Raw genomic sequence first — 55,187 nt, 5'->3', positions numbered from 1 at the left:
CCGAGGGCGGAACGTCGCGGTCTTCCCCTGACGGCCCGCGAACCTAGGCTGAAGAGGTGAGCAACCAAGCGCCGAACCAGCAGACGACGCCCGAAGAGGCCCGTGTCATCCCGCTGCGTCCGCAGCCCGCGCGCCCCGGAATCACCCACCCGGCGTCCGGCCGGCCCGCCGGTGTGCCGTCCCGGCCCGCCGTCAAGGAGCCGCTCTGGCGCGACCTCGTCGGTGATGTGCTGCGCAGGGAGCGGCTCGCGCAGCAACGGACGCTCAAGGACGTCGCCGACGCCGCGCGGATCTCGATGCCCTATCTGTCGGAGGTGGAGCGCGGCCGCAAGGAGGCCTCCTCGGAGGTGCTCGCGGCCGCCGCCCACGCCCTGGGCCTCGGCCTGGCCGATCTGCTGGCACGGGCGCACAGTGACCTCACCCGGCGCACGCACGCGCGTGGCCGTGCCACGTCCAGTGCGCCCCACAACGGACTCTGCCTGGCCGCCTGACGCCGGTCCGGCGCCTCAGATCTTCCCGAGGCGCCGGCTCAGCACCTCGTCGGCCAGCCCGTACGCCACCGCCTCCTGCGCGGTGAACACCTTGTCGCGGTCCATGTCGGCGCGCAGGGTCGCGATGTCGTGGTGGGTGTGCCGGTCCAGCACCTCCTCGATCTGGGAGCGGATCCGCACCATCTCCTGGGCCTGCAGGGCGAGATCGGAGATCGTGCCCTGCCGCCCGCCGCTGGCGGGCTGCCCGAGCAGCACGCGCGCGTGCTCCAGCACGAACCGCCGCCCCGGGTCCCCGCCGGCCAGCAGCACGGCCGCCGTGGACGCCGCCTGCCCGACGCAGAACGTCGAGATCGGCGCCTGCACGAACGTCATCGTGTCGTAGATCGCCATCAGCGAGGTGAACGATCCGCCGGGGGAGTTGAGGTAGATCGCGATCTCGTTCTCCGGCGCCGCCGACTCCAGGTGCAGCAGTTGCGCGATGACGACGTTGGCCACGCCGTCGTCGATCTCGGTGCCGAGGAAGATGATCCGCTCCGACAGCAGCCGGCTGAACACGTCGTACGACCGCTCGCCCTGCGGCGTGCGCTCGACCACGTTCGGAATCGTGTACGTCCCCATGACTACAGCCCCATCCGTCGCCGTGCGGCGGCCGGGCGGACGTCGGCGAACGACTCCACCACCCGGTCCACCATGCCGTACTCCCTGGCCTGCTCGGCCGTGAACCAGCGGTCGCGGTCGCCGTCCCGGGAGATGGTCTCCGGGCTCTGCCCGGTGTGCTCCGCGGTGATCCGCTCGATGGTCCGCTTGGTGAACTCCAAATTCTCCGCCTGGATCTCGATGTCGGCGGTCGTGCCGCCGATCCCGGCCGACGGCTGGTGCATCATGATGCGCGCGTTGGGCAGCGCGTACCGCTTGCCGGGCGCGCCACGCTGAGCAGGAACTGCCCCATGCTGGCGGCGAACCCCATGGCGAGCGTGGAGACGTCGTTGGGGATCAGCCGCATCGTGTCGTAGATGGCGAGCCCGGCGTGCACCGAGCCGCCCGGGCTGTTGATGAACAGGCTGATGTCGGTGCGCGGGTCCTCCGCCGCGAGGATCAGCAGCTGGGTGCAGACCCGGTTGGCGGAGACCTCGTCGACCTGGGTGCCCAGCAGGACGATCCGCTGCCCGAGCAGTTGGGCGGCCAGGTGGTCGTCGAACCGGGTGGGCGGGGTGTCGCCCTCCTCGGCGCGGGGCGGCAGCAGGGCTGTGCGTGGAGACATGGCGCTCCTCGGGTCGTAGGAGTGGAAGCGGGTGATGCGTTGCGCTGTCCACTCTCGGCCCGGGGCCCCGCCGGTGGCGGATTCGTCTGCCTGCGGCAGATTCGCCACGGGCAGAGCGCTCACGCCCCCTGCTTCTCACCGCAACTGCCGGAAGAACGCCCGTACGTCCTCCACCAGCAGCTCCGGCTCCTCCATCGCCGCGAAGTGCCCGCCCCGGTCGAACTCCGTCCAGCGCACGATGTTCTCCGTGCGGTCCGCCTTGTGCCGCAGCGGGATCTGCAGCTCCGCCGGGAACAGAGCGAGGGCGGTCGGCGCGGTCGACGGCTCCTGCGGCTCGGCCTTGCGGCCGTCGTGCGTGTGCGCCCGCTCGTAGTAGATCCGGGCGGACGAACCGGCCGTCCCGGTCAGCCAGTACAGCATCACATTGGTGAGCAGCCGGTCCCGGTCGACGGCCTCCTCGGGCAGCTCCTCGGAGTCCGTCCACTCCCTGAACTTCTCGACGACCCAGGCGAGTTGACCGACGGGCGAGTCGGTCAGCGCGTACGCCAGGGTCTGCGGCCGGGTGGACTGCAGCACGGCGTACCCCGTGCCCTCCCGCGACCACGCGCTCCACCGGCGCCACGAGGTGAGCGTCCGCTCCCGCTCCTCCACGCGGAGCCCCGCCAGCTCCTCACCGGTCGGCTCGGTGGCCGCCTGCGCGCCCGGCAGCAGGTTCAGATGGACGCCGATCACCCGGCCGGGATGGGCGCGGCCCAGCTCGCGGGAGATCGCGGCACCCCAGTCACCGCCCTGCGCCCCGAACCTCTCGTAGCCGAGCCGGCTCATCAGCTCGGCCCACGCGTCGGCGACCCGGCCCGCCTCCCAGCCGGTGTCCGGCGTCGGCCCGGACAGCCCGAAGCCGGGGATGCTCGGCAGGACGACGTGGAACGCGTCCGCCGGATCACCGCCGTACGCGGCCGGGTCGGTCAACGACCCCACCACGTCCAGGAACTCCACGATCGAGCCGGGCCAGCCGTGCGTGACGACCAGCGGGGTGGCGTCCGGCTCGGGGGAGCGGACATGCGCGAAGTGGACGTTCGTCCCATCGATCGTGGTCGTGAACTGCGGCCACTCGTTGAGCCGCGCCTCGGCCGCACGCCAGTCGTAGGTGTGCCGCCAGTACCGGACGAGCTCGCGCAGATAGTCGCCGGGCACGCCGTACGCCCAACCGACGCCGGGCAGCTCGTCCGGCCACCGGGTGCGGTCGAGGCGGTCGTACAGGTCGTCGAGGTCGCGCTGCGGGATGTCGAGGCGGAAGGGCCGGATGCCGTCGGCGGGCGGTGACGTCGTCATGGTGGCGATGCTAGTTCGGAGGCTGCCCGCGGCCACCGAAGGATTTTTGGGCGCGGCCGGTGAGTTTCGCGGGCCCTGCCGGTCGATACAGATGACCGCGTTCCACGCCCCAGGAGGTGCCCATGGCCACCGACGGTTTCACCACGTGTCTCTGGTTCGACGACCAGGCCGAGGAGGCCGCCCACTACTACGTCTCGATCTTCAAGAACTCCAGCATCGGCCGCGTCGCCCGCTACGGCGAGGCCGCACCCCGTCCCGCCGGCTCGGTGATGACCGTCGAGTTCACGGCCAACGGGCAGCAGTTCGTCGCGCTCAACGGCGGACCGCAGTTCACGTTCAACGAGGCGATCTCCTTCCAGATCTTCTGCGCGGACCAGGAGGAGGTCGACTACTACTGGACCAAGCTCACCGAGAACGGCGGCGAGCCCGGCCCCTGCGGCTGGCTGAGGGACAAGTACGGCGTGTCCTGGCAGGTCGTCCCGGACGTCCTGCTCGACCTGGTGACGGACCCGGACTCGGAGAAGGCGAACCGCGCGACCCAGGCGATGCTGTCGATGGGCAAGCTCGACATCGCGGCCCTGCGGAAGGCGCACGCGGGGGAGTGAGCCAGGTGCCGGGGGAGGGGCCCGCTCCTGTGCCCACGCCGGGAGCGGGCCCTGCCGGAAGGCCCTTCACCCCCGCTCGGCCAGCATCTCCCTGATCACATGCCGCGAACTCTCGGCGAGCGGCGGATTGGTGTCCCAGTAGTACGGCAGTTGGATCAGCGAGATCGACAGTGCCCAGCCGCGCCCGCGCGCCCACTCGGCGTCGTCGGCGCCCACGATCTGACGGAAGGTCTCCCGCGCTCCGGCGGGCAGTAGGTTCCAGGCCACGATCAGGTCGACGGCGGGGTCCCCCACTCCCGCCAGGCCGAAGTCGATCACCGCGCTCAGCCGTGCCCCGCTGACCAGCACGTTCCCGGGAGACAGGTCGCCGTGTGCCCACACCGGCGGACCGGCGTACTCCGGTGCCCGCAGGGCCTCCTCCCACAACGCCGTCATCGCGTCCGTGTCCACACGGCCCGCCAACTGCTCGACGGCCGCCCGCGTCGGTTCGTCCCGGGCGGCCAGCGGCACGCCCCGGTGGTTGGGCGGCCCGCCCCCGGCGTCGACCCGGCGCAGCGCGACGACGAACTCCGCCAGATCCTCGGCCAGCCGCTCCGGCTCGTCGAGCGCCCCCGCGACGGGATTGCGCCCCTCCAGCCACCGGTACACCGACCAGGGAAACGGGAACCCCGCACCCGGCTCGCCCCGCCCGACCGGCCGGGGCGTGTCCAGGGGCAGCCGTGGCCCCAACTCGGGCAGCCACCGCAGCTCGTGCGCCACGTCCCCGACGGCGCCCGGATGCCGCGGCAGCCGCACCACCAGCTCGTCGCCCAGCCGGAACATCGCGTTCTCGGTCCCGGACGACTCCAGCCGACGCACCGGCAGCTCCGCCCACTGCGGGAACTGACCGGCGATCAGCCCCCGGACCAGCGACGCGTCCAGGTCCACTTCGTCCGCATGCATTTTGAGGGCACCCATGGAGGACATCCCAGTGGACCGGTCCGCCCCTTGTCGAATGAGTATGACCGTACGTCAGTCACGCCGGGCCGCTTCGCCCACCACCCGCGTGATCTCCCGCGCGATCCGCAGGATCCCCGGCGAGCGCACCGGGCACGGCTTGGGGGTGGAGGTCGTGGGCGCCAGACAGAAGTGCAGGTAGTCGTCGTCATGGTGGAGCGCGGTGCGGTCGCTGCCGGGCTGGGTGCAGTAGTCGGGGTGGGCACGCTCGTACGCGGTGCAGGGCAGGTACTGGGTCCAGGTGTAGCGCGCCCCGGCGGGGCTCACCGCCCGGCCCGCGTCGGCGACCAGGTCGCCGGTGGCCGCGGCCTGCTCCTCGTAGACGGCGTTCACGCGCCGGATCCGGTCGGGGGTGATCGGGTCCGGGCCCTGCAGCACCCAGACGATCCGCGGCCGCCGGTCGCCGCCGGCCGCGTCGATCTGCTCGGTGAGGCGCCGCGCGTCGGCGGCGTACCGCTGCAGGTAGCGGTCGCGGGAGGCGTCGTACGTGATGCCGTCCATGCACGGTGTGTAGCCCCATGCGTTGCCCCAGAACTGCAGCACCACGAAGTCCGGCCGCACCGACCGCACCATGGCCGCCGCCTTGTCCGCGTCCGGCACGAGGGACCGTTCGCCGGTGCCCTCCAGGTAGTCGCACAGGGTGGTGCCCGAGTAGGGGGCGCTCGTGTACTTGGCCCGCAGGTCCCGGCGGAGTTCCTCGCCGAGGACGTTCTGGTTCTCCATCGCCAGCGAGTCGCCGAGATAGAGGACTGTCGGCGCCTTCGCGGGGAGCCGCGGCGCGCGTTGCTGGGTGGTGGCCGACGCTTCGGGCACGGAGGGCGCGGGCGGTGCCGCCTCCGGACCGGACGCGGGGTCCCCGCAGCCGCCGAGCAGCACGGCACCGGCCAGCAGCACCCCGACCACCCACCGCCTGCCCATACGGCAACTCCCGCCCCGCCACCGACAAGGCCACCCAGGCAAGCACAGCCCGACGGCCGGGGGAAGACACGCGTCGGACACGAAAGCCGCGACCGCACGCGTGTCCGGTTTCGTCTTCCCGCGTTGGCGTGTTGGTCATACCGTGTCTCTACGGTGCCCGCCATGAGAAGACCTTCGATCTTGCTCGGCGCCGCTGTTCTGACCGTGGCGCTGGCCTCTCCCGCGGTGGCCGGAAAAGGCCCCACGGACGGCGACTTCGGGCGCCCCACGCTCACCGGGTTCGCCTCGCTGCCGGCCGAGACGTTCGTGCCGGACAGCGAGCCGTCCGGCGCGCTCATCGGCGCGGGCCCGTTCAACGGCATCGCGGCACCCTTCGCCGACCAGCCCGTCCAGGGCTTCAGCGGCATCGTCAACCGGCACGACGGCACCTTCGACGTGCTGTCCGACAACGGTTACGGCAGCAAGGCCAACAGCGCCGACTTCCTGCTGCGCGTCCACCGCGTCAAGCCGGACGGGAAGACCGGTGAGGTCCGGGTGCTCGGCGGGTTCAATCTGAGCGACCCGTACCGCAAGGTGCCGTTCGCGCTCACCCGCGCCGACCGGGTGCTGACCGGCGCCGACTTCGACGTCGAGTCGATCGTGCGGGTCGCCGACGGCACGTACTGGATGGGCGACGAGTTCGGCCCGTTCCTGCTGCACTTCGACGCCAAGGGGCGGCTCCTCGAAGCGCCCGTCGCGCTGGACGGCGTACAGGCGCCGGAGAACCCGTACCTCGGCGGGGGCCGGCCGACCATCGGCGGCAGCAAGGGCTTCGAGGGCCTGGTCCGCTCCGTCGACGGCCGCCGCCTCTACCCGCTGCTGGAGGGCACCGTCACCGGCGACACGCCCGGCGACCTGCGGTTCAGCGAGTTCGACCTGCGTAAGCGCGCCTACACCGGCAAGCGGTTCGTCTACCGCCTGGAGTCGACCGCGCACGCCATCGGCGACGCCGTCGCCGTCGACCGGCACCGCTTCCTGGTCATCGAACGCGACGGCGGCCAGGGCGACGCGGCGAAGTTCAAGCGGATCTACCTCGCCGACACCCGCGACCGCGACGGCGACGGCGTGATGGACAAGACGCTGGTCGCCGACCTGCTGGACATCGCCAACCCCAAGGGGCTCGGCGGCTTCGGCGAGACCTTCCGCTTCCCGTTCGTCACCATCGAGGACGTCGTCCTGCTCGACGACCGGACGCTGGCCGTGCTGAACGACAACAACTTCCCGTTCTCGTCCGGCCGTACGCCGGGCAAGGCCGACAACAACGAGTTCATCACCATCCGGCTGACGGACCGCCTGCACGCCGACCGGCGCGCGTTCCGCTGACGTACGCCCGGTGCGGACCGGTCGCCCCCGGGCGGCCGGTCCACCAGTCGTTCACCAGCACCGCCGCCCCGTGGAACCGGCCCGCCTTCAGGTCCGCCAGCGCCTGTGCAGCCCGCGCCATCGGATAGGTGTGTGTCGTCGCCCGTACGCCGTACCGCGCGGCCAGCGCCAGGAACTCACGGGCGTCCTCGCGCGTGTTGGAGGTGACGCTGCGCACCTCCTTCTCGTAGAACAGCTCGCTCGCGTAGCGCAGCGGCGGGATGTCGGTCAGATGGATACCGGCGATGGAGAGCACCCCGCCCCGGTCCAGCGCCCGCAGCGCCACCGGGACCAGCTCCCCGGCCGGGGCGAACAGGATCGCGCTGTCCAGCGGCTCCGGCGGCAGCTGAAGCACGTCCCGAGCCGACGCCGCCCCCAGCTCCAGCGCCAGCCGCCGCGCCGCCGCACCCCGGGTCAGGACATGCACCCTGGCGCCCTCGGCGAGCGCCACCTGCGCACACAGATGAGCGCTGCCCCCGAAGCCGTACAGACCGAGCCGCCCGCCCGGCGGCAGTGAGGCCCGCTTCAGGGCCCGGTAGCCGATGATCCCGGCGCACAGCAGCGGCGCCGCCGCCACGTCGTCGAGGCCGGCCGGCAGCCGGTGCGCGAACGCCGCCGGTACGGTCGTGTACTCGGCGTATCCGCCGTCGGCGTCCCAGCCCGTGTACCGCGAGGCCGGGCACAGGTTCTCGGCGCCGCGCACACAGTAGGCGCAGCTGCCGTCGGTGCGGCGCAGCCAGGCCACGCCCACCCGGTCCCCGGCCGCGAAGCCGCGCACGGCCGTCCCGAACCCGGCCACCACGCCCACCACCTCGTGCCCCGGCGTGACCCCCGGCCGGTGCACGGGCAGGTCGCCCTCGGTGACATGCAGGTCGGTACGGCACACCCCGCACGCCAGCACCCGCACCAGCACCTCGTCCTCGCCGGGCACCGGCACCGGCCGGTCCACCGGCCGCAGGCCGCCCGCCTCCACCGGCCCCGGCGCCACCACCGACCACGCCCGCATCGTCCCGTCCGGCACCGCCATGGCGCGCCCCGCTTCCCCGAAGAGCCCCCGCGATCCGCCGTGTCCGACCCCGTGCGCCCGGGGCCCCTTCCAGTCTGGGACGCAGGGGCGTGTTCGGCGCGCGGGCGGCCTTCCGGATGACTAGCGTGAGGAATCGGACAACCCCACCGATCGGGAAGGGCCCCGGCCATGGCTGTGAAACCAGAGGGAACCCCCATTTGGGCCGACGCGATGTTCGGCGACGTCGAGGGTGCCAAGACCTTCTACGGTGAGGTCCTCGGCTGGACCTTCGGCGAGGCGGCGTCGGAGTACGGCAACTACTCCCAGGCCTACTCGAACGGCAAGGCCGTCGCCGCCGTCGTACCGCCGATGCCCGGCCAGGAGGCCCCGTCGCAGTGGTGTCTGTACTTGGCGTCCCCCGACGCGGCCGCCACCGCCACCAGGATCCGCGAGAACGGCGGCCAGGTGCTGATGGATCCGATGCAGGTCGGCGACTTCGGCAGCATGTGCCTGGCCAGTGACCCGAGCGGTGTCGTCTTCGGCGTGTGGCAACCGGGCACCCACGAGGGCTTCGAGGCGCCCATGGACCAGCCGGGCGCCTACTGCTGGGCGGAGATCTTCACCCGCGAGCCCGAGAAGTCGGACACCTTCTTCTCCGCGGTCTTCCCGTACACGGCGCAGCAGATGGAGGACGACGACATCGACTTCCGGATCTTCAACCTGGAGGGCAACTCCGTCCTGGGCCGGATGAAGATGACCGACGAGTTCCCGCCCGATGTGCCGCACTACATCAACGTCTACTTCGGCGTCGCCGACTGCGACGACGCCGTCGCCCGGGCCACCAAGCTGGGCGGTGTGCTGCGGTTCGGGCCGATGGACAGCCCGTTCGGACGGTTCGCCGCGATCAGCGACCCGCAGGGCGCGAACTTCTCGGTGATCGACCCCACGACCACCGTGGGCGAGATGCCGAACCTGAGCGACGTGTCCTGACCCATTCCGCGATCATGGCCCCTGACCGACTCCGCGATCAGGGACACGGGCCGTTCGTGGCATGATCGGACACATGCGTGAACGAGTGGTGGCCGCGTGCGACGGGGCTTCGAAGGGGAACCCCGGACCGGCGGGCTGGGCCTGGGTCGTCGCCGACGAGGGCGAGACCCCCACCCGGTGGGAGGCCGGTCCGCTGGGCAGGGCCACCAACAACGTCGCCGAACTCACCGCGTTGGAGCGGCTGTTGGCCGCGACGGACCCGGGCGTGCCGCTGGAGGTCCGGATGGACTCGCAGTACGCCATGAAGGCCGTCACCACCTGGCTGCCCGGCTGGAAGCGCAACGGCTGGAAGACCTCCGCCGGCAAGCCGGTCGCCAACCAGGACCTGGTCGTGCGCATCGACGAACTGCTCGACGGCCGCACGGTCGAGTTCCGCTACGTCCCCGCCCACCAGGTCGACGGCGATCCGCTGAACGACTTCGCCGACCGTGCCGCCAGCCAGGCCGCCTCCGTGCAGCAGCCCGCGGGCAGCGACCTCGGCTCACCGGAGCCGCCGCCCGCCCCCGACACCCCGCCGACCGCCCCGCGCCGCAGGCCGGCCACGGCCAAAGCGGCCCGGAAGGGCGGGGGTTCCGCCCGCACGATCAAGGCGAGGTTCCCCGGCCGCTGCGGGTGCGGCCGCGCCTACGCGGCCGGCGACCCGATCGCCAAGAACGCCCAGGGGTGGGGCCACCCGGAGTGCCGTTCGGCCGACTCACAGTGACCGGAGCCGGGCGCGGCTGAGGCCCGCAGCGCGGCTCGGGCGGGCACTCACCGCCGTCTCCTGGCTCCGGAACGTTGCAATGCGCGGCTCCCGAGCGGGAGTCGCGCATCGCGTGGTGTCGCTGCGACTGTCAGTGGCGACCGCCGTTGCCGTGGCCGTTGCCGTGACCATTGCCGTGGCCGTTGCCGCCCCGACCGTCGTGGCCGTTGCCGTGGCCGCCCCGACCGTCGTGGCCGTTGTCGTGGCCGTGGCCGCCGCGACCGTCGTGACCGTTGTGGTGACCGTTGTGGCCGCGACCGTCGTGGTCGTCATGGCGGTCGTGGTATCCGCGATGGTCACCGCGGTCCTTGTCCTTGTGCTTGCCGTCGCTGTGCTTGCCGTCGCTACGGTCGTCCCACCAGCGGTGGTCGTTGTCGCAGTACTTGTTGTAGTGGTGATCGTGGTTGGTCGGGACGGCCGAAGCCGTGCCCGCCGCGCCGACCGCTGCGCCGCCCGCCATCAGAACGGTGGTGGCAGACGCCGCGATGAGACGCCTCGCGCGAAGTGAACGCATGGCAATACCTTTCCTTCCATCGTCTCGCGCGACTCCCACGCACGAGATGGATGGCCGCAGCCGCAGCTGGTGAAGCATGCGGCGCGGTCATGGGTGTCGCCGCAAGAATGAGAAGCACCTCTCGGCCGCCGACGCCACTGATCAGCCGCGCTGTCCCACGCGGGCGGCGCTACGGTCGCGGTCCTCGCTGTGCAGGAACCTTGCCGGCCGGGGCGTGCCCCGGTTTGCGGCTTTCATCACTAGACGTTAGTCGCGCGCGCCTGACACGGCATCTCGAAACGGGCCAATTTCAAAAATCGTTGAAATCGACTGCATAGCCGTGCAAATGCCTGTATCAGGCTGCGTTTACCGGCCTGACGGTGAGTCGGACGAGGTGGCGTGTGAGGGGCGCCGTCCACGTCCGACGGCTTGAGCGCGGTCCGTGTCCGAAGCCGTACAAAGGGTGGTTCCGCATGCCGCTGCCGCCCCCCGGGGACGAGTCCCGGGGGGCGGCAGCGGGCGGTGCTTCGGTGCCTCAGCGGGCGGTGCCGAAGTCCTGTGTCCAGTAGTTGCCGGGCTGCGCCAGGCCGACGCCTATCTCCTTGAAGGCACAGTTCAGAATGTTGCGCTTGTGGCCGGGGCTGGACATCCAGCCGGCCATGACCTGCTCGGGGGTGGGGTAGCCGTATGCGACGTTCTCGCCGTACGTCCTCCAGTCGTACCCGGCCCTCGTGATCCGTTCGCCCGGGTCCGAGCCGTCGGAGCCGGTGTGCGACATGTTCCGGTGGCTCGCCATGTCGGCGCTGTGATCCTGGGCGGCCTTCGTGAGCTTGGCGTTCAGCGTCACGGGGGAGCAACCGGCCTTGCCGCGCTCACTGTTCACCAGGGCCACGACGCGCTGGACGGCACTGGATGCCGAGGCCGGTGCGTCGGAGGTGCTCGGTGATGTGGCCGCGGGCGGGCTGCTCGGGGTGGTGGCTGCCGTCGAGTCCGGCGCGGTGGTGTCCGGTGAAACGATGGTTCGCTGCGCATCGAATGCGTTCATCCAGTTGTGCCACTGGCCGTAGGGCCGGGCGGCCCGGGCGGCGTCGGCGCCCCCGTCGTTCAGACAGGCCATGGCGGCGGACGGTACTGCCAGCGCAGTGAGGACGACGGCAGCGACGGCTATGTGCCGGTGGCGCGTCTTCCTGCGGTGCTTCCTCATGGGACCTCGCTCGGTCGTAGCGGGTCGCCTCCGGGCCCGGCACGGCATGGACGCCGTGCCTGACCTGCGGTGACGCCTTCTGGGGCGGTCATTGTTAAGACGGGGGCGAGCAGGGGGCAACGAGGAGCACTACTACCCGGCTTCGTAGCCGCCGAAGGCCCTTGAACCGGGCGCGTGGGTGTGCACACCCGGCTCGCCGTGGCCGCGGCAACGACTGATGCTCCGTCAACGCGTCGCGAGCGCCGGGGGAGTGACGCGAAGGAAACCGCCGGACCGATGTCGCCGGATCGGGCGGGCTGTTTGTCTGGTTCCAGGCGGCAAGTCCGGCTATATCGCCCGGGCGTCATGTACTAACGAGCCACGTTGACGCATGGGGGGCGCGTGATGGATATCACTGCGGGGCGCTGCAACCCTTTCCAGTGGACGTGTAGCCCACATGGATGGAAGGCGCGCGCATATAAACGGATGTGCGGACATCTTGCTGGCATAGTGCGCCCATGAAGATCAGGACTTCCGGCCGCCGAGACGCCCCACGGGTGCTCCGGTGAAGGCGACGTTCGCGCGCCGCCCGGAAGAACCGGCCGGCAAGCAGCGCCCCCGCCGCAGCGCCCTCGCCCTGGCTCTCACCGCCGCCATCGGCGTCACCGCCGCCGCCGTCCTCAGCGGCGCGCTCCCCTTCGGGGCCCACCGGCCCACCGCACACCCCGGCGATCCCGCCCCCGCCCCCGGTCCGTCCGCGGCCTCGTCCGGCCCTGCCCCGTCCCCGGGCGCTCCGGGCATCGGCGACCCGCTGCTGCCGCGCGACGGCAACGGCGGGTACACGGTCCGCCGTTACGCGCTCGCCTTCGACTGGCGCGGCCCGCGCACGCCCTTCCCCGCTCGCGCCACCATCAGCGCCACCGCCACCCAGGCGCTGTCCCGCTTCAACCTCGACTTCGCGGGCAACACCCTGCACAAGGTCACCGTCGACGACGCGCCGGCGACCGCCGAACGCGACGGTGACGAACTCGTCGTCACGCCCGCGAGGCCGATCCCCGAGGGCGGCCCCTTCACCGTGCAGGTCGCCTACACCGCCGATCCGACCCAGCAACGGCAGCGCGACGACGCGATCCGGACATACGGCTGGGTGCCCACGCCCGACGGCACCGTGGTGTGTGCCCAGCCCAACGGCGCCAAGATGATCTTCCCGGTGAACGACCACCCCAGCCTGCGGGCGCCGGTCACCTTCCGCATCACCACCCCGCCGGGCCTCAGCGCGGTGGCCAACGGCCGGCTCGTCGAGCGCGTCCGGCGACCCGACGGACGGGTCAGGTGGACGTACGACTCCGAGCATCCGGTCGCGGCCCAGCTGATCCAGCTGGCGATCGGGAGGTTCACGTTCGTCGACAGCACCGGCCCGCGCGGGCTGCCCGTCCGTGACGTGGTCCCCGAACACCTGGTCACCGACACCGACGCCCACCGCTCGCGCACGTCCGAGCACCTGACCTGGCTGGAACGGCGGCTCGGCCCGTACCCCTTCCGCCGCTATGGCGTACTGGTCGGGGACACCGACCTGCCGGTGGCGCTGGAGACGCAGTCGCTGTCCGTGGTGCCGAGGGCCGTCCTGGAAGGCGACCGGGTGGACGCCGAGCGCGACCTCGTGCACGAGCTGACGCACCAGTGGACCGGCAACAGCGTCGCGATCCGGCGCTGGTCCGACCTGTGGCTGAGCGAGGGGCACGCCCGCTTCTACGAACGTCTCTACTCCGCCGAGCACGGCGGCGTCGGCATCGAGGACGCGATGCGGGCGGCGTACGGGCAGCACGACCAGTGGCGGCACGACGCCGGGGCGCCCGCCGAACCCACCGAGCCGACCCTGTTCAAGGTGATGCGCTACGACGGCTCGGCGCTGGTGCTCTACGCCCTGAGGGAGAAGGTCGGTGAGGAGACCTTCGGCAGGATCGAGCGGTCCTGGGTGACGAGGTACCGGGGCCGGGTGGCCGGCACCCGGGACTTCGTCGCGCTCGCGTCCGAGGTGGCCGGCGAGGACCTGACGCCGTTCCTGAGGCCGTGGCTGTACGGGGAGCGGACCCCGCCCATGCCGGGGCATCCCGACTGGGAGGTGGACCCGGTTCAGGACTGACGCGACATGCTGCAAGTAACCGGACCGTACCCGCCGGTACGGGTTCCGAGGGCGACTCCCGCCCGGGCGGACGTACTGCCGCTGACCGGGTGGCCTGTGGTGGGCGGCTGGTCCAGCCCGGTGACGCTTGGCGCGACGTGGCGCTTCGGGCACGGAAGCGTACGAGGGGTGACGTGGAGAGCAACTCCGCTGTCCTGGTTGCGCCGAGCACCGCCGGAGGCCCTTTAATGACAGAATCCGCCGCCCCCCGTGTCCCCGATGCCGTCCGTCGGCGCCGCCGCCGGGTCGTCTGCGTGACCGCGTCAGTGGCCCTCCAGGTCCCGCTGCTGGTCACGCTGCTGAGCGTGCCACCTGCCGACAAGGGCCCGGCGGCCGAGCGCACCGCGGCGGACGAACGGCGTCTGCAGGACGTCTTCACGGCCGCGGCGGCCGAGTACGGCGTGCCGCGCAGCGTGCTCATGGGCGTGTCCTACCAGCAGTCGCGATGGGACTTCCATCGGGGGACGCCGAGCGTCGTCGGCGGCTACGGGCCGATGCACCTGGTGGACGTGCCCCACCTCCAGGGTGCGCTGCCCCGCGCGGGGGCCCACCCGCTCGCCGGTCCGCAGTCCTCGACGCACAAGGCCAACCCCCAAGGCGTCCGCACGGCCCAGCCGGCCGACCTGCAACGCGCCGCCCGCCTCATCGGGGCGCCCGTGGAGCGGCTGCGCACGGACCCGGCCGCCAACGTGCGCGGCGGCGCGGCACTGCTCGCGGCGATCCAACGCGAGCTCGGCAAGCCGCTCAGCGCCGACCCGGCCGACTGGTGGGAGGCGGTGGCGCGTTTCCCGGGCATGGGCGACACCGTGTCGGCGAACACGTATGCGAACGATGTCTTCACCGTGATCCGGCGCGGCGCCCACCGCACCACCGACGCCGGGCAGCACATCACCCTCCCCGCGAGCCCCGGCGTGCGGCCCCGTCCGCACGACCCCCGGCGGCCGAAGGACATCGAGTGCCCGCCGGAGCTGTCCTGCTCCTGGGTCCGGGCTCCCCACGTCGAGATCGGTGACGGCGAGTACGGCAACTACGACCGGGCCGACCGGCCCAACGACCAGAAGATCGAGTACATCGTCATCCACGACACCGAGGGGCCCCTGCCGTCCATGTTCAAGACGGTCAAGAACCCGTACGAGGTGTCGTGGCACTACTCGATCCGCTCCAGCGACGGCCATGTCACCCAGCACGTCAAGACCAAGGACGCGGCCCGGCACTCCGGCAGCCAGTACATCAACGCCCGCTCGATCGGCATCGAGCACGAAGGGATCCTCACCCAGCCCGACACCTGGTACACCGAGCAGATGTACCAGGCCTCGGCCCGCCTGGTGCGCTACCTGGCCAAGAAGTACGACATCCCGCTCGACCGGCAGCACGTCTTCGGCCACGACAACGTGCCGTCCCCGATGGGCGTCACCATCCCCCACATGCACGACGACCCCGGCCCCTACTGGGACTGGCAGCACTACTTCGAACTGCTCGGCGCGCCGCTGCGCGGCACGGCCGGACGGGACAGCGAGATGGTGATGATGCTGCCCGACTACACCACTCACAAGCCGCTGTTCACCGGATGCAAGACCAGCGGTGTGCCGTGCGCGCCGCACGGCTCCAGCGCCGTCCGGCTGCACACCGAGCCGCGCGACGACGCCCCGCTGATCCAGGACCCGGGCCGCCGCCCGGAGGGCGATCCCTCCACGGAGGACGTCAACGACCTGGGGTCGAGGGTCTCCGCCGGCCAGACCTTCGCCGTCGCCGGACGCAGCGGCGACTGGACGGCGATCTGGTACCAGGGCAGCCGGGCATGGTTCAAGAACCCCCGGGTGCGCCCGACGGCCGTCGGTACCACCGGCCGGATGGTGACCCCGAAGGACGGGCTGAGCGAGATCCCGGTGTACGGGCGTGCCCTCCCGGAGGCGGACGCCTATCCGGACGACGTGCCGGTGAAGGACGAGTCGCCGCTTCCGTACCGTCTCCTCGCGGGCCAGCGCTATGTGACACAGGACCGCGTCGCCGGTTCCTACGTCGACAAGTCGGGCTCCGACGGCACCTTCCGGGTGGTGAAGGGCGACGAGGAGTTCTACGAGATCCAGTTCGGCCACCGGCTCGCGTACGTCCGCGCGAGCGACGTGGAGGTGGTGGACTCACCCGGCGCGGCAGGAGCACCGTCACGCCCGCAGCGGTGACAACGGCTCTAGGCGTCCGTGTCGAACGTGTAGTGGGCGGTGTGGTCCAGCAGGTCCGCCGGGGCCATGTCGTTCCACGGCTTCATCGGCTCGTTCAGGTCGACCACGTTCGGCGTCCCCGCCGCCGGGACATAGCCGGAGCCCGGGTGCCGGCGCTGCCACTCGGCCCACAGCTTGTCGATGAAGGCGTGGTGCAGCCAGAACACCGGGTCGTTGGGGGAGACCCCGGTGGCCATCTGGCCGCCGACCCACACGTGCACCCGGTTGTGCAGATTGACCCCGCGCCAGCCCTCCAGATGGTTGCGGAAGCCGTCCGAGGCGCTGTTCCACGGCGCCATGTCGTACGTCGCCATGGCGAGCACGGAGTCCACCTCGGCCCGCGTCGGCAGCTCCCGCACCGCGCTGCCCAGCGACCGGCGCAGGAACGTCCGCCCGTCGACCCGCACGTTGATCGGCCAGTCGCCGCTCGCCCCGGAGAACGGCCCGTCCGACACCCGGCCGTCCCGGGCCCGCCCGTTGCCGCCGAGGAAGTCCGGCCCCCACAGTGAGGACCGCACGGAGCGGTCGACGGTCCAGTCCCAGTACGGCAGCGCCACCGACGCGTCCACCGACTGCAATGCGCGTTCGAACTCCAGCAGGAATCTGCGGTGCCAGGGCAGGAAGGACGGTGAACGGTGCCCGGTGCGTTCGCCGTTGTCGGTGTCACCGAGGATGAAGGCGTTGTGGGTCGTGACGAACTCGTCGTATCGGCCACTGCGCTTGAGCTCCAGGAGCGCGGCGACGAAACGCCGCTTCTCGTCGGTGGTCAGGCTCGCCTGGTTCTTGCGGACGGTCATGTGCGGATGCTCCAAGTGTGCTGCGCGAAAGGTCAGTTGGCGGGGAACGGGACGAGCTGGGCGCCCTGCAGCTCGTCGACCGCGGCGCGCGCGGCGGCACGCGGGGTGGGCACCGGGTCGTAGTGGCTGACCACGCTGATCCAGGTGCCGTCGGCGTTCCGCATCACGTGCAGCTCCGCGCCGTCGACGAACACGGCGTAGCCACCGCCGTGGTGCTGGTGACCGCCCCCGGCGACCGGGCGGCCCTGTATCCGGCGGCCCTTGTAGACCTCGTCGAAGGGCGCGGGGGAGGTGTGGCCGTGGTGGTGCCCGGTCGTGTCCGGCGTGGTGGCCTCGGCGGGGGCGGCGTTGGCGTTGCCCGCCGTGACGGAGGCGACGACAGGGGCGGCGCCGGCGGCCGCGGCGAGGGCGGCCGCGGCGGTGAGCGCACGGCGACGGCTGAGTTGCGGCATGCGGACCTCCAGGAGGGGGTGGACGCTGCTTTCGGCAGGTCGTTCGATGGGCGACCCCGCATGCCTATCGGCCCGGTGGAGGGCGGGTGAAATCACCCGCGCACGGTTGGCTCCGATCCGGACAAGTGCCCACATGTCGTGCAAGGTTGAACCAAGATGATCTTGTCGGTGTGCCTGCCCGGCAGGCCCCGGAAGGGGGAATTCCTTCCCCTGGGAGCGATCTCTCGGGCAATCCTTCGCCGACCGCCGCGGCCTACGTGGCCTGGCTCACTCGGTGAAACTGACGCGAACGCATGCCGGTGACAGGTGACAGACTGACGTCCATGGAAGAGCGCGAATTCGGCAGGTCGGGTCAGCATGCGTCGGTCGTCGGTCTCGGCACCTGGCAACTGGGCGCCGACTGGGGAGACGTCGACGACAAGGAAGCCCTCACGGTGCTGGAGGCGGCGGCCGAGTCGGGGGTGACCTTCTTCGACACCGCCGACGTCTACGGCGACGGGCGCAGCGAGCAGACCATCGCCACGTTCCTCAGCAGCCGCCCGGACCTGCATGTGCTGGTCGCGACCAAGATGGGCCGCCGGGTCGAGCAGATCCCCGAGAACTACGTCCTGGACAACTTCCGCGTCTGGAACGACCGGTCCCGGCGCAACCTCGGCGTCGACCGCATCGACCTGGTCCAGCTGCACTGCCCGCCCACGCCCGTCTACTCCTCCGACGAGGTCTTCGACGCCCTCGACACCCTGGTCGAGGAGGAGCGCATCGCCGCGTACGGCGTCAGCGTGGAGACCTGCGCCGAGGCGCTCGCCGCGATCGCCCGGCCGCACGTGGCGAGCGTGCAGATCATCCTCAACCCGTTCCGGATGAAGCCGCTGCGCGAGGTGCTGCCCGCCGCCCGGGAGGCCGGCGTCGGCATCATCGCCCGGGTGCCGCTGGCGTCGGGGCTGCTGTCCGGCACGTACACCAAGGACACCGTCTTCCCCGCGAACGACCACCGCACGTACAACCGGCACGGCGAGTCCTTCGACGTGGGCGAGACCTTCTCCGGCGTCGACTACGCCACCGGCGTCGAGGCCGCCGCCGAGTTCGCCGCGCTCGCCCCCGAGGGGTACACCCCGGCCCAGCTCGCCCTGCGCTGGATCATCCAGCAGCCCGGCGTCACCACCGTGATCCCCGGCGCCCGCTCCGCGGAACAGGCCCGCGCCAACGCGGCCGCCGCCAGGCTGCCCGCCCTGTCCGGCGCCACGCTCACCGCGATCCAGGACCTCTACCACCGGCGGATCAAGGACCAGGTCGAAGCTCGCTGGTAGCAGCGCTGCGCACGGGGAACCCGGTGGGGAAGGACTTTTGGTCGTTCTCAACCGGGAGGAACCGTGTCGACGGCGGAAGGCAGTGTGCAAAGGCCCAGGGGGCGCAACGAGACCGAGGAGGAGAGAGCCGACCGCATGTGGGGCGAGCTCATCCAGGAGGTCCGTGTCGCGCAGATGGGCGTCCAGATCCTGTTCGGTTTCCTGCTGACCGTCGTCTTCACCCCGACCTTCGCGGACCTGCCGGACACGGACCGGAGGATCTACATCGTGACCGTGGTCCTGGGCGCCACGGCGACCGGCGCCCTGATCGGACCGGTGTCCCTGCACCGCCTGGTGTCCGGCCGACGGGTGAAGCCGCAGGCGGTGACGTGGGCCTCCCGGCTGACCCTGGTGGGCCTGGTCCTGCTGCTCGCCACCATGGTCTGCTCGCTGCTGCTGATCCTGCGCGTGGCGACCCACGACCCCTACGTGCCGTGGCTGGTCACGGGAGTCGTCATCTGGTACGTGCTGTGCTGGTTCGTGCTGCCGATATGGACGCGGCGGCATCATACGAGCCACGGACGGAGAGTGCGGTCAGCTGCCGGTCGTGGAACCGGCTGAGGAGGAGCAGCGAGGCGGTGGCGCCGATCAGGGCGCAGAACATGTCCCCCTGCGTGTGCCACACGTCGCCCTGCGTGGCCAGGAACGCGTCCGCCGCCTCGCCTCCGATCACGGCCGCCGCCCACTCCCGTAGGTGAGGAACAGCAGCGGCAGTCCGACGATCACCCACACCGCCTCCGGGAACCAGGGGCAGGCGCAGGACATGAGTACGGCTACTCAACTCCCGCCGGTCGCTCAGCCCTCGGCGATGACCTCGGCCAGGAAGTCGTCCACCTGGATCCGCTCCTGCCCGGGCGCGACGATCTCGTGGGTCTGGCGCAGGAACGACTCGACGGCCGGGGCCCAGGCGAACACCACCGCGTGATGGCGTTCGCCGTCGGACCGGGCGTTGCCGAGGAACTCCATGCACAGCTCCTCCCAGACGCCCGTCGACACCGGGCGGAACCGCACATCGCCCACGCCGACGGGCCGGTGCAGCCCGTCGAGGACCATCTCGCGGTCCAGCCGCCACCGGGCCAGCACATGGCCGTCGTGACTGAACACCGCGGTGACGGCGAACGGGTCGTCGGCGTCGTAGCTGAGGTGGGCGAGCACGGGGAAGCGGTCCGTGGCGCCCGCCTGGAGCTGCATGACCAAGGTCTTGTGCACATTGGGGTTCACGAGAGGGCCTCCGAGGAGAACGGTCGTAGAAACCTCTAGTACCCCCGTCGTGCGCGTGATGCTCAGTCGTGAGGGTGATTCTCCGCCCCTGGCACACGAGTTCACCCGAGGGCGTCGCGCAGCGCCGGCAGCAGGGTCTTCGCCGACCAGTCCAGGTACTCCGGCTGCGAGTCGCCGCCGATCTGGACGAGGGCGATCTCCGTGAACCCGGCCTCGGCGTACGGGCGTACCGCCGCCACGAAGTCCTCCGGGTCGTCGCCGCACGGAATCGACGCGGCGACGTCGTCCGGGGACACGAACTGGGTGGCCGACTCGAAGGAATCCGGGTGCGGCAGCTCGGAGTTGACCTTCCAGCCGTTGCCGAACCAGCGGAACTGCGCGTGCGCCCGCTTCACCGCCGCCTCGCGGTCGGTGTCGTAGCAGACCGGCAGCTGGCCCACCCGCGGCTTGCCCGTACCGCCGTGCCGGTCGAAGGCCTCCAGCAGGCCCGGCTTCGGTTCCGTCGCGATGAGGAGGTCGGCGAGGTGGCCCGCCAGCGCGCAGGAGCGTTCGCCGGAGACGGCGATGCCGATCTGCGGCGGCTCGTCGGGCACGTCCCACAGCCGGGCCGACTCCACGTCGAAGTGCGTGCCGCGATGGTTCACATGGCCGCCCTCGAACAGCGCCCGGATGATCTCGACCGCTTCCTGAAGCATCTCGTGCCGCACGTCGACGGACGGCCAACCACCGCCGACCACATGCTCGTTGAGGTTCTCGCCCGACCCGAGGCCCAGTCGGAAGCGGCCCTGCGACAGCAGCTGCATGGTCGCCGCCTTCTGCGCCACCACCGCCGGGTGGTAGCGGAAGGTCGGACAGGTCACGTAGGTCATCAGCGGGATGCGGTCCGTCGCCTGCGCGGCCGCGCCCAGCACACTCCACGCGTACGGGGAATGACCCTGCGAGCGCAGCCACGGAAAGTAGTGGTCCGAGGTCACGGAGAAGTCGAACCCTGCCTCCTCGGCCCGTACCACGTGGTCCACGAGATCACGGGGGCCGGCCTGTTCGGTCATCATCGTGTATCCGATTTGCACCATGGGGGGCGAGTTTCCGCGTGGGGCGAGCGGAAACGGCGCAGCGGTGAGCGCTGGGGATCAGCGGGCCGGGGCCATCAGTCCTCGGCCGGTCGGAAGGTGCGCAGGAAGACGTCCAGTGCCTGGCGGTTCTCGGCGTCGTCCCAGTCCTCGGCCGGGGTCGTCCAGCGCAGTGAGTAGCCGCGGCCGTCGCCGATGAGGAAGCCACGGCCCAGGGTGCGCACCCGGGTGCCGTCGACATCGGCGAGCCACTCCATGTCGGCGGCCTTCTGGCCCCGGTACGTCGTCGCCCGGATGTCCCCGAGTCGCCGATAGCCGTCGGCGGCCTGCTGCAGCCCCGGTTCGACGTCGTCCCGCCAGACGGCGACCGGGTCCGGCCCGACACGCTTGCTGTACGTCACCGCCAGTGTGCGCGGGTCGTCGGGCGCGCCGAGCACCACGCGGTACGCCAGGTCGGACGCGCGCGTGGTGCTCAGCGGCTCCCAGTCCTTGGGGAGGGCGAGGGAGAAGCCCTCGGGGGAGCGGTAGGTGCCAAAGCCCGGCGGCAGGGCGGGGGCCGAGGGGGACGGGGCCGCGCTGGTCGGCGGGGCGCTCGGAGAAGGCGGAGTGCTCGCAGGGGGCGGGGTGCTCGGGGTGCTCGGGGCCGGTGATGTCGGGCTCGGTGCGGGGGTGGACGGGCGGTTCGGCTCCGGTGCGGTGGCGGAGGCCGACGGGCGCGGGCCGGGGCCGGACGCGGAGGTGCTCGTACCGGGGAGCTCGCGGGTCACGGCGAGGACGGCGACCGCGACGGTGACCACGGCCAGGGCCGTCCCGGCGATCATGGTCCGTCTGCTCCACCCCGGGTCGGTGGCGTGCAGGGCCGTGGCGTACGCGCGGCGCAGCCGGGGGACCGGCGCGGTGGGCAGGGCCGCGTCGGGGTCCTCGTTGACCACGCGGGTGAGCGCCTGGCGCACCACGGGCCGGGTGAGGCGCTCCCGGCAGTCCTTGCGCAGCAGCCCCTGGACGGCCTGGGTGAGCGGTCCCGCGCGCAGCGGTGTGCGCAGCGGGAGCCGGTCCACGCCCTTCAGGGTCGCCTCGGGCCGGTCCCGGTCCCGGAACGGCGGCCGCCCCTCGACCATGGTGTAGAGGATCGCGCCCAGCGCCCACAGGTCGGCGGCGGGGCCGATGCGCTCGTCGCGGGCCTGCTCCGGTGAGGCGTACGACAACGCCGTGAGCCGTGGGGCCAGGGTCGCGCCCGCCAGCCCGAAGCCCGACACCACGACCGGACCCTCCTCGCGGACGAGGACCTGGCCGGGGCTCAGCTCGCCGTGCGTGACGCCCTGGCCGTGCGCGACCTCCAGCACGTCGAGCAGCTCCAGCCCGATGCGGGCCGCCCGCACATAGTTCAACGAGCCGTGCTCCGCGAGAAGTTCCCCGAGTGGCGTGCCACCGATCCACTCGGTGACCGTCCACAGCGAGCCCTCCTCCGCGACCGCGTCGACGACGGTCGCGACCCGGCCGGGGCACAGCCGTCCCATCGTCTCCGACATGCGCATGACGCGGCCGACGATCCGGCGCGCGTCCTCCCCGTCCGGCTCGCCCGGCAGTCCGACCTGGGTCAGCAGACAGGGGCGCCCGGCCTCCACGTCCTCCCCGTACCAGCAGACGCGGTTCGCTTCGCGATGGACGACCTCAAGGAGCCGGTACCTCCCGGCGACCAACTGGTGTGCGGAGACGTGCGTCTTGCTCATGGCCAACCCTCGCTGAACGCCTGGCTCTCACCTTTCCCAGAGGTACGCGGGGCGCCACGGAGTGTGTTCAACGAGGGGGGCGCATATTCGGGCGACGGCCCAGCTTTGACGTTCCGTCAGTGTGCTGCGCTGCGCCTCGCCCAGATCGTCACGGACGGTCCGCGGCCGTCACAGGTCCCGCCGCACCAGGAAGTCCAGCAGCGACCGCAGCTCGGCGCCCGCCCGCGCGTCGAGGGACACGTCCGCGAGTGCGGCCTGCCCGGCGTCGATCTGCCATCGGGCCTCGGCCAGGGCCGCCGCGCGTCCGCCCGCCGCCGCGATCAGCGCCGCGGCCTCGGCCGGGTCACCGGCGGACTCCAGGAGCGCGGCGAGGTGCCGGGCCGCCGGGTCGGGGGAGTCCAGCGCGAGCAGCACCGGGAACGTCTTCTTCCGCTCCCGCAGATCGGCGAGCACCGGCTTGCCGGTCACGACCGGATCGCCCCAGATGCCCAGCACGTCGTCCACGACCTGGAAGGCGACGCCGAGATGGCGTCCGGCGCGGTCGAGCGCGGCGACCATGGCCGGGGGAGCGCCGCCGAGCAGGGCACCGAGGGCGAGCGCGGCGCCGAGCAGCGAGCCCGTCTTGTGCTCGGCCATCGCCCGGTACTCCGCGGGCCGCACGCGGTCGGGGCCGCTCCAGGGCCGGGCGGCGAACAGCAGGTCGTCGGCCTGCCCGCGCACCAGATCGGCCAGCGCCACGGACAGCAGCCGTACGGCGTCCGGTCCCGCCGCGGCGAGTGTGCCGACGGCCAGCGCGAACAGCGCGTCACCCGCGAGGACCGCCGGACCCGTGCCGTAGGCCTTCCACACGGCGGGGCGGCGGCGCCGGGTCGTGTCGCCGTCCATGATGTCGTCGTGCAGGAGGGAGAAGGCGTGCACCAACTCCACCGCGACCGCCGCCGGTACGCCGGACCGCCCGGACGCGCCGGCCGCCTCCGCGCCGAGCACGGCCAGCGCCTGCCGGACCCCCTTGCCGCCCGGCGCGACGGCCGGTCCACCGCCGACCTCGCACCAGCCGAAGGAGTACGCGGCCATCTCACTCATCCAGGGGTGCATCCGTCCGACCGCCTCCCGCAGCGCGGGCCGCACCAACGCGCGGCAGCGGCGGAGCACTTCGGGAGCGGAGTCCGGGGGCAGGACTTCGTGTGCGCAGGCCGGGGTCCGTACGGCCGAGTCCGGCGCCCTCACCGTACGACCTCCACGGCCCGCTTCGCGTCCAGGCCGAACTCCTGCTGCGCCCGCGCCACCATCTCCCGCGCGTGCCGCAGCCCTATGCGGTCCAACTCCGTGGCCAGGTCGGCCAGTTCGGTGGCGGTCTCGGCGCGGTCGCGGCCCAGTTGTGCGAGGGACTTGGCCAGGCCGAGCCGGGCGAGCGCCGCCCCGCGCGGTTCGCTCATGCCGCGGAACCCCGCCAGCGCCTGCTCGTAGAGGTCGCGGGCCTCGGCGTACCGCCCGGCACGGTAGAAGACGTTGCCGCGCATCTTGTGGTTGTAGGCCAGCGCGCTCGTCAGGTTCATCGCCCGGCACGTGGCCTCCGCTTCGCTCAGCAGGGCGAGCGCCCGCTCGGTGTCGCCGTCCCGGACGGAGACCACGTCGGCGAGCCCGCGCAGCGCCCAGGCGTGACCGCGCCGGTCGTCGGCGCGTGCCGCGATCTCGGCCGCCTCCTCGAACAGCTCGTACGCCCGGTCGTACGACCCGGTGTTGCGGTGCATCTGTGCGATGCCCTCCAACGCCCACACCGTGTGCCGCGCCTCGCCACGCCGGCGGGCCTCGGCCAGCAGTTGCTCGTGCAGCCTGCCGACGGCCGCGTAGTCGCCCTGGATGCGGCCGGTCTCCGCCAGGCCCGCCAGTGAGTAGCCGCGGACGACGATGTCGCCGCCGCGTTCGCCGAGTTCGGCCGCGAGCCCCAGCAGCCGCCGGGCCAGGGCGAACGAGCCGCGCTGCCGGGCCAGCGTGCCGCCGCTCCACAGTGCCCAGGCCATCGCGGCCGTGTCCCCGGCGTCCCGGGCCGCTCGGTAACTCGCCTTCCATGCCTGCTCCGCCTCCCGCACCTGCCCCAGCCGCCGGTGCGCCTCGGCGACGGCGAGCCCGCAGCGGGCCGCCTCGCCGGGCTGCCCGGCCCGTTCGGCGGCCTTCAACTGCTCCGTGCCGGTGGTCAGTACGTCGACCAGCGAGGAGTTCACGGACAGGGTGGTGAGGGCGCCCTGGTACTCCGGGGCGACTGCCTTGCCGTACATGTATGCCCTTCATGTATACACGGTGCGTATACATGGTGTGTATAGCACCCCGAAAACCCGCCCTGGCCACCCGAGGGGCCAGGGCGTCACTGTTGTCGGTCAAGACGTCGGTCGGGTCCGCGGGGTTGCTCGCGCGGCGCAGTTCACTTCAGGGGGTGTGTGCCCTCAGTGCTGCTGGGCCTTCTGCGGGGTCGCCTCGCTCGGTCGTACGACGACGAATCCTTCGCCCTGGAGCACGAGTTGCACGGCCTCCCCGGAACCGCCGCGCAGCATCGACCCGATGGACTGCGAGCGGTGCAGGGACGTCTGCAGGCCGGCGGTCCAGCCGACGACCGCGTCCGTGTCGACATACACCGGATACTGCGCCGAGACGGGAATGACCAGCGGGCTGCCCTCGCACACCAGCCCGAGCCTGCCCTGTCCGCTGAAGACACTGTTGAACAGCCCGCCGCCGGTGATGCCCGCACCCTTCACCGTGGCGATCCGGTACGACAACGAGGCGTCGAAGCACAGGACGTTGCGGCCGTTGACCGTGAACTCCTCGCCCGGGTCGATGTCGACGACGAAGCAGTTCTGCGCCTCGTGCGCGAACCACGCCTCGCCCTGGCCGCGCACCGCCATGAGGGGCAGCCCCTCGCCCGTGACCGCGCGCTTGAGCATGCCGCCCACGCCCTGGCCCTTGCGCTCGAATGCGAGGTTGCCGCGGTAGGCGATCATCGCGCCCTGCCGGGCCAGCATCTCGCCGTTGACCGCGTACTTGATGCACTTGGCGTTCTCGACGGTCATGCCCGGCGTCTGCGCGGGCTGGACCATGTGCTCGCTGGAAAAGAGGTCACCCTTCATGCGGGCATCCTGTCCGGTGTACGTCGTTCTGCCAACTTGCCGACCGAACCGCGGGCCGTGCCCCGGCTGGTGGGTGGCCGCTCAGCCGCCGCCGAAGAGCTGGGTCCAGTACGTCCCCGCCCGGCCGCCGCAGGCGAAACCGATGCCGATGTGCGTGAAGCCGGGCTTGAGGATGTTGGCGCGATGACCGGGGCTGTTCATCCAGCCGGTCACCACCTCGGTGGGGGAGCGCTGGCCGCAGGCTATGTTCTCGCCGATGGAGCGGCGGGTGGAGCCCGCGGCGGCGGCCCGGTCCCAGGGCTGACGGCCGTCGGGTGCGGTGTGGGAGTAGAAGTCCCGGGCCACCATGTCGGCGCTGTGCGCCTGTGCGGCGCCGGCCAGTACCGGGTCGGGGCCCAGCGGCGGCAGACCGGCATGGGCACGTTCGTGGTTGGTGAGGTCGATGACGTCGGCTGCCGTGCGGGTGAGGTCGGCCTGGGTGAGGGGGCTGGCCCACAGCGCGGTCCAGTAGGTGTCCCCGGAGCGGCCGCCGTTGGCGTGAGCCAGTCCGGCGTGGGTGAAGGCCGGGTCGTGCAGGGTGCGGCGGGGGCCGTCCGTGCGCAGGCAGTAGTCGATGAACTCGGTCGGTGTGCGCGGGCCGGAGACCAGATGTTCGCCGATGGTGATGTACGGGTATCCGGCGGCGGTCACGCGCTGGTAGACGGCGACGCCGTCCGGGCTCTCCACGCCGAGTCGGCCCGCGACTGCCATGGCGGAGGCGTGCTGCTGGGCGGCGGTGGTGAGGCGGGCGTCGAGGGAGACGGGTGGGGAACCGGCTCGGGCGCGGGCGGTGTTGATGAGGGGGAGGCAGCCGTGGGGGTCGGGGGCGGGGGCGGACGGCGGGTGCGGTGCGGTGGCAGGGCGCGGGGCGTGCACCGGCCCGGTCGGGGCGGCGGGGGGATGCGCCGGGCCGGTCGTGGCCGTGGGGGCATGCGCCGGGCCGGTCGGGGCCGCGCGGGTGTCCGCCGCAACGGAGGACGGTGTGTCGTCGTCCACGACGTCCACGCCGAAGTCGCGGGCCAGGCCCGCCAGTCCGTCGGCGTACCCCTGTCCGAGGGCGCGCACCTTCCAGTCCGCGCCGCGCCGGTACAGCTCGGCGAGCAGGAGGACCGTCTCCTGTGCGGGGCGCGGGGGAGTGAAACGGGCGAGTGGGCGGCCGCCGGGATCGGTCACGAACAGCGTGGGGACGGGCAGTCGGCCCAGCGGTGTGCCGGGGTCGGCGGGGCTGACGACGACCGTGACGCGGGTGGCTCCGGCGCGCAGCCGCCGCGGGTCGACGGTGAGCGTGTCGCCGTGCAGGACGGCTCCCGGCGCGGTCGGCTGGTTGTAGAACACGAAGTCGCCGTCACCGCGCACCCTGCCGTCGTCGTCGGTGATGAGCGCGGACACGTCGAACGGGCCGGGGACCCGCACGGTCAACGGGCCGCCGGGGAGCGGCAGATTGCCTCCGGGGACCAACTCGCTCATGGTGCCGCCCTGCTGGTGTGTTCGTCGTGGTCAGGGGTCCAGGGTGTTGACCGGACAACGCGCACCGGCATGCGGCGGTTCCCGGCGGCGCCACCGCCGGAGGGCACGCCGCCCCTCATATCCACTGCTTCTCCACCCCCTCCGAGACGGTGGGCACGGCGTCGCAGGAGGGGCAACGACCCTTGCCGAACACATACGTCAGCGCCTCCGCGACCGTGCTCTGACCGACGAGCGCGTGGCACCGAGCAGCGCCTCGGTCTCCCGCGCGTACTCAGCCCGGCCCTCCTCGTGAACACGAACAGCCACTGCGCGTCGACCAGTTCGGTGTGCCCGGTCGCCGCGTCGCGCAGCGTCAGCTGCTCCAGGCGGTCGGAGCCGTGCGCGGCCTCGACGACCGTGCGCAGCGCACCGAGATGTTCGGCGCCTGGCCGAGCCCGGCCGGGCCGCCGCCGAGTGGTCCGGATCGACGACGTTGATCGCGTCGATCGCCGCGTTGGTGTCCGCGTACGCGGTCAGCAGCACTCGTCGCGCGCCCGGATACACGTCCAGGGCCTGCTCCAGAACTCGAAGCCGTTCATCTGCGGCATGCGGTAGTCCGCCAGGACCACCGCCACCAGGTCGCCGCGCAGCTTCAGCTCGCGCAGCGCCTGCGGTGCGGACTCGCCGGACTCCGCGCGCACGATCCGGTACGACGCGCCTAAGGGCTCCTTGCACTAACGCCGCCTGAGATCCCGGGCCATCGTATGGTCGTTCGCCCGGCTTCGCTCAGGTAAGGGGAGAAGGCCGGGCCGCTCAGTGGTGCCCACCACTCCTTGCTCCCCTGCGAGGCTCATGTCGGCAGCGTGGGGAAGACTGAGCGTGGCGGATGTGAACGCGACACGAGGAGGCAGCCGGATGACGCGCCCGATCACCGCAGGGGTCGACGGATCGGAGGAGAGCCTCGCCGCACTGGCCTGGGCGGGCCGCGAGGCCGTCCGGCGCGGACTGGCGGTGCGTGTGGTGCACGCCTGGCGGTACGAGCAGCACGAGGCCGTGGAGGGCGACCGTCAGACGCAGGAGCGGTGGGCGCGGGACGCCGTGGACGCGGGCGTGCGGACCGTCAGCGGGCGGTACGCCGACCTGGAGGTGACCACCGACCTCGTGGAGGGCGATGTCGTCGACACCCTCGCCGCGGCGGCGGCCGAGTCCGAGATGCTGGTGCTGGGCTCGCGCGGGCACGGCCGGGTCGTGGGCTTTCTGCTGGGCTCCGTCGGGCAGCAGGTGATCACCGAGGCCGCGCGCCCGGTCGTCCTGGTGCGGTCCGGGGACCGCGCCGCGACCGAGGCGCACGGCCGCGAGATCGTCGTCGGGCAGGAGGGCGACGCGGAGGACAGCGCCGCCGCGCTGGGGTTCGCGTTCGAGACGGCCGCCGCGCGCGGGGCGTCGGTGCGGGCGGTGCGGGCCTGGACGCTGCCGCCGGTGTTCGCCTACAGCCCCGGCTCGCTGAAGCTGCTCGACGAGGCGGGCGGACCGGAGCCGTATGAGAAGAAGGCGCTGGCCGAGGCCTTGCAGCCGTGGCGGGAGCGGTTCCCGGACGTGCCGGTGGTGGAGCACGTGGAGATGGGCAGCGCGGGGCAGGTGCTGCTGTCGGTGGCCGGGCGGGCCCAGCTGATGGTGGTCGGCCGCCGGGCCCGCCGTACGGCGGTGGGGGCGCGGATCGGCTCGGTGGCGCACGGCGTCCTGCATCACGCGGGCTGCCCGGTGGCGGTCGTACCGCCCGCCTGAGTCACTCGGGCGCCGGTGCCTCCAGGGTCTTCCGCGCCCGCGGCAGGATGTTCTCGACGTAGTCCTTGACGGCCGTGTCGAGGCCGATGTCGTGCTGCGCCCGCTCGGACAGGTACCAGCGGTGTTCGAGCAACTGGTGGTAGATCTCGGCCGCGTCCATCGCGCCGCGCAGCTCGGGCGGCACGGCGCGCACGGTGGGCCGGAACACCTCCCGCACCCAGCGGTGGGCCAGCACCTCCGGGCGGGCGGCGAGGGGGTCGCCCGGCGCGTAGTCGTCCTGGGTGGCCATCCAGCTCTCCAGGTCGTTCAGCAGCCGCCGGGCCTGGTTCTCCTCGGTGTCCAGCCCGGTCAGCCGCAGCAGCTGCCGCTGGTGGTGGCCCGCGTCGACGACCTTGGGCACGAAGGTGACGGTGTCCCCGTTCGAGGAGTGCTCGATCTGCATCTCGGCCACGTCGAAGCCGAGGTCGTTCAGGCGGCGTATCCGGCGCTCTATGTAGTGGTACTTGCCCGCCGGGTAGACCGAGGTGCGGGTCAGCTCCCGCCACAGGTCGTGGTAGCGGGCGCAGATCTCCGTGCCGAACTCGATCGGGTCGACCGACGGGTGCAGCGCGCCGGACGCCTCCAGGTCGAGCAGCTCGCCGCTGATGTTGACGCGGGCGAGGTCGAGGTCGTAGTCGCGCTGGCCGTCGCTGAGGCGGGGGTGCAGCTCGCCGGTCTCGGCGTCGACGAGGTACGCGGCGTAGGCGCCGGCGTCCCGGCGGAAGAGCGTGTTGGACAGCGAGCAGTCGCCCCACGCGAACCCGGCCAGGTGCAGCCGCACCAGCAGCACCGCCAGCGCGTCCATCAGCCGGTGCATGGTCGCCGGGCGCATGGTCGTCTCGAACATCGACCGGTACGGCATCGAGCCGCCCAGGTGCCGGGTGATCAGCACCGACTCCAGTGGACCGCCGTCCGCGTCCGTGCGGCCGGTGACCACGGCGAGGGCGTCCACCGCGGGGATGCCGAGCCGGTCCAGGTCGCGCAGCAGCTCGTACTCGCGCAGGGCGGGCCGCTGCGCGAGCTCCTTGACGGCGACGACCTCGCTGCCCGCGCGGGCGTAGCGCACCACGTGCCGGGAGATGCCGCGCGGCAGCGGCACGAGGTGCTCCTCGGGCCACTCCTCCAGCGGCAGGTGCCACGGCAGCTCCAGCAGGAGCGCGGGGTGCTCCGGGTTGGTGGCGCTGATCTGCAAAGCCATGGCGTGAGCCTAGACGGCCCGTTCGCGTGCCCGGCGGGCGGCGTCCCGCACGGAGCCCCGGTGGACCGGCCCGTGCCCGGGGAGCAGGATGTCGGCCGCGAGCCCTTCGATCAGCTTCAGCGAGGTCAGGGCCCGGGCGCGCTCGTGGTGGAACATGTCGGGCAGCAGTTGCGGGCCCTTGATCCGTGAGGTCGCGTGGCCGCTGACCAGCGCGTCACCGGAGATCACGATTCCGGCCCGAGGCAGATGGAACACGGCGTGCCCGGCGGTGTGGCCGGGGGTGTGCACGGGCACCGGGCGCCCCGGCAGATCCAGCGGGCCCGCCGCCGGGAACGGCTCGGGCGAGGCGACGGGGACGTGCGCGGTGCCGCCCGACCGGATCGCGTGCACCGCCCAGGGCAGCACACCCGGGCGCCAGCCGTTGCGCAGCACCTGGCCCACGGACACCTGGTGCAGGAACTCCCGGCGCGCGTGCGGTACTTCGGCCTCGTGCAGATACACCGGGGTGCCGTACGCCGCGTGCAGGTACTCGGCCGAGCCCAGGTGGTCGTTGTGCGCGTGAGTGATCAGCACCGCCGCGACCGCCTCCGGTGAACTCCCCACCGCGGCAAGGGAGTCGAGGAGCCGCTGCCGGTCCCCGAGGTACCCCGTGTCGACCAGTGTGACGGCGTCTCCGTCCTTGAGGATCACCCAGTTCGTGTTGCTGCCGTGCACCAGATAGGCGCCGTCGGCGACCTGCCGCACATCTGCCCGCATGATCGTCCCCCGTGGGGTGAGGTCCCTGCCCGACGCAGACAGCAAAGCAGATCGGGGAGGGGGCGCGGCGCCGGGGCGAGGGTGCCTCAGCCCACGCCGTGCGGGCGGAACTGGATGCTGATGCGCGGTCCCGCGGCCCGGGTGGTCTTCGGTACGCAGTGCTCCCACGTCCGCTGGCAGGAGCCGCCCATCACGATCAGGTCGCCGTGGCCCAGCGGTCGGCGGATCGTGCCGCCCCCGCCCCCCGCCGGGCGCAGCAGCAGGTCCCGGGGTGTGCCCACGGAGAGGATCGCGACCATCGTGTCCTCGCGGGCCCCGCGCCCGATCCGGTCGCCGTGCCAGGCGACGCTGTCCCGGCCGTCGCGGTAGTAGCACAGCCCCGCCGTGGCGAAGGGCTCGCCCAGCTCCTCGGCGTAGTGCGCGGACAGCGCGTCCCGCGCCTCGGCCAGCACCGGGTGCGGCAGCGGGTCGTCCGCGCCGTAGTACGCCAGCAGCCGAGGTACGTCGACGACGTGGTCGTACATCGTGCGGCGCTCGGCCCGCCACGGCGCCTCGGCCGCCAGCTGTTCGAACAGCGCACCGGACCCGCTCAGCCAGCCCGGCAGTACGTCGATCCAGGCGCCGGAGCCGAGCGCGGTGCGGCGCAGCCCGTCCAGCGGGCCGAGCCGGACCTCGTCGGTCTGGTCGAAGAGCGAGCCCTGGAGGTGCGTGGCCATACCCTCAGCGTACCTCTGATTCGAACGTGCGTTCCATGCCGGAAGTCGCTGCGTCGTGACGGTGGCGCCCCCCCTTTGGATACATTCCTGTATCGGATACATTCCCGTATCGAACGGAGGGCCGGACATGGAGCGCACAGCCGGGCGGGTGACCAGGCGCCGCGTCCGCACGCGCGCCAACCTTCTGGACGCCGCGTTCCAGGTGTTCGCGGCCAAGGGCTTCGGGCGGGTGTCGATCGAGGAGGTGTGCGAGGCCGCCGGGTACAGCCGGGGCGCCTTCTACTCCAACTTCGCCAGCCTGGACGAGCTGTTCTTCGCCCTCTACCGGCAGCGGGCCGACCTGATCGCCGAGCAGGTCTCCGGGGCCCTCGCCCAGGACGGACCGGACCTGGACGTGCCCGCCGCCGTCGACCGGGTCACCGAGGTGCTCCTTCTCGACCTGGACTGGCTGCTGGTCAAGACCGACTTCCTGGTGCACGCGGCCCGCGACCCGGCGGTGGCACAGACCCTGCTGGAGCACCGGGCGCGACTGCGCGGCGCGATCGCCGAACGGCTCGCCCGGGCCGTCCCGAACCACACCCAACTGCCCGCCGTACTCGGCGACATCGACTCCGCCGCCCACGCGGTGGTCGCCGCGTACGACGGGGTCACCACCCAACTGCTGCTGGACAAGGACGTCGAGCACGCGCGCGCGTGGCTCAAGCAGCTGCTCACCGCGCTGCTGACCGACGGCAGCGCCACCCCTCGATGAGTCAGGAAGGGACGATCGCCATGGATGCCGACGTCATCGTCGTCGGAGCGGGCCTGGCCGGACTGGTCGCCGCACACGAACTCACCAGCCGGGGCCGCCGGGTCGCGCTGGTCGACCAGGAGAACGCCGCCAACCTCGGCGGGCAGGCGTTCTGGTCCTTCGGCGGGCTGTTCCTCGTCGACTCGCCGGAGCAGCGGCGCCTCGGCGTGAAGGACTCCTTCGACCTCGCCTGGAACGACTGGCAGGGCAGCGCCGGGTTCGACCGGCTCGACGACGAGGACTCCTGGGCGGTGCGCTGGGCGCGGGCCTACGTCGAGTTCGCGGCGGGGGAGAAGCGGTCCTGGCTCCAGGGGCACGGCATCAAGTTCCTCCCCACGGTCGGCTGGGCCGAGCGCGGCGACCTGCGCGCCCACGGACACGGCAACTCCGTGCCCCGCTTCCACATCGCCTGGGGCACGGGCACGGGGGTCGTGGAGCCGTTCGTGCGGTACGCCAGACAGGCCGCCCGCGACGGGCTGCTCACCTTCCACCACCGCCACCGGGTCGACCGGCTCGTCATCGAGGACGGCGCCGCCCGCGGCGTACGCGGCACGGTGCTGGCCGACGACAACTCCCCGCGCGGCGTCGCCTCCAACCGCGACCCGATCGGCGACTTCGAACTCACCGCCCAGGCGGTGATCGTCACCACCGGCGGCATCGGCGCCAACCACGACGTCGTCCGCCGCTACTGGCCCGAACGGCTCGGCACCCCGCCCGCCGAGATGGTCACCGGCGTCCCCGCCTACGTCGACGGCCGCATGCTCGACATCAGCGCCGAGGCGGGCGTACGGCTGGTCAACCGCGACCGCATGTGGCACTACACCGAGGGCCTGCGCAACTGGGACCCGATCTGGCCCGGCCACGGCATCCGCATCCTGCCCGGACCGTCCTCGATGTGGTTCGACGCCCTCGGCCGCCGCCTGCCCGACCCCTGCCTGCCCGGCTACGACACCCTCAACACGCTCAAGTACCTGCGCACCACCGAGGACCTCGCCGGTCACGACCACTCCTGGTTCATCCTCACCCGGCGGATCATCGAGAAGGAGTTCGCGCTGTCGGGCTCCGAGCAGAACCCCGACATCACCGCCAAGGACCGCGCCGCCTTCCTGCGTGAACGCGTCCTCGGCAAGGGCGCGCCCGGCCCGGTGGCGGCCTTCCTGCGCAACGGCGCCGACTTCGTGACCGCCCCCACCCTCGACCGACTCGTCGAGAAGATGAACGGCCTGACCGACAAGCCGCTCCTCGACGCCGAGGTGATACGACGTCACATAGAGGCCCGCGACCTCCAGATCACCCACCCCTACACCAAGGACGCCCAGGTGCAGGGCATCCGCAACGCCCGCCGCTACATCGGCGACCGCCTCGGCCGCGTCGCCACCCCGCACCGCATCCTCGACCCGGCGGCAGGCCCCCTGATCGGCGTCAAGCTGCACGTCCTGACCCGCAAGACGCTCGGCGGCATCCAGACCGACCTCGACTCCCGCGCCCTGGGCGTCGACGGTCAGCCCGTCGACGGGCTGTACGCGGCGGGAGAGGTGGCCGGCTTCGGCGGGGGCGGCGTGCACGGCTACAACGCCCTGGAGGGCACCTTCCTCGGCGGCTGCCTCTTCTCCGGCCGCGCGGCCGGGCGGGCGGCCGCACGGCAGACCGGCTGAGGCACGCCGAGGGCCCGCCTCCCTCAGGACTGAAGGAGGCGGGCCAGCACCGCCGCGTGGCCCTCCTGCAGGTTCTTCGACGCGGTCACCAGGGTCACCGTGCCCTGGCCCGCCAACTCGCGGACGCGATCGAGGAGTTCCGCGGCCTCGGGCTCGGCCAGCTCCGCCTCGTACCGGCGCGCGAACTCCTCGTACGACCCCTCGCCCGCGTGGTACCAGCGGCGCAACTCGGTGGAGGGCGTGAGCCCCTTGGGCCACTCGTCCACGCGGGCCGCGTCCTTGGCCAGGCCGCGCGGCCACAGCCGGTCGACCAGGACCCGCACGCCGTCCTCGGACTCCGGCGGTTCGTAGACTCGGCGGACACGGACACTCATGCGGAAAACCTTTCGAACGGGGGAGAGGCGTGACGGGAGCGTACGCCGGGCGGGTGGACGCAGCCGTGGAACGCGACGGGTTCCTCACCTGTGTCGGCGAAGGTCGGCACATGATCAGACGCACCCGCCGGTTCCTGCTGCCCGCCGCAGTCCTGCTGCTCACCGCGTGCGGCGCCCAGGGCACGGACACGGCACCCGCGCACGAGCCCGTCGCCTCCGAGGCCAAGGCGCCCGGGCCCGCCCCCGAGCACTCCCTCGGGACGGCCCCACGGCAGTTGCCCGGGCTCGGCCCCGTCACCCGGGCCCAGGTGCCCGCCGACGCCGGCCAGGCCGTCGTGGTCACCGGCCGCGGCAGAAACTCCCCGGTGTCCGAGGCCGTCCTGTACGAGCGCACGGTGGCCGGCTGGCAGGCGCGCAGAAGCTGGCCCGCGCACAACGCGCTGCACGGCTGGACCGGCCACCACCGGCTCGGTGACCTGCGCTCACCCGTCGGCGTCTACACCCTCACCGACGCCGGCGGGCTGCTCCCCGACCCGGGGACCCGGCTGCCGTACGACCACTCGACCGCGTTCACGGCGGCCGGTTCCGGTTTCGAGGGCGAGCCGCTGGCCGGTTCGTTCGACTACGTGATCGCCATCGACTACAACCGCGAGCCCGGTACCTCACCGCTCGACTGGGCCCGGCCGCTCGGCCCCGAGCGCGGCGGCGGTGTCTGGTTCCACGTCGACCACGGCGGGCCCACCCAGGCCTGCGTCAGCCTCGGCCGGGCCCACATGAAGGAACTGCTGCGGGCGCTGGACCCCGACCGGCACCCCGTGGTCGTCATGGGAGACGCCGCCGCACTGGCCCGCTGAGCACCTTGCGACCCGGTCGGCGCGCAGGCGACCGGAGGCCTCTCGTCCGATTCCGCCGCGTGCGTTCGGGTACTTCGGTCGCCGGACGCCGAGGAGGGAGGCCCGCCATGAGCGCACCGGACGACCTGCCGGTCGTACACACCCTCGCCGAACTCGCCGGGCTGGTCGAACGGCACCAAGGGCTGTACGTCCGCTGGTCACGCGGCCCCGAGACCGACCTCCCGTCGGTGTCCAGCACGGACGACCTGACGGGCGTACCGATGACAGGCCTGTCGGCCAATCCGCTGGACGTCGAGGAGTGGTGGGAGGGACGGCCGGTGCAGCTGTGGGTGGCGCGGAGGCTGTACGACTATGCCCACCTGCCGCGCGAGAAGGGGCCCGGCGTCCGCCCCTGGGTGCTCAAGGGGCGGGAGCGGGGGCGGGGACCGGACAACGAGCCGCTGGTCGCGGACGTGCAGCCGATGCGCTGGGTGGAGGCCCGGGTCATCGAGGAGGCCCGGGCGGAGGTGGAACGGCAGGAGAACACCTGGGGACCACTGCGGCGGACGGGGCGGTGACACCCCGGCCCGTGTTCGGTACGCCGGGTCCGGTCCTCGCCGCCCTCGCCCGGCCATCACCCCGCACGCAGTGCCTGTGCGGCCGCTGCCGTCACCGCCTGCGCGACCGCCGCCAGCGCGGGCGAGTCCAGCTTCCACTGCTGCCAGTACAGCGGCACGTCCACCGCCCGGTCGGGCGCCAGGTGGACCAGGCGGCCCGACGCCAGCAGCGGCTCGGCCTGGACCTCCGGGACCACGCCCCAGCCGAGGCCCGCGGCGACGGCCTCCACGAAGCCGTCCGAGGTGGGCACGAGGTGCCGTACCGCGCTCGCACCGCCGCTGCCGGGCCGCAGCCGGCGTACGAAGGCGTCCTGGAGGTCGTCCCGCCGGTCGAAGACCACGACCGGCGCCTCCGGGAGTCTCTCGCGCAGCGCTCCGTCCAGATGCCGCTCGGCGAAGTCGGGGCGGGCCGCGGCGACGTACCGCATGACGCCGAGCGCCCGCACCGAGCAGCCCGGCACGGGCACCGACGACGACGTCACCGCCGCCATCACCCGGCCCTCGCGCAGCAGTGCCGCCGTGTGGTCCTGGTCCTCGCGGCGCAGCTCGAAGCAGAGCCGCTGCTCCCCGGGGACCCGGGTGAGTGCCGGGAGGAACCAGGTCGCCAGCGAGTCGGAGTTCACCGCGATGGACACCCGGGTCGCCTCTCCGGCACCGCTCATCCCCAATTCGGCGCGCGCGTCCAGCTCCAGCCGGAGCAGCTGACGCGCCAGCCGCACCACGACCTCGCCCGACTCCGTCGGCCGTACCGGCTTCGTCCGCATCAGCAGAATCCGCCCGGTGCGCTGCTCCAGAGCCTTGACCCGCTGACTGACCGCCGAAGGCGTCACGTGCAGCGCTGCGGCGGCCGCCTCGAACGTGCCCTCGTCCACGACCGCCAGCAGGGTCCGCACCTGGTCGAGAGGAAGCTCCGCCATCACCGTGCCCGTCCCGTCGCTCATCAACTGTGCTAAGGGTACGTAAGAATCTTTAGCTGTACCTGCAGTGATCGTCTCCGTAACGTCGATGGCATGTCCCACGCTCTCTCCGCCGCGGCCGCCGGATTCGGCACCGGCCTCTCACTCATCGTCGCCATCGGCGCCCAGAACGCCTTCGTCCTGCGTCAGGGGGTCCGCCGCGAGGCGGTCCTCGCCGTGGTCGGCATCTGCGCGCTCTCCGACGCCGCCCTGATCGCCCTCGGTGTCGGCGGGGTCGGCGCGGTGGTGGTGGCCTGGCCGGGCGCGCTGACCGTGGTGGGCTGGATCGGCGGCGCCTTCCTGCTCTGCTACGGCGCCCTGGCCGCCCGGCGGGTCGTGAAACCCCAGGGAGCGCTGCGGACGGAGGGGGACACCGCCGGGTCGCGTCGGCGGGCGGTGCTCACCTGTCTGGCGATGACCTGGCTCAACCCGCACGTCTACCTGGACACCGTCTTCCTGCTGGGCTCGATCGCCGCCGACCAGGGCGCGCTGCGCTGGACGTTCGGGATCGGCGCCGCGACAGCCAGCCTGTGCTGGTTCGCCGCGCTCGGCTTCGGCGCCCGGCTGCTCGGCCGCTGGCTCACCAAACCGGCCGCCTGGCGGGTCCTGGACGGACTGGTCGCGGCCACCATGATCGTCCTTGGTGTCACGCTCATCGCCGGGAGCTGAGGCAAGGCGCTCGCACCGGCCTGCGATAGTGATCCACGGTTCCGATAGATGTAACGAGCAACCGGGAAGCGCGTGGACACCAGCGAGAGCAGCACCGAGCACCCCACAGAGCATCCCGCCTCCGCCACGCCGCCCCGGCGCGGCTGGCGGCGCTGGGCGATGGACACCCGCCCCCTGCGCCGCCCGGCCTACCGCCGACTGTGGGCCTCGACCGTCGTCACGGCCGTCGGCAGCCAGCTGACGGCGGTCGCCGTGCCCAAGCAGATCTACGACATCACCGGCTCCTCCGCCTGGGTCGGCTACGCGAGCCTCGCCGGTCTGCTGCCCCTGGTGGTGTTCGCGCTGTGGGGCGGAGCGGTCGCCGACAGCATGGACCGCCGCAAGCTGCTGCTGATCACCAACAGCGGCATAGCCGTCACCTCGGTGCTGTTCTGGCTCCAGGCCGCCACCGGCCTCGACTCGGTCGTCGTCCTGATGGTGCTGCTCGCCGCCCAGCAAGCCTTCTTCGGCCTGAACGCCCCGGCCCGCAGTGCCTCCATCGCCCGGCTGGTCCCCGAGCACGAACTGGCCGCCGCCAATGCTCTCGGCTCGACCGTCATGCAGACCGGCCTCGTCGCCGGGCCGCTGCTCGCCGGAGCCCTCATCCCGGTCACCGGCCTGCCCGAGCTGTATCTCATCGACGCCCTGGCCCTGAGCGTCGTCGTCTGGGCGGTGCTGCGGCTGCCCGCGCTGCCGCCGCTCGGGGCCACGGTGACGCGGCGCGCCGGAGTGCGGGAGATCGCGGCGGGGTTCCGCTACATGGCGCTGCACAAGGTGCTGCTGCTGTCCTTCCTCGCCGACATCGTGGCGATGGTCCTCGGCATGCCCCGCGCCCTGTTCCCACAGCTCGCGGCCGAGACATACGCCCCCTACGGCGAGGGCCTCGCCCTCGGTCTGCTGTTCGCGGCGATCCCGATCGGCGCGGTGGCGGGCGGACTGTTCTCCGGCACCTTCTCCAGGGCCCGGCGGCACGGCTGGATGGTGATCGGCGCGGTCGTCGCCTGGGGCGTCGCCGTCACCGGCTTCGGGCTGAGCACCAGTCTGTGGGTCGCGGTGGCGTTCCTGGCCGCCGCCGGTGTCGCCGACATGGTCTCGATGGTGTTCCGGGGCGCGATCCTGCTGTCCGCCGCCACCGACGAGATACGCGGCCGGATGCAGGGTGTCTTCACGGTCGTCGTCGCGGGCGGCCCCCGGCTCGCCGACGTCCTGCACGGCACGGCCGGTGCGGCCTTCGGCGCGCGCACGGCCGTCGTGGGCGGCGGCGTGCTGGTCGTCGCCGTCATGCTGACCCTGACCGCTGCGGTACCGGACCTGCGGCGCTACCGCGTCTGACGGGTGGGTGGGGTCGCCGCGGAGCGCCCTAGCGGCTGCCGCCGCGCCGGTGCATCGTGTACCGCTCCATCAGCTGGCCGCGGGTCGTCTCCAGCCGGTACGCGAGGATCTCGGCGACGATCCGGACCAGTGACATGCCGAGCTGTGGGTCCTGCTCGCACAGCGCGAGCACGGGCTGCGCCTCGAACTCGTAGGCGCGCACGGGACTGAAGGCCGCCGCGCCGAAGTCCCATCGGTGCGGCGGGAACAGCCACGACCAGCCCAGCAGGTCGCCCGCGCCGAGGCTGGCCACGGTCACCCGCTGTACGGACGTCACCTGCTGGTCGAGGGAGACCGCGCCCGAGCGGATCACCCAGAAGCGGTCGGCCGTGCCGCCCGCCTCGAAGATCCGGGTGTCCTCGGGGAAGGACACCTCCCGCGCCAGCGTCATCAGGCGCTCTCGCTGTGGCGGGGGCAGTGCGGGCAGCAGTTTCGTCGCTCTGGTCATGGCGCAAGGCTCCTCGCCGGCGTTCGGACCCGGTGCTGTTCCTATGCCCATTTCAGCGGCTGGGGGCGCACGGAGCACGTCGGCGCATGGAGAAGCCCTGGCTGGACGGGGGAAGCCAGCCAGGGCCGTCGGGGGTGGTGTACGGAGGAGGAGGCCGTCGACCCCGTCCACCACGTATGTATGAACGATAAACCACCTTGAGGTGTGCTACCCACCCGTAAGCCGGTCACGTGACCTGTTTCACTTTCGGCGTCCTCGCCGTTGTGAGGTCATCGCTCCACCGCTACCCGGACCGTGTCCAGGCGCGGGTCGCCGAGGTCGGGGAGGTTCATGCCTGCGGCCAGACCGGTGCGCAGATAGCGCAGCACCGGCTCGTTGAGCCGTTCGCCGGGCAGTACGGCCGGGATGCCGGGCGGATACGGCGTGATCATCTCCGCGGCGACCCGCCCGGCCGCCTCGGACACGGGCACGTCCTCCGTCGGGCCGAAGAACGCGTCCCGTGGCAGGCTCACCTGCGCCAGGCGCAGCTCGGACGGCGGCGGTACGTCGACGCGCGGGGCCGGGCCCAGGTCGGGCGCGGCGGTCGTCAGGTCCTTGAGCGCGGCCAGCAGTTCGCCGGTCGTCTCCGGGTCGTCCCCGTGCGTGAGCTGCGCGCCGATACGGCGGTGGTCGGTGAGATGCGCCTCGACGTTCCGGTGCTCGCGCAGCCAGTCGGCGGCCTGGAACCCGGTGATCCCCAGCCCGTCGACGTCGATGACGACGGGCAGCGGGTCGAAGTCGTCGGCCAGGTTCGGCCCGCAGAAGTCGGCGCGGTCGTTGACGTGCAGCCCGTCGATCGCCTCGACGGCGGCCCGGACGTCCGCCGCGAGGTCCAGCGCGGCGCCCATGAGGTCCCGCCCGCGCAGCGCCATCTGACGGCGCCAGCCGTCCAGTCCGGCGTGGATCAGCACCGACGGGCTGGTCGTGCTGAGCAGCCCGGCGCGCAGTTTCAGCAACTCGGGCGGCACCAGGTCGCCCCGCAGATGGAAGACCGAGCCCTGTTCGAGGCCGCTGCCCATCTTGTGGATGCTCGTCACGCAGATGTCGGCGCCCGCGTCCATCGCCCACGAGGGCAGATCCGGATGGAACGGCAGATGCGCGCCCCACGCCTCGTCCACGATCAGCGGGACCGACCGCCGGTGACAGACCTCCGCGATCGCCCGCAGGTCCGCGCAACCGCCGTACGGCGTCGGACTGGTCACCAGCGCGCCCTTGGCGCCCGGATGCTCGGCGAACGCCCGGGCGAACTCCTCGGCGGACGGCGGATGCGCCAGATGCCGCTCGGCGTCCCAGCGCGGCTCGACCCACACCGGCTCGATGCCCGACAGGATCAGGCCCGACACCACGGACTTGTGGGCGTCCCGCCCGATCAGCAGCTTCTCGTGCGGACCGGCGACGGCCAGCATCGCCGCCTTCACGGACAGCGAACTGCCGCATGTCGTGAAGAAGGTGTGGTCGGCGTGCACGGCGTCGGCCATCAGCTCCTCGGCCCGCGCCAGCACCCGGCCCCGGCTCAGCCGGTCGTCCAGACCGCCCGACGCCAGCACGTCCCCGAGGAACACCGCGTCCCCCAGCACCTCCCGCACGGCGGGGTCGGCGCCGCGGGCCTGCTTGTGCCCGGGCGGGGTGAACGACAACCGCCCCGTACGGCGGTACTCGGCGAGGGCTTCCAGCACGGGTGCTCTGGTGTGATCGACGGACATGGGGGACGGGTTCCCGGCACCCCGGCCGCCAATCCGGCCGCCCGGTGACCCGTCAGCCCACCTCGGCGTGGCGACCGGGCGTCAGGATCTCGTCCAGCACCCTGAGCACCGCCTCGTAGGCCAGCCGCCGTACCGCAGCCTCGCGGGCTCCGGCCGGATCGGTCGGCTCCAGGGCCTCACTGCGCGCTCGCCACGCGCGCTCCTCCTGCTCCGCGCAGGCCCTGCCGCGCTGGATGCGACGCAACAGCTCGTCTGAGTCCACGACATCGGTCATGGTCTCCACCTACCCCCGTGTCCGGCATCGATGGCCGGGGCGCGGGTTTGGTGTGCCCCAAGGGGGTGAGCCGACTAATACGGGCAGCGCCGGACAGACCCGTTTCTCTCCCCGTTTCTTTCCCCGTTTTTTCCACTCAGTGGTTGCTCTACCAGTCGATCAGTCAGGGAGCTGAGAAGTGAGCGCGCAACAGTGGACCGCACCCGAAGGCGAACCGGCCGACCAGGTCCGGCCCGGCCCAAGCGCAGTGTGCCGTCCGGCCGATGTCCGCCGGGCGGTGCGGCAGGCCGTGGCATGCCGGTGCCGGGCCACCGGCACCCCGTGCGACGAGGAAGGGCTCTCGGACGCGCTCCTCGTCGCCTCGGAACTGACCACCAACGCCATCCTGCACGGCGGTGGCGTCACCGGCGTCGACGTCGATGTCGTCGGGCACGAGGTGCGGGTCTCCGTGAGCGACCGCAGCGACCGGCTGCCGGTCATCGTCGCGCCGGACGACGAGCAGGGGCGACGGCGCACCGGTGGACGCGGCTGGCCGATCGTCTGCCGGCTGGCGTGCGACGTCCGGGTGGCCGACCTGCCCATGGGCGGCAAGCGCATCACCGCGGCGGTACCCGTTTTCTGAGCGGCCTTCGGGTGCCCGGAGTTTGTTCCTCCGGCGCCAGGGCAGACGCAGTTTCGTGCTTCGGACCGGAGGCGCGCCAGCGGGGAGCGGTATGCGCTCCGGGGCCTTCGGTGATCGGGGCCGCCACCCTCCCCGCGGACAGTCCCTGAAGTCCCTGCAAAGACAGTTCAGGAGCGATTCCGCATGCTCATCGACATGTCGACAAGCCGTCCCGGCACGCCCGATTCCTCGGCCGCGCCCTCGCACGCCCGGCGGCGCCACGACGACGCTCCCGAGACCGCCGACCTCTTCGCCCGTCTGCACGCCCTGGAGGACGGGCCCGAGCGCGACGCCGTGCGGGACGAACTCGTCACCGCGTGGCTGCCCATGGCCCACCGCATCGCCGGCCGGTTCCGCGACCGGGGCGAGTCCCTGGAGGACCTCCGCCAGGTGGCGGCGCTCGGGCTGGTGAAGGCGATCGACCGGTACGACCCCTCCCGCGGTGCCTTCGAGAGCTACGCGGTGCCCACCATCACCGGTGAGGTCAAGCGGCACTTCCGGGACCGGATGTGGGCGCTGCGCGTGCCGCGCCGGGTCCAGGAACTGCGCAACAAGGTGCGGCTGGCCCGCCGGGAGCTGACCCAGAACCCGGGCGCGGCGGAGCCCACCGTCGCCGAGCTGGCCGCGCACGCGGGGCTGACCGAGGAGGAGGTGACCACCGGCGTGGAGGCCCTGGAGAGCTTCAGCACGCTCTCCCTGGACGCCGAGCTCTCCTCCGACGACGACGGATACAGCCTCGCGGACACCCTCGGCGCGCCGGACGGCTCGTACGACGTCGTGGTCGACCGCGAGTCCGCCAAGCAGAGCCTGCGCAACCTGCCGGAACGGGAGCGGGCCATCCTCTACATGCGCTTCTTCGAGGACATGACACAGAGCCGTATCGCCGACCAGCTCGGCATCTCCCAGATGCATGTCTCCCGCCTCATCAGCCGCAGCTGCGCCCGCGTCCGCGACGAGGCCCTCGGGCACCGCCCGGGCCGCCCCGGCACGAACGGCTCCGCGGCGGCCTGAGGAACCCGGCACCCCGACCGGGCCTCGCGGAGACGCGGGGCCCGGTCGGGGCGGGCGTCACGTGGTCGTCCGTCACGCGGCTGCTGTCACCGGGCCGGTGGCACGGATCCGGCCACGGGCAAGGGCCCGGCCGTGGCGGGTACGGCAGCCGCGGCGGAACTTCGCGTCGCGGGGCGCGCGGCCGCCAGTCGGCTGCCGCCCCGCGACGCGGAGTCGACCGTCAGCTGGCGACCCGCGCACGGCCGGTCGTCACGGAGCCGCTTGTCACGGCCTCGGGCCGAAGCCGGACGACCGACACGGCGCAGAAGCCTCCACCACCGGCGGGCCAGCGCTCACCTGTGGGGACGCGGCCTCGCCCTCAGGTGCGGGGAGGCGGCCGGGTGCTTGCTCGGGGGGAGGTGGCCTCGGCCCCTGGTGCGGGGAGGCGGCCCTGCCCCAGATGCCGGTAGGCGGCCCCGCGCCACATGCCGCGGCGGCCCCCGCCCCTACATGACATGCCGCGCGGCGTCCCCCGCCCCACTGACCTGTCGCACGGCGCCCCCGCCCCTACATGACATGCCGCGCGGCGTCCCCCGCCCCACTGGCCTGTCGCACGGCGCCCCCGCCCCTACATGACATGCCGCGCGGCGTCCCCCGCCCCACTGACCTGTCGCACGGCGCCCCCGCCCCCGCAAGACATGCCGCGCGGCACCCCCGCCGCCCCTGCACCCCGCCACCCCTACGCCGACCCCGCCCCCTCCACGTGCACCCGGACCTCCTCCGGCGTCAGGTAGGAGTCCGTGTACTCGGAGTCCTTGAGCTTCGCCGGGCGGCGGGCCTGGAAGCCGGTGCGGACGAAATCGTCGCCGGCGACCGCGTTGAGCAGCCAGTTGGTCATCACACGGGTCTTGGCCACGTTGGTGCGCAGCGCCGACCAGTGGTAGCCGCGGGCGACCGCCTGGGCGGGCAGGCCGTGCAGTTCGATGCCGAGGGGCTTGGAGACCGCGTCGCGGCCGCCGAGGTCGACGACCAGGCCGAGGTCCTTGTGGACGTACGGCTGCATCGGCTGGTTCCGCAGCGTCGCGATGACGTTGTCGGCGACCTTCTTGCCCTGCCGCATCGCGTGCTGCGCCGTCGGCGGGCAGATCGCCCCCTCCTCGCCCTTGGCCTGGTCGGGCACCGCCGCGGCGTCGCCCAGCGCGAACACCCCGTCGTGGCCCGGCAGGTTCATCTCGGCGGTGACCGCGAGCCGCCCCCGCACCGTCTCCGCGCCCAGCGTGGCGACGAGCGGGCTGGCGACGACGCCCGCCGTCCAGATCAGCGTCCGCGTGGGCACCACCCGGCCGTCCGTGAAGGTCACCTCGTGCGGGCCCGCCTTCTCGATGGACACGCCGAGCGAGATCTCGACACCGCGCCGGCGCAGCACCTCCTGGGCGCTGCGCCCCAGCTTCTCGCCCAGTTCGGGCATCAGCTTGGGCGCGATGTCGATCAGATGCCACCTGATCAGCCGCGGGTCCAGCCGGGGGTAGCGCTTGACCGCGTTGTGCGTCAGCCGCTGCAGACAGGCCGCCGTCTCGGTGCCCGCGTAACCGCCGCCCACCACCACGAACTGCAGCCGCGAGGCCCGCTCGGCCGGGTCCTGGCTGGCGTCGGCGAGATCGAGCTGGGAGATGACGTGGTCGCGGATGTAGGCGGCCTCGGCCAGGGTCTTCATCCCGAAGGCGTTGTCGACCAGCCCCGGGATGTCGAACGTCCGCGTCACGCTCCCCGGCGCCAGCACGATGTAGTCGTACCGCTCGTTGACGATCTCGTCGGTGATCGTGCGGATCACGCAGACCTTGGCCTTGAGGTCCACGCCGATCGCTCCGCCCGGGATGATCCGCGTGCGGTACCTGCGGCTGCGGCGCAGGGACAGCGCGATCGACTGGGGCGTGAGCACGCCGGAGGCGACCTGGGGGAGCAGCGGAAGATAGAGCTGGTAGGAGTACGGCGTCACCAGAGTGACCGCGGCCTCGTCGGGGGAGAGGCGGCGCTCCAGGCGCCGTACGCACCCCACTCCCGCGAAGCCCGCGCCCACCACCAGGATCCTGGGTCGTGTCACGATGTCCATCCCTTCCGCGGTTCCGGGCGGTCCGCCTCGACGCCAGGCGCGTGCCCCTGGATCGCGGCTTCGCACCTCGTCGATCCCACCGTGCTCGGAGCCGCTGCGCCAGTCGGACGCGGCAGGCTGACGAACGGGTGGACCACCAGCATGCACGCCCCGGCGGCGATCCGCGCCGGCCGGGGGAAAAGCGGTCTCAGGCCTCCGGGGCCGGCGCCGCCTGCCGGTCGATCAGGGCCAGCGCCTCGTCGAAGCTCCCGGACACCGGAACGGTGATGCTGACCCCGGTGAGGTCCAGCACCCGCTGGACCGGAGGTGTGGGGGACAGGACGTGGACGCTGCCGCCGGTGCGGCGGGTCTCCTGGTAGATGCGCAGGATGATGTTCATGCCGGACGAGTCCATGAACGGCACCTCGGAGACGTCGAGGACGAAGTGACGCCGCCCGTGGTGCAGCTGGTTCGCCAGGTGATGCTGGAACTCGGTCGCGGTGTCGACGTCCAGATAGCCTTCGACCCGGACCAGGGCCACGTCCTCGCGCGGCAGGGTGACCTCCACGGACAGCGGGTTCTGGGCCATTGTCACGAATACCTCCCACAAGGCTGACGGCCAGGTCTGGCGTCGATCAATGTCTGGCGTCGATCAATCCGGATCGCGCGTACCCCCGGATCGGCCTCTTCATGCGGCCCGTGGCCCGCCGAATGCCACTGGAGGACGGGGGTAGTTGGTGCTGTGGAACACCGGCGCGAAGGAGGAGTCATCGGCGTGACCAAGGACAGAATCTGGTCGTACGCACCGGGCACCGGCCATGTCGAGGGCCAGGACCTCACGGGGTTCACCGTCGACGGCACGGACGGCACGCTCGGCCACGTGGACCGGCTGGCCGACCCGAACGGCATGAGCCATCTGGTCGTGGACACCGGTGTCTGGGTGTTCGGCAGGAGTGTCCTGGTCCCGGTGGGCCTGGTGACCGGCATCGACACCGAGCACCGTACGGTCTCCCTGGCCTGCACCAAGTCGGAGGTCAAGCAGGCCCCGCGCTTCCGCACCGACAGCGAGACCCTCGACCCGCACTACCTGACGACGGTCGGTGACTACTACACCAACCTGCCGCCGCGGGAGCCGACCACCACCTGACCGACAGCCCCGAGCAACGGGCGCAGAGCCGAGGACAGACGACACCGCATGGACCGAACCGACGTGGCTGCCCCCGCTCGCCCCTGCCACCGGACGCCCGGGGACGCGCATCCGGCGGGCCCGGTGCACACCGCGGCCGAGGCGCGGGCGTATGCCCGGTCAGTGGTCCTCGACGAATGGAACTCTGCCTTCCGCACGGCGCGCGAGCGGGACGTCATCGATCTCCAGCTGGTCGTCTCGGAGCTGGTCAGCAACGCCATCCGGCACGGCGGCGGGCTGGCCGGCTTCGAGGCGACGGCCACCCCGGAGGGCGTGCGCCTGGCCGTCCACGACCACAGTGCGGCCGTCCCCGCCGCGGCCTTCGGGCCCGGCGACCTGCCGCGCGGCCACCAGGGCAGCGGCTACGGCTGGCCCCTGATCATCCGTCTGGCCCGTGACATCGTCGTCGAGCCGCGACCGGAGGGCGGCAAGACCATCCGCGTGCTGGTCCCGCTGCGGGCCGAGGCGGACCAGGCGCCCGGGTGACCCGGTTCACCAGGGCAGGAACACATGGATGTCCTTGCCGTGATCGTCGTTCACCACGCTGACCTGGTCGCACAACGTCTGGATCAGATGCCACCCGATGCCGCCGCCGCCGCTGCTCGGACGGAAGGGGCGGGGCGCCGGTGGGGTGCTGCTGGTGTCGTGGACGGTGATGTGCACCCCGTCGTAGGTGCGCCGTATCCGCAGGTGGAAGGGCCCGGGGGCGTACTGGACCGCGTTCGCGGCCAGCTCGGTCACGACCAGCAGGATGTCATGCCAGGACTCCGGGGTCGCGGGCGGCGCCGTGCGGGCCAGGTCACGGAGGAAACCCTCCGCGGCCAGGCGCGCACCGGTCACGTCCCGCGGTTCACCCGCGAAGCCGACCGTCCGGTTCGGGATACCTTGGCCAGCCAGTGTTTCGTCCCAATGCGGCTCGGTTGCCATGTCGCCTTTCCAGCCCCTCGTCCGCAAGGCTGAGCTTGTGTCTCTCGGGTCGCACTCTGCGGGTTCCCGTACCCGTGGGGCCTACGCGTCTCTCCGCGCGGGAGTACCCGATTCGCACGCCCGCGATCACCCAGGCGACGATGCCGAGGTGCGTCGGCGGCTGGCCGGGCGGCTCACCGGAACACGTTGTCCGAGTCGTCCCAGCCGGCCGGCTCCTCCGCCACGGCGAGCCGTGGCGGGCGGGAGCGTGCCTGGTACATGGCGTCGATCTCCGCTGCGTAGTGCCGCACGATCGCGTCCCGCCGCAGCTTCATCGACGGCGTCAGCAGCCCGTTCGCCACGTCGAACGGTTCCGGCAGCACCCGGAAGACCCTGATCGACTCCGAGCGCGACACCGCGCTGTTGGCCGCGGCGACCGCCCGTGCGACCTCCTCGCGCAGCGCGTTCTCCTCGCGGGCCTCCCGGACCGGCGCGTCGCCCTGCAACGCCAGCGCCGCCCGCCAGTGCGCCAGGAACTCCGGGTCCAGGGTGATCAGGGCGCCCACGCAGGGCCGGTCGTCACCCACGACCACCGCCTGGTGGATCAGCGGATGCATCCGCAGCCGCTGCTCCAGCGCGGCCGGGGCGACGCTCTTGCCGCTGCTGGTGATGATGATGTCCTTCTTGCGGCCGGTGATCGTCAGATAGCCCTCGGAGTCCAGCCGCCCCAGGTCCCCGGTGGCCAGCCAGCCGCCCCACAGCGCGGCCCGCGTCGCCGCCTCGTCGTTGATGTAGCCCTGGAACACCGAGGGCCCGCGCACCAGGATCTCCCCGTCCTCGGCGAGACGGATCTCCATGCCCGGCAACGCCTGCCCGACCGTCCCGGACTTCTCCCGGCCCAGCGGCTGCATGGTCACGCCGCCGCAGGTCTCGGTGAGGCCGTAGCCGTCGTGCACATAGATGCCGATGCCCTCGTAGAAGAGCGACAGTTCGCGGTGGAGGGGCGAGCCGCCCGAGGTGCCCCGGCAGACCCGGCCGCCGAGCGCGGCCCGCAGCCGGCGGTACACCGTCCGCTCGTACAGCGCGTGTTGCAGCCGCAGTTCGAACCCGGGCCCCGACCCCCGGCCGAGCCGCTGCCGCTCGGTGGCCGCGGCGAACGCCCGCGCGGTCTGCGCGGCCCGCTCGAACAGGGCACCGCGGCCCGCCTCCTGGGCCGCCCGCAGGAAGTTCTTGTAGATCTTCTCGAAGACCGACGGCACGGCGTAGAAGTACGTGGGGCGGAAGGAACGCAGCGCCGACGCCAGCGTCTCCTGACCGAGCTCCGGCTCGTGGGCCATCAGCAGCCCGCCGCGGATGCACAGGCCCTGGATCATCAGGCCGTACGCGTGGGAGAACGGCAGGAAGGCGAGGACCCGGCCCTGCTCGCCGGGCGGCGCCGCCGTGTGGCCCCAGCCCGCCAGCAGGGTGTCGCACGGGCTCGCCAGTCCCCGGTGGCTGAGCGCGCACCCCAGGGGGCGGCCCGACGTGCCCGAGGTGTAGGCGATGACGGCGGTGGAGTCCGGCAGCACGATGCGCCGCAGCGAGTCGACCGTGAGCGCCGGGAGGACATCGCCGCGATCGACCAGCTCCTGAAGCGCGCCCGCGTCCAGCTGCCAGACATGCCGCAGCGCGGGCAGCCGCGCGCAGGCGGGGCCGACGGTCATCACGCCCTGCTCGTCCTCGACGACCACCGCCACGCAGTTCGCGTCCCGGAGGATCCACTCGACCTGGTCGCGCGACGCCGTCGGATAGATCGGCACGACCTCCGCGCCCACCGCCCAGAGCGCGTAGCTGAGGACGGTCCACTCGTAGCGGGTGCGGGCCATGATCGCCACCCGGTGGCCCGGCGAGATGCCCGAGGCGACCAGCCCCTTGGCCAGGTCGACGACTTCGTCCCGCAGCTCGATCGCCGTGACCTCCTCCCACTCGGCCGAGGAGGGGCCGGGGCGGCGCGCGATCAACGGCAGCGTCGGGGTGGCCGCCGCCGTCTCGAAGAGACTGTCGGCGAGCCCGCCGGTCAGGGACGGGACCGTGGGGGGAGCGAGTGCGAAGTCGCGCATGCGCTGTTCCTGACGTGTACGGGCTGTGACCTCGCCGACGAGAACTGTTATCGACGGTGGTCGAATCTAGCCCAGGCCGGGCCGTTTCGTGCCGGGAACGGAGAACTGGCCCTCGTCCTGATGATCTCGGCGTGTTCGGGGGACTCGGAGGGCATGAGTCACACCAATCCCGATCCCGAACCCGACCGCTCGACAGGGCTGGAACCGGGTGGCGCCGTACCTCCGGGAGAGACCCCGCCCGCGGAGAGCAGCATGCCGGGAGCCCTGCCCCGGGAGACGCACAACCCGCCCAAGGGCTGGGCCAAGGCACCGCTGACGCTGATCATCGTCGTCGCCGTGCTGGTCGCGGCCTTCTTCCTGGCGTACGGCGTGATGCTGATGCTCTGACAGCACACAGCCCCTCATGCCACCTCAGTACCTGGCGTCACCCCCGGCGCGCGGCCTCACCCCCTGCGTGTGCCGCGCGCACTCCAGGACGACGTCCCGCAGGCTCCCTGTCCGCTCCAGCAGCTCGCGCTGCACCCGCGCCCCGTTCCCGCGCCGCAGCAACTCGGCGCAGGAGTCCTTCGCCCGGTCCAGGTCCCCGGTGTCCGCGAGGGCGTCCCCGACGTGCTCCAGCAGGGCCCGTACGACCGTCTCGGCGGGCGCCGGCCGCATCACCGCCGGGTGCAGCAGCTCGCCCGTGAGCCCGGAGCGGGCCGCCCGCCAGGCGGCGAGACGCAGCACGCTCACGCTGTGCTCGGCCGGCTCCCGGCCCGCCCGCCACTCGCGCGCGGCCGTCTCGACCAGCCCGCGGACGAGGGTCGCGATGAGGACGGCGGTGTCCGCGTGCAGACAGACGTCCGCGACCCGGACCTCGACCGTGGGGTAGTTCCGGGACAACCGGGCGTCGAAGTAGACCATGGCCTCGTCGAGGAGGGCCCCGGTGGCCATCATGTCCGCGACCCGACGGCGATACCGCTCGGCCGAGCCGAACAGCTCGGTCGGCCCGGCCGACGGCCAGCGCTGCCACACCCGGCTGCGGTAACTGCTGTAACTGGTGTCCTTGCCCTGCCAGAAGGGCGAGTTGGCGCTCAGCGCCAACAGCACCGCGAGCCACGGCCGCACCCGGTCGACGACCGCGACACCCTCCTCGTCGCACTCCACGGCAACATGGACATGGCAACCCAGGACGAGCTGTTCCTGCGTGGCGATCCCGTACTCCTCCGCCATCCACTGGTAGCGGTAATGCGCGCCGACCGCGGGCTTCACCGGCAGCGGTGACGTGGCCAGCGCCGCCACCGAGCACCCGATCTCCCCGGCGTTGCGCGCCGCCTCCCGGCGGCAGCGGACGATCTCCGCACCCAGGTCCGCCATCTCCGTCTGCGGGTGGGTGTTGAACTCCAGCATCTGGTCGTGGAGTTCCTTCTCGAAGACGAAACCGTCGGCATGATCGTGCGCGGCACGCGCCAGCACGGCGGCCGACCGCGCCCGCGGCTCACCGCTCTCCGGGTCCACCAGGAGGAGTTCCTCCTCCACTCCGACGGTGCGCACGGCATGCGGCCTTTCGTCGACCTTCTACGACGGCGGCGGCCCGCCGTACGTCTCCGAATGCCCCCGGAAGGCCACTCGGACACCTGAAGGCCGTGCGCGCCCGCCGTCAGGCCGGGCGCAACCAGACCGTGGCCAGGGGCGGCAGGGTCAGCCGGATACTCGCGGGACGGCCGTGCGACTCCTGCGCCTCGGCCTTGACCGGGTCGGGGTGGGTGATGTCGCTGCCGCCGTACCGGGACGCGTCGGTGTTGAGGATCTCCTCCCAGGCCGGGACGTCGCCGGGGACGCCGAGCCGGTAGTCGTGCCGGACGGCCGGGGAGAAGTGGGAGACCGCCAGCAGGGGGGTGCCTTGCTCGTCGTAGCGCAGGAACGCGAAGACGTTGTCGTCGGCCGCGTCGCACTCCACCCACTGGAATCCGCCGGGGTCGGTGTCGCGCTGCCAGAGCGCCGGCGTGGCCAGGTAGTGGGCGTTGAGGTCGCGGACCAGGTCCCGCACCCCGCGGTGATCGCCCGCCGCGCAGTAGCCGGGGTCCAGCAGCCACCACTCGGGGCCGTGCTCCTGGGACCACTCGCCGCCCTGGGCGAACTCCTGCCCCATGAACAGCAGCTGCTTGCCCGGCTGGGCCCACATGAAGCCCAGGTAGGCGCGGTGGTTGGCGCGTCGCTGCCACCAGTCGCCGGGCATCTTCGTGACCAGCGCCTGCTTGCCGTGGACGACCTCGTCGTGCGAGATGGGCAGCACGTAGTTCTCGCTGTACGCGTAGATCATCGAGAAGGTCATCTCGTGATGGTGGTACTTGCGGTGGATCGGATCCTTGCTCATGTATTCGAGCGAGTCGTGCATCCAGCCCATGTTCCACTTCAGGCCGAACCCGAGGCCGCCGCTGTCGGTCGGCCGGGTCACCCCGCCCCAGGCCGTGGACTCCTCGGCGATCGTCACCACGCCGGGCGCCCGCCGGTACACCGTCGCGTTCATCTCCTGCAGGAACGCCACCGCGTCCAGGTCCTCCCGGCCGCCGTGGACGTTCGGCGTCCACCGGCCGGAGTCCCGCGAGTAGTCGAGGTAGAGCATCGAGGCGACGGCGTCCACGCGCAGCCCGTCGATGTGGAACTCCTCGCACCAGTACACCGCGTTGGCGACCAGGAAGTTGCGCACCTCGGTCCGCCCGAAGTCGAACTCGTACGTCCCCCAGTCCGGATGTTCCGCCCGCTGCGCGTTCCCGGGCTCGTACAGCGGGTCCCCGTCGAACCGGGCCAGCGCCCAGTCGTCCTTCGGGAAGTGCGCCGGCACCCAGTCCATGATCACGCCGATCCCGGCCCGGTGGCAGGCGTCGACGAAGTACCGGAAGTCGTCCGGGGTGCCCAGCCGCGCGGTCGGCGCGTAGTAGGACGTGACCTGGTAACCCCACGAGCCGCCGAAGGGATGCTCGGCGACCGGCATCAGCTCGACGTGCGTGAAGCCGAGGTCCTTGACGTACCGGGGCAGCTCCTCGGCCAGCTGACGATATGTCAGTCCAGGCCGCCAGGAGGGGAGGTGGACCTCGTACACCGAGAACGGCGCCCGGTGCACCGGGGTGTCCCCGCGGTGCGCCATCCACTCCTGGTCGCCCCACTCGTAGTGCGAGGCGGTCACGATCGACGCCGTGTCCGGCGGCACCTCCGTGCGGCGCGCCATCGGGTCGGCCTTCAGGAACCGGTGGCCGTACTGGGAGGTGATCTCGAACTTGTACCGGGTGCCCTCGCCGATGCCGGGCAGGAACAGCTCCCACACCCCACAGGCGCCCAGCGACCGCATCGGGAACGCCGTTCCGTCCCAGTAGCAGAAGTCCCCGGCGACCCGCACCCCACGCGCGTTCGGCGCCCACACCGTGAACCGGGTGCCGGTCACGCCCTGGTGCGTCATCGGCTCGGCGCCCAGCGCCTGCCACAGCTGCTCGTGCCGGCCCTCCCTGATCAGATGCAGGTCGAGCTCGCCGAGGGCGGGCAGGAAGCGGTACGGGTCATGGACCTCGTACTCGTCCTCCCCGTACGCCACCAGCAGCGTGTACTCGGGGATCGTCTCCCTCGGCAGTACGGTCGAGAAGAGGCCGTCGCCCTCCGAGGTGAGCGGGACGCGCTCGCCGTCGACGAGCACGCTCACCGCGCGGGCGAACGGCCGCAGTGCCCGCACCGCGATCCCGCCGGGGACGGGGTGCGCGCCCAGCAGGGCGTGCGGGTCGTGATGGGCGCCCGACAGCAGGCGCTCCCGGTCGTCCGGGTCCAGCCCGGGCGCGCTCCCGCCCGGCGTTCGAGCCGATGGGAGCGGGCCGGGGCCTTTCGGGGATGAGATGTCGCGCAGCGCCACGGCTTTTCAGTCTCCTCTCACGGCGAGTCGTTCGATCGCCGCCATGGGTACGGGGAGCCAGTCCGGGCGGTGCCTGGCCTCGTACAGCACCTCGTAGACCGCCCGGTCCGTCTCATAAGCACGCAGCAGGCCGTGCTTCTTACGGGGATCCCAGCCCGCCCGGGCCGCATAGCCCGCGCAGTAGGCCTCCCGGCAGCGGCGCGCCCACTGCGGACGCCAGGGCCGGCGCTGCCGGGCCGCGTAGTCGAAGGAGCGCAGCATGCCCGCGATGTCCCGGACGGGGGACTGGGCGCTGCGCCGTTCGGCGAGCGGCCGGGACGGCTCGCCCTCGAAGTCGATCACAAACCACTCGCGGCCCGCCCGCAGCACCTGCCCCAGGTGCAGATCGCCGTGGATGCGCTGGGCCGGCGGCCCGGCGTCGCACGTCAGCAGCGCGTTGAACGCCGACCGCAGCCCGGGCACGAAGGGGCGAAGCATCGGAACGCTGTGCGCGGCGGCATCCAGGCGTTCGGTCATCGCCGCCGCCGTGCGCCCGTTCTCGCACCGTCCGCCGGCGGCGAACGCCGCGGCCAGCGCCAGGTGCACCTCCGCCGTGGCCCGCCCCAGCGCGTGCGCCTCGGCCGTGAAGTCGCTGCCGGTGGCGAGCGCGTGCAGGGCGAGGGTCCAGCCGTCGGAGGCGTCGCGCAGGAACGGCTGGAGCACGCCGAGCGTGGCCTCCTGCGGCTGGGTCGTACAGAACCAGGCCACCGGCGCGGGCACCCGGCCGCAGCCCTGGCCGGCCAGCGCGCCCGGCACCTCCAGGTCGGGGTTGACGCCGGGCTGGATGCGGCGGAAGACCTTCAGGATGAACTCGTCGCCGTACACCAGCGAGGAGTTGGACTGCTCGGCGTCCAGCACGCGCGGCACCAGTCCGGCCGGGACCGGCTTGGCCGGGTCGGCCTCGAAGCGCAGCGGACCGGCGCTGCCCGGCAGCCGCAGGCGTTCCAGCAGCAGTTGCGCCGAACGGAGGTCCTGAAGGGCGTCGTAGACCGTCATCCCCGCCAGCGGGCCGTCCTGCGGCCGGCCGATCAGGGCCCGGCCCAGGCGCGGCGACGGGTGCTCCCGCACGCCGAGGAACAGCTGGTAGCAGTCCCCGGGCGGGGGAGTGCCCCAGGGGGAGGGCACCCCGGCGAGACCGCTGTGGCCGCCCACGTGGCCGGCGTGCACCAGCAGATGCAGACAGCCCGGGAACAGCTCCGTCAGCGACAGCAGGCGCAGATCCGTGACGGGCCGGTCCTTGCCGGCGAACCAGCGCTGCCGGGGCAGCCACTCGCGCAGCAGCCCGTCGAGCGAGGCCATGGACGCGGTGAGCCCACTGTCGCTCGGCAGGAGGGATGCGGTCTTCGTCATGGTGACGCCTCCTTTCGTCGGCGCACGCTCACAGTCGTCGGCCGATACGAGATGCGACTCGGACGAGCCGGAACCAGTAGAAGCCGTGGCCCCCCAGGGTCAGCAGGTACGGCAGTTCACCGATGGCGGGGAAGCGCACCCCGCCGAACAGCTCGACCGGATGCCGGCCGGCGAACTCGCGCAGGTCCAGCTCGGTCGGCTGGGCGAACCGGGCGAAGTTGCTGACGCACAGCACCAGGTCGTCCTCGTACTCGCGCAGGAAGGCGAGCACCGCGGGGTTCGACGACTGCAGTTCGGTGTACGAGCCGAGTCCGAAGGCGGGGTTCTGCTTGCGGATCTCGATCATCCGGCGGGTCCAGTGCAGCAGCGACGAGGGCGACGCCATGGACGCCTCGACGTTGGTGACCTGGTAGCCGTAGACCGGGTCCATGATGGCCGGGAGGGTGAGCCGGCCCGGATCGCAGGTGGAGAAGCCCGCGTTGCGGTCCGGGGTCCACTGCATCGGCGTGCGGACGGCGTCGCGGTCGCCGAGCCAGATGTTGTCGCCCATGCCGATCTCGTCGCCGTAGTAGAGGATCGGACTGCCGGGGAGGGACAGCAGCAGGGCGGTGAACAGCTCGATCGTGTGA

General features: G+C 72.3%; 53 protein-coding genes and 3 pseudogenes. 21 read left to right on the top strand and 35 right to left on the bottom strand.

Annotation, left to right across the window (positions count from 1 at the left end; translation table 11 throughout):
- The first annotated feature begins 56 nt into the window (after positions 1-56).
- Positions 57-491 carry a helix-turn-helix domain-containing protein gene (locus KWI83_RS30635; RefSeq protein WP_218517633.1) on the top strand — a complete coding sequence of 145 codons (435 nt, stop codon included), beginning with the start codon at positions 57-59 and terminating at the stop codon, positions 489-491.
- 15 nt (positions 492-506) lie between these two features.
- On the opposite strand, the gene KWI83_RS30630 is transcribed toward KWI83_RS30635, so the two are convergent.
- The 3 genes and pseudogenes from KWI83_RS30630 to KWI83_RS30620 form a co-directional block, all read right to left on the bottom strand.
- On the bottom strand, positions 507-1,109 hold the full coding sequence (locus KWI83_RS30630) for a ClpP family protease (protein WP_218517632.1): 603 nt from the start codon (positions 1,107-1,109) through the stop codon (positions 507-509).
- Positions 1,110-1,111: 2 nt separating this feature from the next.
- A pseudogene (locus tag KWI83_RS30625) lies at positions 1,112-1,752 on the bottom strand (ATP-dependent Clp protease proteolytic subunit).
- Positions 1,753-1,887: 135 nt separating this feature from the next.
- On the bottom strand, positions 1,888-3,084 hold the full coding sequence (locus KWI83_RS30620) for an epoxide hydrolase family protein (protein WP_218517631.1): 1,197 nt from the start codon (positions 3,082-3,084) through the stop codon (positions 1,888-1,890).
- A gap of 122 nt (positions 3,085-3,206) precedes the next feature.
- On the opposite strand from KWI83_RS30620, the gene KWI83_RS30615 reads away from it, so the two are divergent.
- Positions 3,207-3,689 (top strand): VOC family protein, encoded by a 483-nt coding sequence (locus KWI83_RS30615; protein WP_218517630.1) that lies wholly within the window; start codon positions 3,207-3,209, stop codon positions 3,687-3,689.
- A 66-nt stretch (positions 3,690-3,755) separates the two neighbouring features.
- On the opposite strand, the gene KWI83_RS30610 is transcribed toward KWI83_RS30615, so the two are convergent.
- Entirely contained in the window at positions 3,756-4,646 is an 891-nt protein-coding gene (locus KWI83_RS30610; protein WP_256363021.1) for an aminoglycoside phosphotransferase family protein, read from the bottom strand.
- A 54-nt stretch (positions 4,647-4,700) separates the two neighbouring features.
- A complete protein-coding gene (locus tag KWI83_RS30605; RefSeq protein WP_218517629.1) occupies positions 4,701-5,603 on the bottom strand; it encodes an SGNH/GDSL hydrolase family protein in 903 nt (300 codons plus the stop codon).
- 162 nt (positions 5,604-5,765) lie between these two features.
- On the opposite strand from KWI83_RS30605, the gene KWI83_RS30600 reads away from it, so the two are divergent.
- Positions 5,766-6,965, top strand: a complete 1,200-nt coding sequence (locus tag KWI83_RS30600; RefSeq protein ID WP_256363020.1) for an esterase-like activity of phytase family protein — start codon at positions 5,766-5,768, stop codon at positions 6,963-6,965.
- On the opposite strand, the gene KWI83_RS30595 is transcribed toward KWI83_RS30600, so the two are convergent.
- On the bottom strand, positions 6,913-8,010 hold the full coding sequence (locus tag KWI83_RS30595; RefSeq protein WP_218517666.1) for a zinc-binding alcohol dehydrogenase family protein: 1,098 nt from the start codon (positions 8,008-8,010) through the stop codon (positions 6,913-6,915). The genes KWI83_RS30600 and KWI83_RS30595 overlap by 53 nt on opposite strands.
- A gap of 189 nt (positions 8,011-8,199) precedes the next feature.
- Here KWI83_RS30595 and KWI83_RS30590 point away from each other — a divergent pair, with 189 nt between their 5' ends.
- Positions 8,200-9,000 (top strand): VOC family protein, encoded by an 801-nt coding sequence (locus KWI83_RS30590; RefSeq protein WP_218517628.1) that lies wholly within the window; start codon positions 8,200-8,202, stop codon positions 8,998-9,000.
- A gap of 61 nt (positions 9,001-9,061) precedes the next feature.
- Positions 9,062-9,763, top strand: a complete 702-nt coding sequence (locus KWI83_RS30585; protein ID WP_218517627.1) for a ribonuclease H — start codon at positions 9,062-9,064, stop codon at positions 9,761-9,763.
- Between the two features lie 130 nt (positions 9,764-9,893).
- On the opposite strand, the gene KWI83_RS30580 is transcribed toward KWI83_RS30585, so the two are convergent.
- Positions 9,894-10,316, bottom strand: coding sequence for a hypothetical protein (locus KWI83_RS30580; protein ID WP_218517670.1), 423 nt, complete (start codon positions 10,314-10,316; stop codon positions 9,894-9,896).
- Between the two features lie 514 nt (positions 10,317-10,830).
- Complete coding sequence (locus tag KWI83_RS30575; RefSeq protein WP_218517626.1) at positions 10,831-11,499, bottom strand: CAP domain-containing protein; 669 nt, start codon at positions 11,497-11,499, stop codon at positions 10,831-10,833.
- Between the two features lie 544 nt (positions 11,500-12,043).
- Between KWI83_RS30575 and KWI83_RS30570 the strand changes: the two genes are divergently transcribed.
- Together KWI83_RS30570 and KWI83_RS30565 are read left to right on the top strand one after the other, a co-directional pair.
- Entirely contained in the window at positions 12,044-13,621 is a 1,578-nt protein-coding gene (locus tag KWI83_RS30570) for a M1 family metallopeptidase (RefSeq protein ID WP_308122266.1), read from the top strand.
- 227 nt (positions 13,622-13,848) lie between these two features.
- Positions 13,849-15,840, top strand: coding sequence for a peptidoglycan recognition family protein (locus KWI83_RS30565; protein ID WP_218517625.1), 1,992 nt, complete (start codon positions 13,849-13,851; stop codon positions 15,838-15,840).
- An 8-nt stretch (positions 15,841-15,848) separates the two neighbouring features.
- Here the strand turns inward: KWI83_RS30565 and KWI83_RS30560 are convergent, their stop codons facing one another.
- Together KWI83_RS30560 and KWI83_RS30555 are read right to left on the bottom strand one after the other, a co-directional pair.
- The gene (locus tag KWI83_RS30560) at positions 15,849-16,676 is read right to left on the bottom strand and encodes a tyrosinase family protein (protein WP_218517624.1); all 828 of its coding nucleotides are present in this window, start codon (positions 16,674-16,676) and stop codon (positions 15,849-15,851) included.
- Positions 16,677-16,708: 32 nt separating this feature from the next.
- Entirely contained in the window at positions 16,709-17,128 is a 420-nt protein-coding gene (locus tag KWI83_RS30555; RefSeq protein WP_218517623.1) for a tyrosinase cofactor, read from the bottom strand.
- Between the two features lie 323 nt (positions 17,129-17,451).
- Between KWI83_RS30555 and KWI83_RS30550 the strand changes: the two genes are divergently transcribed.
- Both KWI83_RS30550 and KWI83_RS30545 read left to right on the top strand, forming a co-directional pair.
- Entirely contained in the window at positions 17,452-18,435 is a 984-nt protein-coding gene (locus tag KWI83_RS30550) for an aldo/keto reductase (protein WP_218517622.1), read from the top strand.
- A 135-nt stretch (positions 18,436-18,570) separates the two neighbouring features.
- Positions 18,571-19,035, top strand: a complete 465-nt coding sequence (locus tag KWI83_RS30545; protein WP_256363030.1) for a DUF6328 family protein — start codon at positions 18,571-18,573, stop codon at positions 19,033-19,035.
- Here KWI83_RS30545 and KWI83_RS30540 read toward each other — a convergent pair.
- The 9 genes and pseudogenes from KWI83_RS30540 to KWI83_RS30500 form a co-directional block, all read right to left on the bottom strand.
- Positions 18,929-19,171: pseudogene (locus KWI83_RS30540) on the bottom strand (DUF2238 domain-containing protein); the annotation flags it as partial. The gene KWI83_RS30545 and the pseudogene KWI83_RS30540 overlap by 107 nt on opposite strands.
- Before the next feature lie 98 nt (positions 19,172-19,269).
- Positions 19,270-19,695 carry an SsgA family sporulation/cell division regulator gene (locus tag KWI83_RS30535; RefSeq protein WP_218517620.1) on the bottom strand — a complete coding sequence of 142 codons (426 nt, stop codon included), beginning with the start codon at positions 19,693-19,695 and terminating at the stop codon, positions 19,270-19,272.
- A gap of 101 nt (positions 19,696-19,796) precedes the next feature.
- Positions 19,797-20,768, bottom strand: coding sequence for an LLM class F420-dependent oxidoreductase (locus KWI83_RS30530; protein WP_218517619.1), 972 nt, complete (start codon positions 20,766-20,768; stop codon positions 19,797-19,799).
- Between the two features lie 74 nt (positions 20,769-20,842).
- Positions 20,843-22,495 carry a serine/threonine-protein kinase gene (locus tag KWI83_RS30525; protein WP_218517618.1) on the bottom strand — a complete coding sequence of 551 codons (1,653 nt, stop codon included), beginning with the start codon at positions 22,493-22,495 and terminating at the stop codon, positions 20,843-20,845.
- Between the two features lie 168 nt (positions 22,496-22,663).
- Positions 22,664-23,671, bottom strand: a complete 1,008-nt coding sequence (locus tag KWI83_RS30520; protein ID WP_218517664.1) for a polyprenyl synthetase family protein — start codon at positions 23,669-23,671, stop codon at positions 22,664-22,666.
- 47 nt (positions 23,672-23,718) lie between these two features.
- Positions 23,719-24,771 carry a tetratricopeptide repeat protein gene (locus KWI83_RS30515; RefSeq protein ID WP_218517617.1) on the bottom strand — a complete coding sequence of 351 codons (1,053 nt, stop codon included), beginning with the start codon at positions 24,769-24,771 and terminating at the stop codon, positions 23,719-23,721.
- Between the two features lie 165 nt (positions 24,772-24,936).
- The gene (locus KWI83_RS30510) at positions 24,937-25,614 is read right to left on the bottom strand and encodes an AIM24 family protein (protein WP_218517616.1); all 678 of its coding nucleotides are present in this window, start codon (positions 25,612-25,614) and stop codon (positions 24,937-24,939) included.
- A gap of 81 nt (positions 25,615-25,695) precedes the next feature.
- Complete coding sequence (locus KWI83_RS30505; RefSeq protein WP_218517615.1) at positions 25,696-27,120, bottom strand: CAP domain-containing protein; 1,425 nt, start codon at positions 27,118-27,120, stop codon at positions 25,696-25,698.
- Between the two features lie 453 nt (positions 27,121-27,573).
- Positions 27,574-27,818: pseudogene (locus tag KWI83_RS30500) on the bottom strand (response regulator); the annotation flags it as partial.
- A 196-nt stretch (positions 27,819-28,014) separates the two neighbouring features.
- Here KWI83_RS30500 and KWI83_RS30495 point away from each other — a divergent pair.
- Complete coding sequence (locus KWI83_RS30495) at positions 28,015-28,884, top strand: universal stress protein (RefSeq protein ID WP_218517614.1); 870 nt, start codon at positions 28,015-28,017, stop codon at positions 28,882-28,884.
- Position 28,885: 1 nt separating this feature from the next.
- On the opposite strand, the gene KWI83_RS30490 is transcribed toward KWI83_RS30495, so the two are convergent.
- From KWI83_RS30490 to KWI83_RS30480, 3 genes are all read right to left on the bottom strand, one after another.
- Entirely contained in the window at positions 28,886-30,121 is a 1,236-nt protein-coding gene (locus KWI83_RS30490; RefSeq protein ID WP_218517613.1) for a DUF4032 domain-containing protein, read from the bottom strand.
- A 9-nt stretch (positions 30,122-30,130) separates the two neighbouring features.
- Positions 30,131-30,877, bottom strand: a complete 747-nt coding sequence (locus tag KWI83_RS30485) for an MBL fold metallo-hydrolase (RefSeq protein ID WP_218517612.1) — start codon at positions 30,875-30,877, stop codon at positions 30,131-30,133.
- Between the two features lie 86 nt (positions 30,878-30,963).
- On the bottom strand, positions 30,964-31,593 hold the full coding sequence (locus tag KWI83_RS30480; protein WP_218517611.1) for an alpha-ketoglutarate-dependent dioxygenase AlkB: 630 nt from the start codon (positions 31,591-31,593) through the stop codon (positions 30,964-30,966).
- A 127-nt stretch (positions 31,594-31,720) separates the two neighbouring features.
- On the opposite strand from KWI83_RS30480, the gene KWI83_RS30475 reads away from it, so the two are divergent.
- Both KWI83_RS30475 and KWI83_RS30470 read left to right on the top strand, forming a co-directional pair.
- On the top strand, positions 31,721-32,344 hold the full coding sequence (locus KWI83_RS30475; RefSeq protein WP_218517610.1) for a TetR/AcrR family transcriptional regulator: 624 nt from the start codon (positions 31,721-31,723) through the stop codon (positions 32,342-32,344).
- A 20-nt stretch (positions 32,345-32,364) separates the two neighbouring features.
- A complete protein-coding gene (locus tag KWI83_RS30470; RefSeq protein ID WP_218517609.1) occupies positions 32,365-34,038 on the top strand; it encodes an FAD-binding dehydrogenase in 1,674 nt (557 codons plus the stop codon).
- A gap of 23 nt (positions 34,039-34,061) precedes the next feature.
- Here the strand turns inward: KWI83_RS30470 and KWI83_RS30465 are convergent, their stop codons facing one another.
- Positions 34,062-34,412, bottom strand: a complete 351-nt coding sequence (locus tag KWI83_RS30465) for a DUF488 domain-containing protein (RefSeq protein WP_218517608.1) — start codon at positions 34,410-34,412, stop codon at positions 34,062-34,064.
- Between the two features lie 110 nt (positions 34,413-34,522).
- On the opposite strand from KWI83_RS30465, the gene KWI83_RS30460 reads away from it, so the two are divergent.
- Positions 34,523-35,266, top strand: a complete 744-nt coding sequence (locus KWI83_RS30460) for a hypothetical protein (protein ID WP_218517607.1) — start codon at positions 34,523-34,525, stop codon at positions 35,264-35,266.
- Positions 35,267-35,373: 107 nt separating this feature from the next.
- Positions 35,374-35,823, top strand: coding sequence for a DUF6098 family protein (locus tag KWI83_RS30455; protein WP_218517606.1), 450 nt, complete (start codon positions 35,374-35,376; stop codon positions 35,821-35,823).
- A gap of 56 nt (positions 35,824-35,879) precedes the next feature.
- On the opposite strand, the gene KWI83_RS30450 is transcribed toward KWI83_RS30455, so the two are convergent.
- Positions 35,880-36,803, bottom strand: coding sequence for a LysR family transcriptional regulator ArgP (locus KWI83_RS30450; protein WP_256363019.1), 924 nt, complete (start codon positions 36,801-36,803; stop codon positions 35,880-35,882).
- Positions 36,804-36,872: 69 nt separating this feature from the next.
- Between KWI83_RS30450 and KWI83_RS30445 the strand changes: the two genes are divergently transcribed.
- Both KWI83_RS30445 and KWI83_RS30440 read left to right on the top strand, forming a co-directional pair.
- Complete coding sequence (locus KWI83_RS30445) at positions 36,873-37,487, top strand: LysE/ArgO family amino acid transporter (RefSeq protein WP_218517605.1); 615 nt, start codon at positions 36,873-36,875, stop codon at positions 37,485-37,487.
- Positions 37,488-37,559: 72 nt separating this feature from the next.
- Positions 37,560-38,858 (top strand): MFS transporter, encoded by a 1,299-nt coding sequence (locus KWI83_RS30440; protein ID WP_218517604.1) that lies wholly within the window; start codon positions 37,560-37,562, stop codon positions 38,856-38,858.
- A gap of 28 nt (positions 38,859-38,886) precedes the next feature.
- Here the strand turns inward: KWI83_RS30440 and KWI83_RS30435 are convergent, their stop codons facing one another.
- The 3 genes from KWI83_RS30435 to KWI83_RS30425 form a co-directional block, all read right to left on the bottom strand.
- Positions 38,887-39,345, bottom strand: coding sequence for a cyclic nucleotide-binding domain-containing protein (locus KWI83_RS30435; protein WP_218517603.1), 459 nt, complete (start codon positions 39,343-39,345; stop codon positions 38,887-38,889).
- 269 nt (positions 39,346-39,614) lie between these two features.
- Complete coding sequence (locus tag KWI83_RS30430; protein ID WP_218517602.1) at positions 39,615-41,087, bottom strand: aminotransferase class I/II-fold pyridoxal phosphate-dependent enzyme; 1,473 nt, start codon at positions 41,085-41,087, stop codon at positions 39,615-39,617.
- 52 nt (positions 41,088-41,139) lie between these two features.
- Entirely contained in the window at positions 41,140-41,361 is a 222-nt protein-coding gene (locus KWI83_RS30425; RefSeq protein ID WP_141310841.1) for a hypothetical protein, read from the bottom strand.
- Positions 41,362-41,539: 178 nt separating this feature from the next.
- On the opposite strand from KWI83_RS30425, the gene KWI83_RS30420 reads away from it, so the two are divergent.
- Together KWI83_RS30420 and KWI83_RS30415 are read left to right on the top strand one after the other, a co-directional pair.
- The gene (locus tag KWI83_RS30420; protein ID WP_218517601.1) at positions 41,540-41,983 is read left to right on the top strand and encodes an ATP-binding protein; all 444 of its coding nucleotides are present in this window, start codon (positions 41,540-41,542) and stop codon (positions 41,981-41,983) included.
- Positions 41,984-42,166: 183 nt separating this feature from the next.
- A complete protein-coding gene (locus KWI83_RS30415; RefSeq protein WP_218517600.1) occupies positions 42,167-43,033 on the top strand; it encodes a SigB/SigF/SigG family RNA polymerase sigma factor in 867 nt (288 codons plus the stop codon).
- Between the two features lie 718 nt (positions 43,034-43,751).
- Here KWI83_RS30415 and KWI83_RS30410 read toward each other — a convergent pair.
- Together KWI83_RS30410 and KWI83_RS30405 are read right to left on the bottom strand one after the other, a co-directional pair.
- Positions 43,752-45,122, bottom strand: a complete 1,371-nt coding sequence (locus tag KWI83_RS30410; RefSeq protein WP_218517599.1) for an NAD(P)/FAD-dependent oxidoreductase — start codon at positions 45,120-45,122, stop codon at positions 43,752-43,754.
- Between the two features lie 187 nt (positions 45,123-45,309).
- Entirely contained in the window at positions 45,310-45,696 is a 387-nt protein-coding gene (locus KWI83_RS30405; protein WP_218517598.1) for an STAS domain-containing protein, read from the bottom strand.
- Between the two features lie 180 nt (positions 45,697-45,876).
- Here KWI83_RS30405 and KWI83_RS30400 point away from each other — a divergent pair, with 180 nt between their 5' ends.
- Positions 45,877-46,248 (top strand): PRC-barrel domain containing protein, encoded by a 372-nt coding sequence (locus tag KWI83_RS30400; protein ID WP_218517597.1) that lies wholly within the window; start codon positions 45,877-45,879, stop codon positions 46,246-46,248.
- Between the two features lie 48 nt (positions 46,249-46,296).
- Positions 46,297-46,773, top strand: coding sequence for an ATP-binding protein (locus KWI83_RS30395; RefSeq protein ID WP_218517596.1), 477 nt, complete (start codon positions 46,297-46,299; stop codon positions 46,771-46,773).
- 6 nt (positions 46,774-46,779) lie between these two features.
- On the opposite strand, the gene KWI83_RS30390 is transcribed toward KWI83_RS30395, so the two are convergent.
- Both KWI83_RS30390 and KWI83_RS30385 read right to left on the bottom strand, forming a co-directional pair.
- Positions 46,780-47,214, bottom strand: a complete 435-nt coding sequence (locus tag KWI83_RS30390; protein WP_218517595.1) for an ATP-binding protein — start codon at positions 47,212-47,214, stop codon at positions 46,780-46,782.
- A gap of 173 nt (positions 47,215-47,387) precedes the next feature.
- A complete protein-coding gene (locus KWI83_RS30385; RefSeq protein WP_218517594.1) occupies positions 47,388-49,292 on the bottom strand; it encodes a long-chain fatty acid--CoA ligase in 1,905 nt (634 codons plus the stop codon).
- 153 nt (positions 49,293-49,445) lie between these two features.
- Between KWI83_RS30385 and KWI83_RS30380 the strand changes: the two genes are divergently transcribed.
- The gene (locus tag KWI83_RS30380; protein WP_218517593.1) at positions 49,446-49,679 is read left to right on the top strand and encodes a DUF6480 family protein; all 234 of its coding nucleotides are present in this window, start codon (positions 49,446-49,448) and stop codon (positions 49,677-49,679) included.
- Positions 49,680-49,703: 24 nt separating this feature from the next.
- On the opposite strand, the gene KWI83_RS30375 is transcribed toward KWI83_RS30380, so the two are convergent.
- The 4 genes from KWI83_RS30375 to KWI83_RS30360 all read right to left on the bottom strand — a co-directional run.
- Positions 49,704-50,825 carry a glutamate--cysteine ligase gene (locus tag KWI83_RS30375; RefSeq protein WP_218517592.1) on the bottom strand — a complete coding sequence of 374 codons (1,122 nt, stop codon included), beginning with the start codon at positions 50,823-50,825 and terminating at the stop codon, positions 49,704-49,706.
- A 106-nt stretch (positions 50,826-50,931) separates the two neighbouring features.
- Positions 50,932-53,169: a 1,4-alpha-glucan branching enzyme gene (gene glgB / locus KWI83_RS30370; protein WP_218517591.1), complete on the bottom strand. Its 2,238-nt coding sequence runs from the start codon at positions 53,167-53,169 to the stop codon at positions 50,932-50,934.
- Positions 53,170-53,175: 6 nt separating this feature from the next.
- Positions 53,176-54,558 carry a maltokinase gene (locus KWI83_RS30365; protein ID WP_218517590.1) on the bottom strand — a complete coding sequence of 461 codons (1,383 nt, stop codon included), beginning with the start codon at positions 54,556-54,558 and terminating at the stop codon, positions 53,176-53,178.
- Between the two features lie 28 nt (positions 54,559-54,586).
- Positions 54,587-55,187: alpha-glucosidase C-terminal domain-containing protein (locus tag KWI83_RS30360; RefSeq protein ID WP_218517589.1), on the bottom strand; the 601-nt coding region annotated here is incomplete at its 5' end.

This window comes from Streptomyces sp. TRM70350 (genome assembly GCF_019219825.1).
GTDB lineage: Bacteria > Actinomycetota > Actinomycetes > Streptomycetales > Streptomycetaceae > Streptomyces.
Note: the sequence above shows the minus strand (reverse complement) of the source record. Positions and strands in the feature narration are given on the sequence as shown.

What these genes read in the sequence shown, in the direction of transcription:
- KWI83_RS30630 (WP_218517632.1), bottom strand. Translation starts at nt 1,109, where the DNA reads ATGGGGACGTACACGATTCCGAACGTGGTCGAGCGCACGCCGCAGGGC.
- KWI83_RS30620 (WP_218517631.1), bottom strand. Translation starts at nt 3,084, where the DNA reads ATGACGACGTCACCGCCCGCCGACGGCATCCGGCCCTTCCGCCTCGAC.
- KWI83_RS30615 (WP_218517630.1), top strand. Translation starts at nt 3,207, where the DNA reads ATGGCCACCGACGGTTTCACCACGTGTCTCTGGTTCGACGACCAGGCC.
- KWI83_RS30610 (WP_256363021.1), bottom strand. Translation starts at nt 4,646, where the DNA reads ATGGGTGCCCTCAAAATGCATGCGGACGAAGTGGACCTGGACGCGTCG.
- KWI83_RS30605 (WP_218517629.1), bottom strand. Translation starts at nt 5,603, where the DNA reads ATGGGCAGGCGGTGGGTGGTCGGGGTGCTGCTGGCCGGTGCCGTGCTG.
- KWI83_RS30600 (WP_256363020.1), top strand. Translation starts at nt 5,766, where the DNA reads ATGAGAAGACCTTCGATCTTGCTCGGCGCCGCTGTTCTGACCGTGGCG.
- KWI83_RS30595 (WP_218517666.1), bottom strand. Translation starts at nt 8,010, where the DNA reads ATGCGGGCGTGGTCGGTGGTGGCGCCGGGGCCGGTGGAGGCGGGCGGC.
- KWI83_RS30590 (WP_218517628.1), top strand. Translation starts at nt 8,200, where the DNA reads ATGGCTGTGAAACCAGAGGGAACCCCCATTTGGGCCGACGCGATGTTC.
- KWI83_RS30585 (WP_218517627.1), top strand. Translation starts at nt 9,062, where the DNA reads ATGATCGGACACATGCGTGAACGAGTGGTGGCCGCGTGCGACGGGGCT.
- KWI83_RS30580 (WP_218517670.1), bottom strand. Translation starts at nt 10,316, where the DNA reads ATGCGTTCACTTCGCGCGAGGCGTCTCATCGCGGCGTCTGCCACCACC.
- KWI83_RS30575 (WP_218517626.1), bottom strand. Translation starts at nt 11,499, where the DNA reads ATGAGGAAGCACCGCAGGAAGACGCGCCACCGGCACATAGCCGTCGCT.
- KWI83_RS30565 (WP_218517625.1), top strand. Translation starts at nt 13,849, where the DNA reads ATGACAGAATCCGCCGCCCCCCGTGTCCCCGATGCCGTCCGTCGGCGC.
- KWI83_RS30560 (WP_218517624.1), bottom strand. Translation starts at nt 16,676, where the DNA reads ATGACCGTCCGCAAGAACCAGGCGAGCCTGACCACCGACGAGAAGCGG.
- KWI83_RS30555 (WP_218517623.1), bottom strand. Translation starts at nt 17,128, where the DNA reads ATGCCGCAACTCAGCCGTCGCCGTGCGCTCACCGCCGCGGCCGCCCTC.
- KWI83_RS30550 (WP_218517622.1), top strand. Translation starts at nt 17,452, where the DNA reads ATGGAAGAGCGCGAATTCGGCAGGTCGGGTCAGCATGCGTCGGTCGTC.
- KWI83_RS30545 (WP_256363030.1), top strand. Translation starts at nt 18,571, where the DNA reads ATGTGGGGCGAGCTCATCCAGGAGGTCCGTGTCGCGCAGATGGGCGTC.
- KWI83_RS30530 (WP_218517619.1), bottom strand. Translation starts at nt 20,768, where the DNA reads ATGGTGCAAATCGGATACACGATGATGACCGAACAGGCCGGCCCCCGT.
- KWI83_RS30525 (WP_218517618.1), bottom strand. Translation starts at nt 22,495, where the DNA reads ATGAGCAAGACGCACGTCTCCGCACACCAGTTGGTCGCCGGGAGGTAC.
- KWI83_RS30515 (WP_218517617.1), bottom strand. Translation starts at nt 24,771, where the DNA reads ATGTACGGCAAGGCAGTCGCCCCGGAGTACCAGGGCGCCCTCACCACC.
- KWI83_RS30510 (WP_218517616.1), bottom strand. Translation starts at nt 25,614, where the DNA reads ATGAAGGGTGACCTCTTTTCCAGCGAGCACATGGTCCAGCCCGCGCAG.
- KWI83_RS30505 (WP_218517615.1), bottom strand. Translation starts at nt 27,120, where the DNA reads ATGAGCGAGTTGGTCCCCGGAGGCAATCTGCCGCTCCCCGGCGGCCCG.
- KWI83_RS30495 (WP_218517614.1), top strand. Translation starts at nt 28,015, where the DNA reads ATGACGCGCCCGATCACCGCAGGGGTCGACGGATCGGAGGAGAGCCTC.
- KWI83_RS30490 (WP_218517613.1), bottom strand. Translation starts at nt 30,121, where the DNA reads ATGGCTTTGCAGATCAGCGCCACCAACCCGGAGCACCCCGCGCTCCTG.
- KWI83_RS30485 (WP_218517612.1), bottom strand. Translation starts at nt 30,877, where the DNA reads ATGCGGGCAGATGTGCGGCAGGTCGCCGACGGCGCCTATCTGGTGCAC.
- KWI83_RS30480 (WP_218517611.1), bottom strand. Translation starts at nt 31,593, where the DNA reads ATGGCCACGCACCTCCAGGGCTCGCTCTTCGACCAGACCGACGAGGTC.
- KWI83_RS30475 (WP_218517610.1), top strand. Translation starts at nt 31,721, where the DNA reads ATGGAGCGCACAGCCGGGCGGGTGACCAGGCGCCGCGTCCGCACGCGC.
- KWI83_RS30470 (WP_218517609.1), top strand. Translation starts at nt 32,365, where the DNA reads ATGGATGCCGACGTCATCGTCGTCGGAGCGGGCCTGGCCGGACTGGTC.
- KWI83_RS30465 (WP_218517608.1), bottom strand. Translation starts at nt 34,412, where the DNA reads ATGAGTGTCCGTGTCCGCCGAGTCTACGAACCGCCGGAGTCCGAGGAC.
- KWI83_RS30460 (WP_218517607.1), top strand. Translation starts at nt 34,523, where the DNA reads ATGATCAGACGCACCCGCCGGTTCCTGCTGCCCGCCGCAGTCCTGCTG.
- KWI83_RS30455 (WP_218517606.1), top strand. Translation starts at nt 35,374, where the DNA reads ATGAGCGCACCGGACGACCTGCCGGTCGTACACACCCTCGCCGAACTC.
- KWI83_RS30450 (WP_256363019.1), bottom strand. Translation starts at nt 36,803, where the DNA reads ATGAGCGACGGGACGGGCACGGTGATGGCGGAGCTTCCTCTCGACCAG.
- KWI83_RS30445 (WP_218517605.1), top strand. Translation starts at nt 36,873, where the DNA reads ATGTCCCACGCTCTCTCCGCCGCGGCCGCCGGATTCGGCACCGGCCTC.
- KWI83_RS30435 (WP_218517603.1), bottom strand. Translation starts at nt 39,345, where the DNA reads ATGACCAGAGCGACGAAACTGCTGCCCGCACTGCCCCCGCCACAGCGA.
- KWI83_RS30430 (WP_218517602.1), bottom strand. Translation starts at nt 41,087, where the DNA reads ATGTCCGTCGATCACACCAGAGCACCCGTGCTGGAAGCCCTCGCCGAG.
- KWI83_RS30425 (WP_141310841.1), bottom strand. Translation starts at nt 41,361, where the DNA reads ATGACCGATGTCGTGGACTCAGACGAGCTGTTGCGTCGCATCCAGCGC.
- KWI83_RS30415 (WP_218517600.1), top strand. Translation starts at nt 42,167, where the DNA reads ATGCTCATCGACATGTCGACAAGCCGTCCCGGCACGCCCGATTCCTCG.
- KWI83_RS30410 (WP_218517599.1), bottom strand. Translation starts at nt 45,122, where the DNA reads ATGGACATCGTGACACGACCCAGGATCCTGGTGGTGGGCGCGGGCTTC.
- KWI83_RS30395 (WP_218517596.1), top strand. Translation starts at nt 46,297, where the DNA reads ATGGACCGAACCGACGTGGCTGCCCCCGCTCGCCCCTGCCACCGGACG.
- KWI83_RS30390 (WP_218517595.1), bottom strand. Translation starts at nt 47,214, where the DNA reads ATGGCAACCGAGCCGCATTGGGACGAAACACTGGCTGGCCAAGGTATC.
- KWI83_RS30385 (WP_218517594.1), bottom strand. Translation starts at nt 49,292, where the DNA reads ATGCGCGACTTCGCACTCGCTCCCCCCACGGTCCCGTCCCTGACCGGC.
- KWI83_RS30380 (WP_218517593.1), top strand. Translation starts at nt 49,446, where the DNA reads ATGAGTCACACCAATCCCGATCCCGAACCCGACCGCTCGACAGGGCTG.
- KWI83_RS30365 (WP_218517590.1), bottom strand. Translation starts at nt 54,558, where the DNA reads ATGACGAAGACCGCATCCCTCCTGCCGAGCGACAGTGGGCTCACCGCG.